The organism is Planococcus sp. RAB007_Raresut (genome assembly GCF_057369535.1).
Genome location: NZ_JBXYIF010000004.1, coordinates 346,028 through 392,957, shown reverse-complemented (window position 1 = coordinate 392,957; position 46,930 = coordinate 346,028). Strand labels below are relative to the sequence as shown.

The window sequence follows — 46,930 nt, the reverse complement described above, 5'->3', positions numbered from 1 at the left end:
CCTCCGATTTCAGTACTTGTGTAAAGTGTACCATCTCGAAGGTGTTTTATATTGTCCCATTTAATTATGTCAGTCTACCTGTGTTCCGGACTTTTTTTCTATTCCAATGTATTGCCTTCAGCTGGTATCGGGTTATTTTTAAGCATTCCCGCAAAATGATACGTATTATAAGCAAGGCGTTCAATGGCTGATTTTGTAAAGTCATTATCGCGACCGGCATCCATGTATGAATCTCCCGGTCCCGCTTCGCCTACCCAATACGCATCAACATTTGGCGGGATCGTAAAGCCGATATGCGACAGTCCATATAGAATCGAGGCAGCGGAATGCTTGGCGCCATCCTCATTTCCGGTAACAATAGCCCCGCCGACTTTATTGTAGAAAACGGCTTGTCCTTTATCATTGGTTACGCTGCTGCTGCCATAAAGACGCTCGATTGCCTGTGTGCACAGCGAACTTTTCTCGCCGAGCCAGATGGGTGTCCCGATGATCAAAATATCTGCGGCCAGCACTTTTTCCAGTATTTTCGGCCATTCATCGCCTTCTCCCATGTCTTCCTGAACCCCGTAGGCAATGTTATAATCCGCCATACGGACAATTTCCGATTCAACTCCAAGCTGATTGAAATGGACTTTCACATCTTCCATAAAGCCTTCCGTATGGGAAGGGTCTGAGGTGCTTTTCAGTGAAGTATTAAGGAATAAAGCTTTCAAATTTTGCATCTAAACACTCCTTTTCTTCTAGTCTTCCTTGTTATTCCCTTTGTGCTATTTTTTATTCATGGCGTTAGAATAGTTAGAAAAGGATGAAACGATTATAATAGAGATAGATATTCTTTAAGGAGGCGACTGGATTTGGTGAAGAAGTTTGAAGATGAAGTTATGCAGACGATGAATAAGATGTTCGAAAATGAGATGAAGAAAGTCAACGATACATTGGAGCAGGATTTGCTGATCTCGATGATTGGCGAAGTCAACGCCGGAAAATCTTCAACTGTCAACAGAATCATTGGTGAAGACATTGCCAGTACGAACCCGATGCCGGGCGAAACGGTCAGTGTCGATCCTTACAATATGCGTGGGCTCGAAAACATCAAATTTATGGACACGCCTGGTTTGAATGACCCGAACGATGAAAATCCAAAAAAGACGCTTGAATTCGTTCAGAAATCCGACGTCGTCCTATTTTTCCTGAATGCTGCGGGAACTGTGTTCTCAGACAGCGAAAAAGAGAAATTTACGGCCATTGAGAAGAATAATAAGGATATTATCATTGTTTTAAATAAAATCGATGCCGCGGAGAATATTCCTTCCTTAATCCAATTTGTTAAAAAGCACACTAATCATAAATACAAAGTCATACCGGTTTCTTCAAAAACGGGTGAAAATTTTGAGGATCTGAAAAGGGAAATTCTTGTGATGCTCGAAAAAAAAGGTAAGGACCTGCTTTTTGCAAAAAGCATGAAAGAGAAATCAGCCGCAGCTACCAGATGGATTGTCGGCGCCGGTGTCTCAGCCGGGATTATCGGGGCATCACCGATTCCGGGATCGGACGTTGTACCACTGACATCCCTTCAAGTAGGTCTCATTATCAAGCTTTCAAAACTATACGATAAGCCTTTATCCAAAAAAGCTGCGAAAGACATGATTGTAATCACCGCGACCCGGACAGTCGGCCATACAATCTACAGGCAGGCTTTGAAATTCATTCCGGGGGCAGGATCGATTATTGGCGGCACTGTAGCAACTGCCATGACAGTCGCGCTTGGCTACGGAGTGAAATACGCCTATGAAAATAATATGGCCATCGATTATGATATGATCGGCAATATATTCGATAAATATAAACAAAAGGCTGACAAAGCCTGACAATCCCAGCCACTCAACTTTGAGTGGCTTTTGTTCAATTGCCTTAAAAACAGTATTGGTTTAACTTTAGTACATAGAAGCAGAGGAGGTTCGGAATGCATATTTTAGTTGTCGAAGATAATCCGAGCGTCAGTTCAATGCTCGAATTATTTTTTTCGAAAGAAGGTATAACCGGTGATTTTGCCTCTGATGGCATCGAAGGATTCGAAAAATATCAGCAAAACGATTATGACTTGCTAGTGCTTGATTGGATGCTGCCGGGAATGGATGGCATTTCTGTGTGCAGAAAAATCAGGGAGCAGGGAGATCAGATTCCGATTATCATGCTGACAGCAAAAGACAGCGAATCGGACCAAGTGATCGGTTTTGAGATGGGGGCAGATGATTATGTCACAAAACCCTTCAGTCCGCTTACGTTAATGGCAAGGATAAAAGCTGTGGCTAGGCGTTCGCAAAAAGGGGAGTCTGTTGAAGACCGGATACAAACAAAGCATTTCACGATCAATAAAACAACGAGGGAAGTACTGAAGGATGGTGCTGTTGTAGAGAATCTCACACCGAAGGAATACGACTTGCTCGTCTTTCTATTGCAGCATCCTAAACAGGTATTCAGCCGTGAACAGCTGCTTGAGCGGGTATGGGGCTATCAGTTCTACGGTGATGAACGGACAGTCGATGTCCATATTAAAAGGATCCGCAAAAAAATAAGCGGCGGTGAACAGTACTTCCACACCATTTGGGGAGTTGGCTATAAATTTGAAGAACAGGCGGATTAATTATTTCTATCAATTGATGGGCAGCCATCTGAGCATCCTGCTGATATCTTTCCTGATTCTCAGTCTTTTATTCGTGCGATTCGTCGAAGATTTTGCCTATCAGGATAAAGCGGAGGAATTGGAGAACTACGGTGAGCAAATTTTGACTGAATTGGAAGGTCCGCGTCCCGGCGTAAATCTGGAGCCGTATGTTTCCATTTTACAGGCTCAGAATATCAACTTCATTGTTTTTAACCAGCAAAGCAGAATCCTCTATCCGATTTCGGAAGCATTCCCGCCAGTCGAATTGACTGTGGAGGAATGGGATACGATTGAACGCGGTGAAACACTTGTCGTCAATCGGGATGTTCAGCGCTTTGAAGACACGGTGACATTTGTGGCCTTACCTTATGTAGAAAGCAACCAGCTGGTGGGCGGGGTGCTGCTTGCAGCACCAGTAAGCGGAACAAGCGAAATGATCTTCGAACTGAACCGAACCTTACTGACAGCGATGCTGGCGGCATTGGCCATAGCCCTTCTGCTCAGCTATTTGTTGTCGAAACTGCATGTCAGCCGGCTGCAGCGGATGCGGAAAGCGACAGCGATGGTCAGTGAAGGAAATTATGACGTGAAATTACCGGAGTCCGGATATGATGAATTCGGGGATTTAGCGAAAGATTTTAATGACATGACAGCCAAGCTCCATAAATCCAATGAAGAAATTGAACGACTTGAAAATAGACGGCGCCAGTTCATGGCGGATGTATCGCACGAAATGAGGACGCCGCTGACGACGATTGCAGGAGTCATTGAAGGTCTCCGCAGCTATATGATCAAAGAAGAACAGCGGGAAAAGGGCATTCGGCTTGTCAGCGAAGAAACGAAAAGGCTGATGCGGCTGGTCAATGAGAATCTGGATTACGAAAAAATCCGGTCAAACCAGGTTTCGTTGTTGAAAGAATCGGTGGAAACAAAAGAATTACTTGAAATCATCCAGGAGCAGATGGAGTTTCTGGCAGCTGAAAAAGGAAATTCCATCATCATTGATGCCCCTGAAGACCAGAAAGTATATGTGGATATGGACCGCATCATTCAGGTGCTTACTAATATTGTGAAAAACAGTATCCAGTTTACCGAAAATGGGGAGATCCGCATCACTTCTTATTCTGAACCCGGCTATGCGATTATTGAAGTGGAAGACACAGGGAGCGGAATCGATGTAGAAGAGATCGATCTGATTTGGCGCAGGTTCTTCAAATCCGATGTTTCCCGTGGAAGCGGTCAATTCGGCCTGGGACTATCCATCGTCAAACAATTAGTGGAACTTCATGGCGGAGACGTAAGGGTAGAGAGTGAACTGGAAAAAGGTACGAAATTCATAATTCGTCTCCCTGATGAAAAATGAAGCACAAGCGAATTTTGCTTGTGCTTTTTTATGTCTTCAAAATGTGTTGAAAGTTTCCATATTATTTAAAGCTTCGGTCATAGTTTATTCATATTTGCTTGTTATTGTTTATACATCGGCATAAGTAATGCGGCAAACAGTAATTGCCGGCACTGTTATTTATGGCCAAAACACGATAGGTGAAGAAAATTATAACTCAGGAGGAATTTAAATTGGGATACTATAATTCGACAGAACCAAAAAGAAGAAATAGAGGGAACTTCGCTTCAGGGTTTACGGGTATATTGGCGGGTGCTGTATTGGCCGGCATCGTATTGCCTGGATTTACAGATACTGAACAGGGAATAGGGATAGGTGAAGATACTCAGCAAGTGGAAAATGTCAGCGGAGTGGAGAATGTTTCTTCGATTGTCACTTCTGATGTTACAGAAGTCGTTGACGCCACTTCGGCAGCAGTTGTCGGTGTAACGAATTTGCAAAGTGCCCAGCAAAACCCTTTCACACAGAACAACGGCGGTGAGCCGCAGGAAGCGGGAGCCGGTTCTGGTGTCATCTATAAAAAAGAAGGGGATTCAGCTTATATCGTTACAAACAACCATGTGGTCGAAGGCGCTGAACAAGTTAAAGTGACATTGTCCGATGGCACAGAAATAGATGCCGAAGTGTTGGGGACAGATATCTGGACAGACCTGGCTGTATTGAAAACTGATTCCGCAGAAATCAAAGATGTGGCGGAATTCGGTGATTCTTCCGTCCTTAAAGCAGGCGAACCGGTTATCGCAATCGGTAATCCACTGGGGCTCCAATTTTCTGGATCAGTGACAACGGGCGTGATTTCAGGAACTGAACGTTCGATACCGATAGACATCAATAAGGACGGAACAGAAGACTGGCAGGCAGAAGTGCTTCAAACTGATGCAGCCATCAACCCTGGTAACAGCGGAGGCGCTTTGATCAACAGCCAAGGCCAATTGATCGGAATCAACTCGATGAAAATTGCACAAGCTTCAGTTGAAGGAATCGGCTTGGCTATCCCGATCAATTCAGCAATTCCGATCATTGAAGATTTAGAAACGAAAGGCGAAGTTGAAAGGCCGGCGCTTGGTGTAAGCATTTTGGATCTTCAGAATGTACCTGCCCCGATTCGGCAAAATGAACTGAACTTACCTGCTGAATTGGAAAAAGGTGTAGTCGTTGAATCGGTCGCTAAAGGCTCTGGCGCAGAAACTGCCGGTCTGCAGCAAAGCGATGTAATTGTCGGGATGGGCGGAGATGATATCACCTCTGTACTTGAACTTCGACAATACCTCTACACAAAAGCGGAAGTTGGCGATACTTTGGATATTAAATTCTATCGCGGATCTGAACTGATGGAAGCGAAAGTGGATTTGACAGAAGGTATATAATCTTTTCAACCAAAAGAACTCTCCCTTTTTAAATGGGAGAGTTCTTTTGGTTTCGCAGAATATATTGGTGGAAACCGTCAATCCATAAGGCCGAACAGATCGAAACCGATTCCTATAGCTAGAATAATCAGGACGATGACTACGAAGATGGCAACACCGATTTTGATCTTAGGCATTTCCTTTACATTGGGTTCTTCCAGCCCTTCTTTTCTTTCAGGAGGATGGTCCATATTGTCTGTGCTGTCTCTCATGTAATCTTTTCGTTCCTCAGGTTCGTTATTGTTTTTATCACTCACAAATACTACCTCCCCGTTCTGTTTATTTCTGTATATATACCCTAAGAAGAGGGGTGTTAATCAAAATACTTCTCTTCCTGTTCCAGTTCCCGGCGCGTTAAGGCTTTGGCCAACTCTTTCCCGAACAGTTCAGAAGAATGGGGATCACGGCCGGTCAGAATGCGTTCGTTAGCCCAAACCGCATATTGATCCTGGTCTTCTGCTTTAGAATAATTGGCGACTCTGTTCAATTCATCTTCAAGACTGAATGGCAGCAAGTCACGTACTTCTTCAGGTTCTTTGTCGTTGGGATAACCTGTCACATCCAGTCCCTCTAAGAATGGACGGCCTTCTTTTGTTTTCGTGTAAACCAACGGAGCGGGACCATGGCAGACAGCTGACACAATGCCGCCAAGTTCATATACTATATTGATCATATTATGAAGTTCTTCGCTGTGGGCGAGGTCGAACATCGCTCCGTGGCCGCCTACGATGAATATAGCGTCATAGTCGCTCGCTTTTACATCGACAAGCGGAGTGGTCTTATCAGCGAGTCCGGATTCATATAATTTTTTGTATTTGCCTTCGGGGTCATAATCTTTTGAAATACTTAACGGATCTACAACGGGTTTGCCGCCAAGCAGTGATGCAATACCTACTGTATGGCCTTCTTTTTCAAGTTCCATAGCCGGTGCGAATAACTCTTCGGCCCACCATCCTGTTACGTAATTGTTTTCTTCATCTGCATAACCGCCTGATAAAACAGCCAAAACTTTTGCCATGCTTTTTCCTCCTCAACATTATAGAATCTCTATTTCTTCATTTACCCTTCACCGCAATACTGAAACACAAACTCGGATGGAGCCTATGCATGAAAGGAATAAAGACAAAAGGGCAAAGAAATGAATCGGCGCAATTTTGTGTTTAATTATCAAAAAAGTATGTTTTGTTTGAAATGACCGGGGTATTCAAAGTATGTATGTAAAATTTTTGAAGGAGGAGGCCGTTATGACTGAAAAAAAGAATGACCATAATCTCGATCCTGAAAGAATGGAACAGAACCACGATGATGGAAGCTCAAATGATAAAGATTTTAATGCGGGAGGAAACGCTTCCGACTACGATGGTGGGCACCCGAAAGACACGGAGCCGGAAAGCGAAGGACGCATAAAGAATGGTGAAGAATACGCCAGACGCCAAGAAGGCGTGGATGAAATTGACAACGATTCATATAATTCCGGCGGAAACGCGTCGGATTATGATGGCGGCCACCCGGAAGACAGTTCAGGCAATAGCGAAGGAAAGGTCGATTCCGATAAAAAATAAAAAACTGACTGGAGAGTGTGTGTATGTTTTTCCATAGAAAAGAATTGCAGTATCACGCGAAACCGGATGCACCGGATGCAGTTTTTGCAAAACAGGTCCAGGAACTGATTGGTGGTCAATTCGGTGAAATGACTGTAGCGCTTCAATACTTATTCCAAAGCTGGGGGACGCGCGGCAATGACAAATATCGTGACCTTCTGATGGACACTGGGACTCAGGAACTCGGACATATTGAAATGCTTGCAACAATGGTTGCAAGATTATTGGAAGGGGCGCCTGTCTACGAGCAGGAAAAAGCCGCTAAAGACCCTGTAGTGGGTGCAATCATGGGCGGCATGAATCCACAGCATGCAATCGTACATGGTTTGGGGGCATCTCCTAAAGACAGCAACGGTGTGCCATGGAATTCGGGCTACATTATCGCCAGCGGCAACTTGCTGGCTGACTTCCGGGCCAATGTCAACGCAGAATCGCAAGGGCGGCTGCAAGTGGCTCGTCTTTACAGCATGACAGACGACAGAGGTGTGAAAGACCTCCTTTCATTCCTGATTGCTCGGGATACCATGCACCAGAACCAATGGCTGGCAGCAATCAAAGAAATGGAAGCAAAAGAAGGTGTCATTGTTCCTTCTACAGTGCCGCCTGAATGGGAAGCGACAGAGTTCTCCCATACCTTGTACACGAATGCGGACAGCACTGCTTCTCAGCTGGATTTCCTGAAACAGCCTGCACCTGATGGCGCGGCATTCAAAGAAGAAGAAAGCAAGGCTTTCGGTGGGGTTCCTGAGTTAAAGCCAGCACCGCCTCAAGCACACGATACATTGCCTGGTGAAAACGATTAATAATGGACGGAGCCTCTTTTGCGAAAGAGGCTTCTTTTAATGGAGTGTGGTGAAGATGGCAAGAAATATGTGGTTGATGACACAGACATGGCGTGATCTTTTGTTTCTCCATTGGCCAGTTGATCCGCCGACAATCCGTAAGTATGTACCGGAGGAATTGGAGCTGGATCTTTATGATGACAAAGCGTGGATTGGCATCGTCCTCTTCAAAGCACGCTGCACGCGGCCGCGATTCATGCCTCCTGTGCCTGGTGCTGCAAACTTTCTGGAAGTGAACGTACGGACATACGTCAAATATAAGAATAAAACTGGTGTTTATTTTTTCAGCTTGGATGCAAACAGCAAGTTGGCGGCAGAGACTGCTTCTTTTGGAGGCTTTCTTCCTTATCGAAGTGCCAAAATGTCATTTGGCAAGAAAAAGGGACAAATCAATTTCAAAAGTGTAACCAAAGAAAATCCACAGGAAAAAATTGCTTTACAATATCAAATATTACCGCAGCCAGCGGCTTCAACTGAGCTCGAAAAGTGGCTGACCGAACGTTATTGCCTATGGACAAAACCGGGTGATAGATTGCTGCGTCTTGATATAGCCCATGCTTCCTGGAAATTGAAATACGTGCAAGGGGAAACTGTTGAAAATACGATGGCACCATACCTGGGCATAAACTTCAAATACGAAAAACCGATGGCCCATTATGCAGAAATGAAAAAAGTGCGTTTTTTTCCACCTGTAATTGAAAAGTAAAAAACCCCGAAACTTTAAAGTTTTGGGGTTTTTGAGGATACCGCCGCTTTTCTTTGTCCAGACTCCAGCCGCCCAGCTCTTCGGGTCATAAGCCAACTCAGCTGCCGTGGCAAAGAACGCCACTCTGCTGATCCGTCTTATGCCTTTCAGAGCTTAACGGGCGCTGTCGCTTTTATTAGTCATGACTGTCTCGGCTCGTCATGCTCAGTAGTATGGGAAGTTTCCTTGTGCTCCCAAACACGCTTTGTCAGGTAAATATGGAAGAACCATTCGCCGGCTGCAATAAGCAAAGCAGAGAAAAGAGCGGCCATGACCAATGAAAAATCAGGATTCGCAATCAGCCATAATCCCAGCAGCCATACTGCGAGAAAGACGAGGACAAAATCTCCGCCAGTCGCGATCTTATTCGATGTTTTCGGATAGATGATCAAGTCTCCGACAAATCCAACTGCTGTAATGATAAGGCTTATAATGAATATTTCATAAAGTTCAACGCCAAAAGCCAGGCCCAGAATAACAAAGAGGACGGAGAAAATCATAGCGAATTTGATAAGCAAAGCTTCAATATACTTCATCTGATATTCCTCCTGGAATATTTTATAGTTATCCGCTGTATACCCAGTTTTTTTACAATAGAATCGTGAATAGACAAAAAAAGACCCTCAAGAGAGGGTTTTTTTGTTAGGAACTGATGAAGTCTCCACCGTTTACGTGGATGGTCTCGCCAGTTACGTAGGTGGAATCTTTAGATGCCAGATATACGTAAGCCGGTGCTAATTCTGCAGGCTGGCCGCGGCGCTCCATTGGTGTATCGCCTCCGTGTTCGCCGACTTTTTCGGCATCGAAAGTAGCCGGGATCAACGGTGTCCAAATCGGTCCTGGAGCGACAGAATTTACGCGGATGCCGTCATCGATAAGATTAGCGGAAAGGGATCTGGTAAACGCTGTAATGGCTCCTTTGGTCGCTGAGTAATCGATTAATGTCGGAGATCCGCGGTAAGCTGTCACTGATGAGGTGTTGATGATCGAATCTCCTTTTTGCATGTGCGGAATAGCCGCTTGCGTCAAAAAGAACATCGAAAAGATATTCGTCTCGAAAGTTTCGCGGAGCTGATCCTCTGAAATGTTCAGGAAATCATCTTGCGGAAACTGCTTCCCGGCATTGTTCACAAGAACATTCAATTGGCCGAACTCTCCGATGACATCAACGACCAGCTGATTGCAATTTTCGACTTTGCTGATGTCCGTCGCAAACTTCATGCATTTGACATCATAGGACTCCACAGCTTTAACCGTTTCATCAGCGTCATCGTGTTCATCAAGATATGCAATCGCAATGTTGGCGCCTTCTTTGGCGAATGCGACGGCAACTGCCCGTCCGATGCCGCTGTCGCCGCCAGTGATCAAAGCAGTCTTGCCTTTCAGCTTATCGGCGCCTTTATAATCCTTATCATCATAGATGGGCTCCGGGTCCATCTGTTTTTCAACTCCCGGCTGCTTGCCTTGTTCCTGCGGGTCAATTGCTTCATCAATTTTTTCGTATTTATCTTTAGCCATATTATCTCCTCCTGAAAGTGGATTCCATGACTTTCCTATTCCCGCTGCTCATTCAGCTAAACGCTCTGACGCTATTCAGAATCAGCATGTTTTTTTCTGAATAGCCAAAACATCGCAAATAAGAGCGACAGAACACTCAGTATCAGTGAAGGGACGAAAAACGGAGGGCGATAAGTAAAGACGATGTGGTTTTCACCCGCTTCAATCGGAACGCCGACAAAAGCGTAATTGGCTTTCAGTACATCAGTGTCGACACCGTTTACCGTTGCACTCCATCCTCTTTCATAAGGGATGACAGCAGACAGGTAATCGTCACCAGCCGTGTTGTCATACAGAATTTCAACACGGCTGCCGTCTATTTCGAGCTTCTTCAGCCCCGCAGCCTCATCTGCTTCTCTTTCCAGAGTGTCATAATCTTCTTCGAATAATTGGATTTCCGTCAAAAAGTATCGCCCTTCCGGTACGCGGATCTCTGCACGCTCCTGATAAGGCACCCGGATTGTCAGATCATCCACGTAGGTTTTGTATACCGATTGATTTGATTTTCGGGAAGTGACATAATCGTTGACTGTCAGATTGAAACCTTCATCTTCAGCGGTGTTCACCAAATTGAATGACACATAGAGGTCACCCTGGCTTGCAGCGGGATTTTCCCAAACGAGATCGATGCCGCCAGTTTCACCTGTAACCTCCAAAATTCCATCGTCATAGCGTGCCTCTTTCTCTTCGATGGTGAATTTTGATGTTATATCGCCTGTTACTTGGATAGGACTGCCTTCTTCTTCCGTATTCAGGACAATGCCGTTAAGCATAGCGTGTTCGCGGACCAAAGGCGGATGCATTGACAGTTTATCTTCTGAATAGAATTCGGTTGCGCCCCGGGCAAAGGGCAGGACATTTTCGTTTTCGTATACCTTATAATTTTCTGATTCAAGAATTTCATTGAATCCGTATGGAATGTTACGGTCATCAGCTGGACGGATGATGTATTTCCCGCGCGCCATGCTGAAGAGGTTCGCGCGATTGCCGAGTGTCGCATAGCGGCTGACACTCTCGCGGCCCATATCGATTTCCATATCATACAGATAAAAATACAGCAGGTTTTTATTCAAAATGCTGGAATACGCACTCAGCCCCTGGAAATCCTGGACAATCGGTGTGTTATTGCGAACGCCCTGCATCCATTCGATGCGATACATTTCGTCATTGTCGCGGCTATGGATCTGTTCGAGCAGGCCGCGGACTTCAGGATCGTCATAATCTTTGCCTGTAATCAGTTCTTTGCTGACTTGATCGACGTTGCCCATCTCCAGTATTTTGTCCGACTGATAGAAATTCGCGAAGACGATCAGCCACGCCAATAAAGCAGGTCCAACAATAATCAGAGTACTGGATTTCTTGAAATAGAGTGCTGCCCAAACAGCGGAAATCGTCAGCAATAGACCGCCGAGAACAACTCCTGTTTCCACGAAGTCGAATTCCAGCGCAGGATCCAGTAACGCATAAATGATATAGATGAAACCCGTCAGCCTCGTTGCAATGAAGAAATTGCGTCGTGAAATTTTAGTGAGCATCCCGAGACCGCTGGCGATCGCTCCGCCAGCTGCGAAAGAAATGAAATATTCCCAGCGGTATTGAGGAGCGGAAAATCCGTTGAATACGCTGCTTACAAGCGGGCTCAAATGCATCACTATTCCCGCAATCCCCATTAAAGCAAAAAGGCGGAAGGTTTTATTGCCGTAAAAACGGAACATAAATAAGAACAGCACAAACAGCGCCGGCAATATAATATAGCGACTAGTATAAAGGATATTATCAAAAGGGTCGAAAATCGGGATTTCCTGTTGGAATGGCGGACGGTGATTATTCAGATACGCATAAACTGCAGGGATGAATGCTACCGCGCCGATGCCGAATCCGATGATGCCGGTTCCCATGAATGTCAGCAGTTTTTTCTTTTTATCCTTTTCATCTGCAGTCAGTGGGATGAACAGACGGAAAAGGATATAGATGGCGGCCAATAGGAAATTGATATAGGCAAAATAAAAATTATCAAAGAACGATATGGAAACAGCCACAAGAAACCAGCCGGGTTTTTGTTCCCTGAGTATTTTCTCGATCCCCAATATAAGCAGTGGAAGCCATAAAAAAGCATCAGCAAAAAATTCCCAGTACACGGTGTGCCGGAAAAACATTCCTGATATCCCGTAAACGGAAGCGCCGATCAAAGACGGCCAATACGGGATTTTCATGTACATGAAAACGCGGGATGTAATGAACAGAACAAAACTCATACGGATTACACTGATGAAAACCGCCGCGTTTGCCCAGAACAGGACGTCGGGTTCCTGGACGATGCCGGTGACGTCCAACAGCCAGACAAAGGGAACGGTTATGAGAAAGACAATGGATGTGGAAAAATAATACGCCAATTCACTGAAAGTGCCTGCGCCTAATCCAAAATCGAAGGAATAGAAAAATTCTCCGTTTGTATATTGTTCATATAGAAGATGTTTGAATGGCATCATCTGTGACAGGCCATCATTGACGCCAGCCATATACTGTCCCTGTGACCATTGATAAAGAAAGACACCGTGGGACAGGGTGGCAAGCGCAAAGCTGATTGCCAGCAGCGACCAATAGGGATGTTTTTTTAACATGAATTCACCGACTTTAATTTATTTCTGCCGTACGGGATCTTTCATGATTTTGCTGGAAACGATGAAAGTGATAGGCACCGTAAAAATCACAGCGGCAAAAGGCGCAATATTGCTGTTTAAATTCAAGTATTCAACAAATATGAAAATTAGAATGGTTGAGACCGTCATATTGACGACTTGCGTCAAAGGGAAGAACAGGTATTTCTTGAGAGTGGGTTTTACTCTATACGTAACGTAAGTGTTCAAGAAAAAAGACACATTCAAGCTGATTAGAAAACCAATTATATGTGCGAGCATATAAGGCAGCGAGAAAAGATTATGGAGAATCAGGTAGATGGAATAATAACTTAACGTATTGATGACACCAACGAACAGGAAACGGGTGAACTCGGTATTCAGCGATTTAAGATTCATCGTATTCATCCACATTGCTGATATCCACCAGGAAGTTCGGGCGCCGTTTTGTTTCATTATAGATGCGTCCAATATATTCCCCGATTACGCCGAGGCTGATCAATTGGATTCCGCCGAGCACCAGGATTGCAGTGATGGTGGTGAAATAGCCGGGAGCGGTAATCCCTCTTTGAGAAATGCCGTATAAAGTATAAGCAATATAAGCGAGGGAAAGAATAAGGACGATAAATCCTGTGTAAAAACAAATACGCAGCGGTTTTGTGTTGAAAGATATAATTCCATCGATACCGTAATTGATCAGGCTGGCGAATGACCATTTAGAGCTGCCGCCTTCTCGAAGAACGTTCTCGTAGCAAATGGTCTTTTTGCTGAGGCCTATCCAGGAAAATAAGCCTTTAGAAAAACGGTTATTTTCACTCAGCAGGAGCAATGAGTCAATTGCCTTTCTGCTCATTAAGCGGAAATCTCCTTCACCATCCGCCAGGTCGACATCGGTAATGGAGTTGATCAATTTATAATACAAACTGGATAAGAAGGTGCGAACTTTCGGATCGCCAGTCCGAGTCCGTTTTGCAACGACCTGATGGAAGCCTTCTTCAAATCCCTGAAGCAATTCTGAGATAAGAGTAGGTGGATGCTGCATATCGCTGTCCATTAAAATCGCGGCGTCTCCTTTGACTCTTTTCAGTCCAGCGAGAATGGCGGCTTCCTTGCCGAAGTTGCGGGTAAAGGATATATATTTTACACTGTTCTGCTGTTCAGCGAGCTTGAGTATTTCTTTCAACGTGCCGTCCCTGCTGCCGTCATTAACGAATAAAATTTCATATCTATAAGGAACAGCGGTAAGTTCCTTAACTAATTTTTCGTAGATGGGAGAGATGTTTTCTTCTTCGTTGTAGGCTGGAACTATAATAGAGATCAGCTTCATATCTGGACTCTCCTCCTAAATTTTATATGATAGTAGCTCCTTGCGATGTATACCCGATTTAGAGGTAAAGTATGTGCAAAAGAGCAGGGGATTTTATATTTATCCTATCTTTTGAACTATAAAAGATGAAACTTTCCTTGAAGTGGGACGTATAACTATAATGATCGCGGAAATTGAAAACAGCACTTAATAATTCTGAAAATTCCGCTTAAACCGATTGACACATAAAATGGAAAATGCTAGGTTTAAGCTTGGAGACAGTTTGCCTTAAATGGACGACTCGACCCTTAGAATTGAAATTTTCCGCAACTATCAATAGTATTAACAATAGAATACATAAAGATGAATGGAGAGTGTTAATAGTGGCTATCAATTTAGTAAAAGGTCAAAAGATCGATTTAACAAAAGGACGTTCATCTCTTTCAAGCATTATGGTCGGACTTGGATGGGATCCTGTAGAAACGAAAAAGAGCGGTGGATTCCTGAGTGCAATTCTTGGGGGCGGAGGCGGCGGTTCTGATATCGACTGTGACGCTTCAGTCATCATGCTTGATGAAAATGGAAAACTTAAAGGCAAGGAAAATCTTATTTATTTCGGAAACAAGCAAAGCCGTGACGGCAGTGTTGTACATTCGGGTGACAATCTTACTGGCGAAGGCGAAGGCGATGATGAAACAATCAACATCGATCTTAAACGCATTTCCCCGTCAATCCATCGTTTGGTTTTCGTGGTGAATATTTATAATGCAAAACAGAAAAAACAGGATTTCGGGATGATTGAAAACGCCTTTATCCGTCTGGTTGATAACCAGAACAAAGAAGAACTTATCCATTATAACCTGACAGAGAACTACTCTGGTAAAACTTCCTTGATCCCAGGCGAATTGTATCGCCAGGGCAGCGAATGGAAATTCTCTGCAGTAGGTGAAGGAACTACAGATTCTGATATTGGCTCAATCGCCAATAAATATGCTTAAGGAGTGATTTTGAATGGCAATTAACTTATCAAAGGGACAAAAAGTCGATTTGACTAAAAGCAATCCGGGCTTGTCAAAAGTAGTAGTAGGACTTGGCTGGGATACGAATAAATATGACGGCGGCAAAGATTTTGACCTTGATTCTTCGGTTTTCCTGTTGAATGCGGAAAGCAAAGCTTCATCAGAGGCTGATTTTGTTTTCTATAATAATACAAAAGGTGCCGGCGGTGCTGTAGAGCATACAGGCGATAACCGAACAGGCGAAGGAGAAGGCGATGACGAGCAAGTGAAAGTCGATCTTTCAGCCGTTCCTTCTTCTATTGAAAAAGTCACTTTTGCCATCACTATCCATGACGGAGAAGCGAGAGCCCAGAATTTTGGGCAGGTAAGCAATTCCTATGTACGCATTCTCAACGAGGAGACAAATGAAGAGCTGATCCGCTACGATTTGGGAGAAGATTTCTCTATCGAAACTGCTATCGTCGTAGGGGAACTATACCGTCACGGCGGAGAGTGGAAATTCAATGCGATCGGAAGCGGCTATCAAGGCGGCCTAGGTTCGCTTGTTAAAGACTTTGGACTCGACAGCTGATTTGGCAAGTTGAAAAAGCAAGGGGCTGGGCTCCTTGCTTTTTTTCTCAATTCTGATGGAAATGAGCAATTGATTATAAGTAAGAACTTGTTTTCTGAGAGGTCTTGATAAGCAGAGATGCGGTGTCTAGACTCCAGCGCCCAGATTCTCGGGATCATAAGCCACTCTGTGTCTAGTCTCCAGTGCCTAGCTCTTCCGGACATAAGCCGAACCAGCTATGCGGCAAAGAACGCCGCTACGCTTTTTCGACTTATGCCTGTCAGAGCTGTACAGGCACATCCGCTTTTCGAGACTGTGCGGCTGAAAACACGCCGCTTCGCCAGAGCGTCTTATGCCTTTCGAATCTAAACGGGCGCTTACGCTTTTCTTTATAATTGTGCCGGGAGGATTTCATAATGAGACATTTCAATGCATTAGATGATTCTGAGTTAAAAACGTTTTTTAAATACCCCCCGGCAGAATTTAATCGAGATACGGATCGGGAAAAACTTGGGCTGGCGTTGGGGGCAGCGCTCTATACACCGGGTTCAAGACCTGATTTCGCAGCTAAGATTATAGCCGGAAGTTATCGGCGGGACACATTTTCGGGATTGGCGACATTGATGATTTGCCTGGAAGACGCAGTGGCTGATACCGAACTGGAATCAGCCGAAGCGAATGTTGTTTCACAACTGAAAGAGCTTGAGCAAGCTTCTGCATCACATATTGCGGGAAGCCCCTTGCTGTTTTTGCGTATCCGCAATTCTGATCAATTGGATAAATTAACAAAACTGGCGGGCAGTTCGCTCGGCATGCTGACTGGCATTGTGCTTCCTAAAGTGCAGGCTGCGGATCTTGAACCTTTTTTCCTGGCTCTTGACCGCGCCAGTGAAAGTGCAGGCAGAAAATTGTATGCTTTGCCTCTTCTTGAAACGCAAGAAGTGCTATTCGCTGAAACGCGGGAACAGGCATTAATGGATATTTACAGCAAATTACGGCGTGAAAAAGATCGGATCCTGACGATCAGAGTCGGCGCCACTGATTTCTCAAGCCTTTACGGGCTGCGGCGTCCAGTGGAACGAACAATTTACGATGTTCACCTGATCAGGGATTGCCTGATTTCAATACTCAATAAATTCACGAAAGCAGAAGACGGTTTTATTGTCTCAGGACCTGTTTATGAGTATTTCACGGCCGAAACTGACGCATGGCTTTCTTCAAAACCGGAGAAAATTCTCTGGGAGGAAGTGCAGCTTGATGTCCTGAACGGTTTTAAAGGGAAAACGTGTATACACCCTTCTCAAATTGCCATAGTGAACGCTGGACATATCATTTCTCATGAGACTTATGAAGATGCGATGCTCATATTGGCGAAAAGCGATACGTTCAATGGAATCCTGCAAAGCCCGCAGCGCAATAAAATGAATGAAGTAAAACCGCACCTGAGCTGGGCGAAGAAAGTGGCTGCTCAAGCGGAAATATATGGGGTGCTGAATGAATACTACAAACCAATCGACGTCCTCAATCATATACGAGCAAAACAACTTGCAAACCAGGTATAAATACTGGGATAAAATGGACATAGAGGTGTCTGTAACAGACAGCTACGGGGATTTGCCAATGGAATCCTTATTCTCCATGGCACTTCGGGTCAACAAAAAACGGCAATTTCTATTTGTCAGCAAATTAATTGCGAAGCATTTGGCGGTTCATCCAGCAATAGCGCTGGGAACCGGGAGTTTGCTTGCTTCATTATTAATGGAAAAGTCAGGCTTGAAGCCAATTCCGCAGGCTAAACAAATCGTTGGAATGATTGAATCAGGAACAGCCTGTCTTGAAACAAGCCGTGAATCGCTTGCATACCGAACGGCTTTGCCTGAGAAAACTGTTTTTATCGGAATGGCGGAAACAGCCACTGGTCTCGGCCATGCTGTTTTTCATCATTTCGATGAAGCAGCATATATCCACACGACCCGGGAAGACATTATTGGCGCATCTCCAGCTTTTGTATTTGAGGAAGAGCACTCTCATGCCACTTCCCACAAAGTTTACGCGCCTGCAGAAATGCTGGAGGAAGCAGAAGCCATCGTCCTGATTGATGATGAAATTTCGACAGGCAATACGTTATTGAATTTGATCACCGCATTGGATTCCCAATTTCCAGGCAAAAACTACATATCCCTCTCCATTCTGGACTGGCGCAGCGAAAACCAAAAGCGAAAGCTTGATGACATGGCGGCAGCTCGTAATTTGACTGTCGATGTCCTGGCATTGCTTACAGGTGGATTCGATTTGAAGCACAGTGAATCCCCTAGCGAAACAGAAGTCTCAGAGCTTAATGGTTCGGGTGAAAAGACGCCTGACCGTTCAATGCAAATTGAGGCAATGGATCTGCAATCGGCAACGGGGCAGCGTTATCTTCCTTTAACCGGCCGGTTCGGATTGTCGAGCAGCAGTCATTTGGAAATCGGGAAATGGGCTGAACAATTGGCAGGGGCAGTGCCGGTCAGCAAAAAACCGCTGGTGATCGGAGTTGGGGAAAATATGTATTTACCCCTTCGATTCGCTTTAGCACTTAGTGGGGATGCTTTGGTGCAGACAACTACCAGAAGCCCTATTTTTGCTGCTGATGTAGAAGGATATCCCATTAAAGAGAAAGTTTGTTTTAAGTTGCCGGATGCTGAGGATGTCAATCAATTCCTTTATAATATAAGCAAAGTCGATGCAGATAGAATCTATTTATTAGCTGAATCGGTTGCGGACAAAGCAAGCTGGCAGCCTTTGATTTCATATCTTGAACAAAAAGCGCCTGTTGAGTGGCTTGTACTGACAGATAAAAAATAAAAGAGGTGGCCTGATGATTACTGCTGGTTTAGTGAAAACAAGCTATCCCGAAAATGATATTACGTTCCTATTGAAAGATGTTACAGATGATTTTGAAGAAAGCTCATTGGAAGAACGTGAAAAAGCGGTGCAGACAGGTGGCCATTATGCTGAACGGCTGCCGGTCGAATATCGTCCATCCGAGGAATACACAAAACTTTACCATCAATCGGTTGAACAAACGAAGAAGCAATTGAGCCATCTTGTGGGCGTCGTGGCAAGAAAGATTCATTTGAACGCTGGAACAGAAGATGTTGTGCTGGTTTCACTTGCGCGTGCAGGCAGCCCCATCGGCATTTTGATCAAACGCTATGCGGAACAGATGATGGGTATGGCTTGGCCGCATTACAGCGTCTCAATTCTGCGCGATAAGGGCATAGACGAAAAAGCGATTGGTACGATTCAGAAAGCGCATCCCGGCAGCCGTATTCAATTTATAGACGGCTGGACAGGGAAAGGTGCAATTCAGAAGGAATTGACAAAATCACTCCAGTCGTTCAATCGTGACCATGACACGGACCTAAAAGATGATATGGCTGTTCTTGCTGATCCAGGGGCATGTGCCGTATTGTTTGGCACGAGAGAAGATTTCCTGATTCCGAGCGCGTGCCTGAATTCCACAGTTTCGGGTCTTGTCAGCCGAACGATTCTGAACGACCGCTATATCGGACCCGAGGATTATCACGGCGCTAAATTTTATGGCGAGTTAATTGAAGAAGATCTCTCGAATGATTTCGTGGATCAGGTGACAAGCTGTTTCGCTGAAACCAGCAAAGCATCCGAAGAGGAAGCTTACAGCACACCGATTACTGCCGACCGTACTTGGGAAGGCATGAAAGAAGTCGAAGAGATAGGCCGCAGCATGTACAGCGAAACGGATTACCATCTGGTAAAGCCTGGTGTTGGTGAAACTACACGTGTGCTGCTTAGAAGAAACCCGTGGAAAGTTCTGGTGAGAGATCTCGAACATCCGGATGTAAAACATATCCTGATTCTTGCGGAAGAAAAAGATGTGCCCGTTGAAGAGGTGCCGAATTTATTCTATCGGTCGATCGGACTGATCAAATCGGGGAAAGAAATATGACGGTATTATTTGCGAGCGATCTCGACCAGACACTGATTTATTCACGGAGATCCATGGGCAATGAAGTGAAGCCGGAAGAATTGATCGAAGTCGAACGCTTTGAAGGAAAGCCGCAATCATTTATGACCGAACAGAGCCAGGCCGCGTTATGGGAACTGGAAGAAAATACTATTTTTGTTCCAGTAACAACCAGGACGCGTGAACAATACGAACGCGTGACCGGCATCTATGAAGGCAGCGAACCGCCGCAATTCGCCATTATTTCAAATGGCGCAGTCATTCTTGAAAACGGTGAACCCATTAAGGAATGGTCGACTGGTATTAGGCGCCAATGTGTCGACAGGAAAACGGTCATTGCAGAGGTATTGCCGGTGATCAAACAGCATTTCAATGAAGAATGGGTGTTGCGCGTGAGGCAGGCAGAAGACTGGTTTGTGTATCTGATTGTCGACAGGGTGCGTTTTCCTGAAGAAAAACTTGCCTATTATACAGAGATTTTCCATGAAATTGGATGGGGAATATCGCTGCAGGGCAGAAAGCTTTACTTGATGCCTGAAAGTATAACAAAAGCGGCAGCGATGGAATATGTAAGAGACCGCATCAAAGCGGATTATGTAATAGCAGCAGGAGATTCACTGCTCGACTTGGATCTCTTGGAAAGCGCGGATACCGGTTTGCTGGCTGCCCACGGAGAAGCAGTCAAAAGGGATGCTGATGTTTCCGGGCATATTATTGTGACAGAAGAACAAGGAATAAAAGCAGGCGAGGAAATATTGGCGAAAGTTGCGGATATATCCATGCATAGCAAATAGCAAGGGGGGAAACCCATGGTTCAATTGCATCCGGTCCGTGTAAGAACATGGGATCCGGAGAAGGTTGGCGAATGGCTGAATAAGCCGATCGTCAATCACACAGAAACAAAAGTGGAAGAGGAAGACATCACCTATCCGCAGCTTCTCGGCGAGTTCACCGGATTGCCGCTGGATGAGGATGATTATTTCGCGTCTATCTATGAAACGATGGAAGAAGCGGATGGAAGGCTGATTCGCCTGTCTGGGCGGATGAATAAGCATATTGAACAGGACCGGCTGAAAGCGCTTCAGGATCTATTTGAAATGAACCGGAAAGAAAACGGATTATCCGCCAGCCGGATCGTCGCGTTCCTGGATGGCAAAGGGTTATTGCCCCGCTTGAAAGATGCCGGTTTGAACCGTCGTATTCGAGTGGTCATGATCGATGTGCTGAAAGCGTTTCAAGAACAATCGGGCGGCAGCACGGTGCAGTCTTCTTTCAGAAGAGTGGCGACTGACCTGGTGAAATGGACTTTCAATCATATAGAGCCGGAGCTTTTAAAATTGAATCTCGAAAAAGGGCTTCCAGGTTTTCTTTGGTACGGCGATGCGACAGAAAGTGAAAAGTGGTTTTTGAAGCTGGCAGCTGCGTATGGCTTCCATATCGTGGTTTACGATCCGACAGGTGAGAAATGGTTCGCGGAAATGGCTGGTGAAGAAAAGCTGCACAGCCACAGTTTTCAAATGAATGCCGAAACACCGCCGCCTTTTCCGGAAGAAAAACCGAAGCGTGTCGGAACAGTGGCTTACCGTGCGACGCAGGAAGTGGACCGGCTTTTGCATCACGACGACTCAGGCCTATACAAGCCGTTTCAATTTAAATCCTATGTCACTCATTCAATCCGCTTAAAAACGACAATAGATGAAGCTTTTATGCTGGCGAAAGAACGCGCCATGGTTCGCCCGTCTTTTTCGGTGGAACGCGGCGTCGTTCATATTCCAGTCGTATTTGCCAAAGTGATGGGTATTGAAAAGGACCGGAAACGATTCTGGGACAATATCCACAAATTGACGGAACGTGAAGACACAAAATTAGTGCGAAGCTTCCCGTTTATCGAAGAGCGTAAAGGCAATCAGCAGTTTCATTACCGCGCGGCGCTGGATAAAAACGGCAAGCTGGATCCTGAAAAAATGAAGAAATCCAATTGGTGGCGCTACAGCAAGCTGCCGGATGGAGTCCAGACGGCGATTGGCGCAGCCATCGCAAGACATGTGGAGAAGCCGATTTTACTGCCGCAGAACGGCGAATCATTTGAAGATCTGCAATTGTACGCGTTCTCCCAATCAATGACAATTCCGGATTCTGTCATCCAATTGATCCAATTATTTGATTATCCCCAGTTTGTGCCGACACTTTTGTTCTATAATGAAGAGAAGGATGGCGAACTGAGCCGGGCGGATGCGAATGCCATAGCGCTGGTCCACAGCTTTGGACTTGATAATATTATCATCAATCCGCAGGGGCATCAGGATATCGAGCGTTGGGTGGATACAGAGTCATTCGATGTGCATTGGCTCGATGAACGCAGTTTCAATGAGCCGTTCCAGGAACCTTCAGCAGTCAGGAAATTCCTCGGAAGGTTCTTATAATAATAAAGGAGGGGTTAATGATGAATACGATGCCAGACCAGATTGAACAGCAGGAACTCGTCATGAAAGACGAAAATCAATTGAAAGTGCAATTGAAAAAAGATCCGGAAGTATTGCAATTGGCTTCAAAAATCGATCCGAAAAACCAGATTGCCTTATTGGAATTCGGACGCGAACCTGCAAATGAAATATCAGCCTTTACTGGGAAAGTCCTGAATTCTGTTCAGGCTAACAGTATGGAGGAATCCAGTGAACTGTTGAAGCAGCTGGGCAGAATCATGGATAAGTTCGATAAAAAAGACTTTGTTGAGAAGAAAGGTTTCTTAAACAAAATCTTCAATAAAGGCAATAAAATGATTGAACAGCTTTTCAATAAGTACCAGACGATGGGTACTGAAATTGATAAAGTGTACGTGGAAATTACAAAATATGAATCTGAAATGAAAAAATCGACGACGACGCTGGAAAACCTCTACGACCAGAACTTCCAGTATTTCATGGAGTTGGAGAAATATATAGCAGCAGGTGACATCAAAGTCGAAGAATTGAAAGCGATGGAGCCTGAAGTGAAAAAGAAAGCGGAATCAGGGGATCAGATGGCGCTGATGGAATTGAATTCATTGCAGAATGCCATCGAACTTTTGGAACAGCGCGTCTACGATTTGGAAATGGCGAAGCAGGTTTCCTATCAGGCAGCTCCGCAAATCCGCATGCTGCAGCGCGGAAATACGAAGCTGATCGGGAAGATCAATTCGGCTTTCGTCACAACGATTCCGATTTTTAAAACCGGTCTGATTAATGCCATCGCTGCAAAACGCCAGAATTTGGTTGCTGAATCGATGAGCGAACTGGACCGCCGCACAAACGAAATGCTGTTGAACAACGCGAATGATATTTCACGGCAATCGGTTGATATCGCGCGGATGTCCGGCCAGCCGAGCATCAAGATTGAAACCATCGAGCAGACATGGGAGACTATTATGCAAGGCATGAATGATACGCGTGCCATTGAAGACGAAAACCGCAAAATGCGGGAAGAGGGTCGTCTGCGCATCGAAGAATTACAGAAGAAATACGAAGATACGCAAAGAAAGTAAGAAAAGCGGAAGCGCCCGTTCAGCTCCGACAGGCAAGATATATGCCAAATGGAATTTGGCATATATCTTTGCGACGAAGCTAGCGCAGCGATGCAGGAGCAATAAGGTTTTACGGAACAGCGGAGCGGTGTTCTTTGCCGCATAGCTGGTCTGGCTTATGTCCCGAGGGGCTGGGCGCTGGAGTCTGGACAAGGAAACACTTCTTTCGAAGCCATCTCAAGCTAAAAATGTTGGGCTTTCTTATAAAATAACTTTATCGGAGGAGATTATTAATGTCATCAATCAACCTATCAAAAGGCCAAAAAATCGACTTAACAAAAACAAATCCGGGACTTACAAAAGTAACAGTCGGGCTCGGCTGGGATACGAACAAGTATAGCGGCGGCGGAGATTTCGACCTTGACGCTTCCATTTTCCTTGTGGGCGAAAACGGCAAATCCCGCGGACCGGAAGACTTCGTTTTCTATAACAACCTTGTTGGCGGAAACGGTTCTGTTACGCATACAGGAGATAATCTTACAGGTGAAGGTGAAGGGGACGATGAACAAGTAATCGTCGACTTGCCGAATGTGCCTGCTGAAATCCATAAAGTTGTTTTCACTGTTACGATCCATGAAGCGGACAGCCGCGGCCAGAATTTTGGTCAGGTGTCCAATGCTTTCATCCGTGTCATGAACGAAAGCAATAACGAAGAAATTCTGCGCTATGACCTTGGCGAAGACTTTTCCATCGAAACAGCGCTTGTAGTCGGTGAATTATACCGCCACGGCGGCGAATGGAAATTCAACGCAATCGGAAGCGGCTACCAGGGCGGACTTGCTGCACTTGTCAACGATTTCGGTTTGGCATAAACTGATTCAAAACCGTTCCTCTTTTGAGGAGCGGTTTTTTATGCTTAGAATACAAAAATTTTTAAATCAATAGAGACACGGCTTCAGGAGGAATGAAAACGCTTCCTTAAATGTCTGAATAATAAGATTTTATTGACAATCGTTTTTTGTCTGTATATGATGGATTAAATTCCAATACAGACAATTATTTAGACGGAGATAAGTTTTGGGCATGGAAATCTGCAGAGAGCTGATGGATGGTGAAAATCAGCGTTTTCTTCCCGGATCAGCACTCCTGAATAGATGGGCCGAATCACAGTAGGTCTTTCCGTATCGTGCGCGTTAAGCATTTGAACCAATGAGGCTGTGCAGCTGCAGCGAAATAGGGTGGCACCGCGAATAAAGGCTTTTCGCCCCTTGCATCTATATGTGAGGAGTGAAGGGCCTTTTTTTCGTTCATTTCTGAAATTGTAATTCCAAATGCAAAAAGGAAGAAGGAGATTGTATGTTGACTGATCAGCAGATTCTAAGGATACCGGGGCCGAGCCCGATACCGCCAAGTGTAAGCCGTGCAATGGCACAGCCCATGATTGGCCACAGGGGACAGAGTACGTCGGATATGCTGGCTGAGATCCGTCCAAAATTGAAACACGTTTTTGGAACGGCGCAGGAAGTCCTGATTTTAACGGCAAGTGGCACCGCGGGACTGGAAGCGGCCGTGGTCAATGCGGTCTCGCAGGAAGATGAAGTATTGGTCATTGTGAGCGGGGCGTTTGGTGAACGCTTCGCCGATATCTGCCGGACCTATAAAATTCAAACGCATATTATCGAAACAGAATGGGGAAAAGCAGCTGCTGTTTCCGATATCACCGAAGCGCTTGAGGCACATCCCAATATCAAGGCTGTCTTCATGACTTATTGTGAAACTTCCACGGGTGTTTTGAATCCGGTAGAAAAAATAGCCAGTGAAATTCGAAGCAAATCCGAAGCGTTGATTATTGTGGACGGTGTTTCCTGCATTGGCGGTGTGGAAACGAAAATGGATGAGTGGGGACTTGATATTGTGGTAAGCGGCTCCCAAAAAGCTTTTATGCTGCCGGCGGGTCTTGCTTTTATTGCGGTAAGCGGCCGTGCATGGAATAAAATCGAAAGGAATCCGCAGCCACGGTTTTACCTGGATCTGAAAAAGCATCGGGATAATCTGATAAAAGACACCACTCCTTATACGCCGGCGCTGTCACTCCTTTTTGGCCTGCAGCGGTCACTTGAGCTGATGGAAGAAGAAGGGCTTGAAAATGTTTATGGAAGACATGAATTGTTGATGAAGATGACGAGGTCAGCCTTCAAAGCACTGGAAATCCCGCTTCTGACAGTGGACGAAGATGCTTCTCCTACTGTAACGGCTGTTAAGCCGGCAGACTTTGATGCTGAAGTTTTGCGGGAAGTGTTGAAAAGAGAGTTTGCAATGGAAGTGGCGGGCGGCCAGAAGATACTAGCGAATAAAATATTCCGCATCGGGCATATGGGCTATTGTTCACCGGCAGATCTCTTACAGGCGATAGCCGCGATTGAAATCGCCATTGTTAAAGCGGGAAAAGAGATTCAACTTGGCATAGGTGTAGGGGCAGCTCAACAGGAATATCTGAAAGGGGCGAACAGACAATGAAGGAATATAAAATTTTGGTAAGTGACCCATTGAGCGAAGAAGGGATCTTTCCTCTCCGCGATGCAGAAGGGTTAACCGTCGTATTTGATACAGATCTCACACCGCAGGAGCTGGTGGAAAAAATTGGCGGTTTTGATGCATTGCTGGTGCGCAGTAAAACGCAGGTGACACGGGAGCTGATTGAAAAAGCGGACCGGCTGAAAATTATCGGGCGCGCAGGAGTCGGAGTGGATAACATCGATTTGGAGGCGGCAACTGAAAAAGGAATCATTGTGGTGAACGCACCGGATGGCAATACGAATTCCGCTGCGGAACATACCATTGCAATGCTGATGTCGATGGCCCGCAAGATTCCACAGGCTTTTACAGCGCTGCGCAACAGAGAATGGGATCGCAAATCGTTTGTGGGTGTAGAGTTGAAAGGGAAGACTTTGGGTGTCGTGGGATTGGGGCGTATCGGAGCAGAGGTAGCTGCCAGGGCAAAAGGGCAGCGGATGAAAATCATCGCCTATGATCCTTTTTTGACGCAAGAGCGGGCTGATGAACTCGGCATCGATTTCGGGACAGTGGAGGAAGTTCTGAAGGCATCGGATTTCATCACGGTGCATACCCCGTTATTGAAGGAAACACGGCATCTGATAAATGCAGATGCTTTTAAAATAATGAAGCCGGGGGTGCAGATCATCAATTGTGCCAGAGGCGGTATCATCGATGAAAATTCCTTATACGATGCCATTAAATCCGGCAAGGTAGCAGGCGCGGCACTCGATGTATTTGAACAGGAGCCGATGGTGGATTTCCGGCTGCTCGATTTGCCGGAGGTCGTTGCGACTCCTCATCTTGGCGCCAGTACTTTTGAAGCGCAGGAAAACGTGGCAATTGATGTCAGCCATGATGTGGTAAGTTATTTCAACACAGGAACGGTTAGGAATTCGGTAAATCTGCCATCTGTGCCAAGTGAAATTATGAAGAAAATCGAACCATATTTTGATCTTTCGGAGCGGTTGGGCGCCTTTTTGACGGATCTTTCGGACAGCACTGCAACTGAAGTGAATATCAGTTATTCAGGAGAATTGGCTGATTTTGAAGTTGGTCCGCTGACACGCAATGTCCTGAAAGGGCTGCTTAAACGCCATTTAGGAAATCGGGTGAATGACGTGAATGCCATGTTTCTTGCCCATCAAAAAGGCATTACCGTAAATGAAAGCAAATCTGCCTCATCAAAAGGTTTCACCAATCTTATTTCTGTGGAAGTTTTGACGGCAACAGGCAGACGGAAAACGGCGGGTGCCTTATTGAATGGTCAAGGCCCACGTATCGTCAAAGTTGATGATTATATCGTAGATGTCGTTCCTGAAGGGCATCTATTGTTTATTCGTCACCATGACCGTCCAGGCGTCATCGGCCGTGTAGGGACGCTTCTCGGACAGGAAGGAGTCAATATAGCAACAATGCAGGTAGGACGTTCAACGGAAGGTGGAGCCGCCATCATGATGCTGTCGATAGATAAGCCGGCTGAAGAAAAAAGCCTCCGCCAATTAGAGGAATTGGCGGAGATCGATAAGGTGAAAGCGGTGGATTTATAGTAGTTGCTTCTTCTCTGATTTAAAGTTTTCCAGTAACGGTATCAGTTCCTGTAAATGACGAATTTCAAAATCGGGAAAAATGGATTCATGCGCTGCTTTTTGCTCCCGGTTTACCCAAACGGACTTGATGCCGGCTCGGTTAGCGCCGAGAATATCGGTCAGCAGGTTGTCGCCAACCATCACAACCTCTGATTTCTGAGAGCCGGTTTTGGTTAAGGCGTATTCAAAAATGGACACGTCCGGCTTGCCGATACCGAAGTCACCGGAGACGATGACATCGTCGAAATAAGGAGCAATGTCCGGTGACATAGTCAGTTTCGTCTGCTGGAGGCTGGGTGAACCGTTTGTCAGGAGTGCTAATTGGTAGTGGCCTTTCAATTGATCGAGTACTTGGAATGTCTCTTCGTATATAAAAGGATTTCTGCGCCGCATCGCAGGAAAATATTCACTCAATTGTTCTGCCAGTCGATCATTCTCGATACCCGACTTTTTAAGCGCGTTTGTCCAGGCTGTCCGCCGGTATGCCGGCATAAGCCTTTTCATGTTTTGGAACTGTTCACCTGCATCGTCGAATTCACCCCATAATCCTTCGAACGGGTTGATGCCAATCGACTTGGTGAACTCATAAACTTCCGTTTCAGCGTAAGCGGCAGCCGCTTCGGAGCGGATAGCCTGTTCAAGTTCGCCGGCGTCTGCTCCACATTCCTTTTCAGCATATAAGCAAGTCATCTGCAACGCCGTTTCAACGCTTTTTTTATCCCATAATAAAGTGTCGTCCAAATCGAATATGATGGTTTTAATCAAACATCTCAACTCCTGAAAGGCTTTTTTCAAGTGTACTGCACCTTCACCGGAAATCATAGAGTCGACACAATTGATTCAGCTGAAGCATTTGGAAGATGCTATTATGTTGGGAGAAGGAGTGAAGTTCATGAAAATTGCCATGGCCAATCGACCTTTAATCGAAGAAGCAGGTTATTTTATTCAAACTTGCTACGACGAATTGGGAAAGAACAAATCAGAAATTCATAATCGGATGAACATTATTATAGAAGAAGTGGAAGAAACGGGCACCTACACACATACTTTCGAGGAGCTGGAACACGGGGCCCGCATGGCGTGGCGCAATAATAACCGCTGCATCGGGCGGTTGTTTTGGAATACACTGACTGTTTTTGACGCCAGGCATCTGGAGACAGCGGTAGATGCATTCAATGCTTTGGTTGAACACATTGAATATGCAACGAACGGTGGAAAAATCCGTCCGGCATTGACCGTATTCTCTGCGCAGCAAAATGGTACAGAAAAACTGCGCATCTGGAATCACCAGCTTCTGCGTTACGCAGGCTATGAAATAGATGGAGCGATTGTCGGCGACTCTTCTTCTGTCACATTTACGAAGCAATGCATGGAGCTAGGCTGGAGAGGACAAGGGACGGCCTTCGATATTCTTCCAATTGTCATTGAAGAAACAGGAAAAGGTGTTCAATACTTTGAACTTCCGGAACATGAAGTGATAGAAGTGGATATAAAACACCCTGAATTTGAGGGTATCGCCGATCTTGAAGCCAAATGGTATGGAGTGCCGATCATATCGGATATGAAGATGGAGATCGGTGGCATCCATTATACGATGGCGCCTTTCAACGGCTGGTACATGGGCACTGAAATCGGAGCGCGCAACCTTACCGATGAAGATCGTTATGATCTTCTGCCGGCAGTCGCTGAGAAGATGGGGCTCGATACCAAATCCAACCGGTCGCTTTGGAAGGATAAAGCGCTTGTTGAATTGAATATAGCTGTATTGGAATCCTTTGCGGAAGCTGGCGTTACAATCGTCGATCACCATACAGCAGCCAAACAGTTCAAGAGTTTTGAAAGGAAGGAAGAGACAGCCGGGCGAAATGTCACCGGGAATTGGGCATGGCTTATTCCGCCGATGTCGCCAGCCACCACGCATATCTTCCATAAGCCTTATAAAAATGACATCGTCAAGCCGAACTTCTTTTACCAAAAAGCACCTTATCATTCTTGAGAGGGGCAAAACTAATGAAAGAATTCAAAATCACTTATTTTTTTGATGAAGAACATTATATTCGCCGATTTATTTTTGTGGAGTCACAGGAAAAGGCGGAAGCGCTTGTACAAAGTGAGCGGGACCAATATATTTCATTCACCGACAGCAGAGGGATTTATCATGAATTGGACACGGGTAAAGTAAGAGTTACGCAAATTTCAGAATATCACCGCGTCGATAAAACAATACCATGAAAAGTGCCGGTTTGATTTCCGGCACTTTTTCTTTTTGCAGCTTTCCTGCTGTATAGCTCGAATATACGGCGGGTTTTATTATATAATAGAAGGAGTGAACGTTCTTCACATTCCAAGTTGAAAGAAAGTGGGAAACAGTATGGGACGCAAGTGGAATAATATTAAAGAGAAAAAAGCATCAAAAGACGCCAACACAAGCCGTATTTATGCGAAATTCGGACGGGAAATTTATGTAGCCGCCAAACAGGGCGAGCCGGATCCGGAATCGAACCAGGCGTTGAAAGTCGTATTGGAGCGTGCTAAAACATACAGTGTGCCAAAAGCGATCATTGACCGGGCGATTGAAAAAGCCAAAGGCGGATCGGAAGAAAGTTACGACGAACTTCGCTATGAAGGATTCGGGCCGAACGGTTCAATGGTCATCGTCGATACATTGACGAATAATGTTAACCGTACAGCATCGGATGTACGTGCAGCTTTCGGTAAAAACGGAGGCAATATGGGTGTCAGCGGTTCTGTCGCTTATATGTTCGATCCTACGGCGGTTATCGGAATTGAAGGACAGAAGACGGCTGATGAAGTGCTCGAAATGATGATGGAAGCGGATATTGATGTTCGCGATGTCATCGAAGAAGAAGACGCGGTCATCGTTTATGCTGAGCCGGACCAGTTCCATTTGGTGCAGGAAGCCTTCAAGCAAGCAGGCATTACTGATTTCACTGTAGCGGAGCTGACGATGATGGCGCAGAATGATGTGGAATTGCCAGAAGACGCGCAGGCGCAATTTGAAAAAATGATTGATGCCATCGAGGATTTGGAAGATGTCCAACAGGTTTACCATAATGTCGATTTAGGCTGAAAAGCGACGGCACCCGTTTAGCTCTGACAAGCATAAGACGGATCAGCAGAGTGGCGTCGTTAGCCACGGCAGCTGATATGGCTTATGACTCGAAGAGCTGGGTCGCCGGAGTCTGGACAGGAAAAGCAACCCTTTTTAATTGGAGGGTTGTTTTTTTTCGTTTTTAAACGATTTCATTCTGACGACGCCGGCTGTTCCAATGAAGAAACGATTCCGATTATTTGCTATACTGTCACTATCAGATGAAACGGAGGCGTTACGATGAAAGATATATGGGAAATCAAACATTCTTCACATCGTATTCGGATAGAAAGTACCTGGGATCAGAAAAAATTATGGGTCGATGGTGTTCTCCAGGATGATCAGCCCGGGTTTACGTTCAGTTCCCGCTTATTTGGGAAACTGCGGGATGAGAACGGAGAATTTCAGGAAATAAAGGTTTCATTGGGATTAAGCTGCTTTTATACAAAATGCCGAATTTTTGTGGGGGACAGTCTCATTTATTCAACGGAAATCGCTTGGGAAGGGTGAAATTCTAATTTTAAAAAGAGAGGAGTGGGTAAAGTGAAAATCATAGATATGCACTGCGATGCTTTGTTTAAGATGCAAGTGGCGAAAAGAGATTCACTTTACCGCAAGCCGCTTTTAGATTTCACCGATGCAGAAGAGTTGGATGCCAATTTCCATCGGCTGCAGGCAGGAGGCGTTAAAGTCCAGTTCTTTGCGATTTTTCTTCATCCGGAATTGCCTTCTGATGAAAAGTGGCAGCATGCACTCGAGCAGGTCGATCTCTTCCATTCAGAAGTAATCGGCAAGAACCCGCAGATGCGCCACATACAAAGGTGGCAGGACATCCACAAGCTTGAAGCTGATGAAATCGGTGCGGTGCTGACGCTTGAAGGCGCAGAGCCAATCGGCAATGATCTTGCCAAGCTGCGCCATCTCTTTCGCTTAGGCGTCTTGTCTGTCGGTCTGACGTGGAATTATGCAAATCTCTGCGCAGATGGTGCCGGTGAACCAAGAGGCGCTGGACTAACATTGCTCGGTAAAGATGTTGTGCGCACAAATAATGAAAACAGGATTCTTACGGATGTCTCGCATTTGTCGGAGAAGGCTTTCTGGGATGTAATGGAACTGGCGGATTTCCCGGTTGCCAGCCATTCGAATGCTCGCGCCTTATGCGACCATGCGAGAAATTTGACTGATGAGCAGGCTATGGCCATGTTTAATAGAAAAGCGATGATAAGCGTCGTCTTCTTCCCTTCGTTTATCAATGCAAACAGTGAGCAGGCTAAAATTTCGGATTTAATCCGTCATATCGATCATTTTTGTTCCCTGGGTGGAGCGGAACACATTGGTTTCGGCTCGGATTTCGATGGCATTAAACTGTTTACGGACGGTTTGAAAAACGCCGGCGACTATCCGACACTGATCAATGAACTGCAGAAGCATTATTCGGAAACAGAAGTGGAAGGTTTTGCTTACCGGAACTTTATTGCGCATTTGCCGGATTGACTAAAAGTACAGGACACAGAAAAGCGCACTGCCGTATGCAATTGCATACGGCAGTGCGCTTTCTTACTATCAATTTACTTTAGCAGGAGCATTCTTCGTATTTTTGTGTTTATGGATGATGGCGTTGATTTCAGCGCCGATCACCAGGATCAGACCAGTCAGGAAGAACCACAGGATCAAGACGATCAAACCGCCCAGACTGCCATATGTGGCGCTGTAACTGCCGAAATTAGATACGTAGAATGAGAATGCAAGAGATACAAGCTGCCATAAAATCGTGGCTATCAATGCACCGATAATAACCTCTTTGAACGGGAAGTGTTTATTCGGTGCGATTTTGTACATAATCGCCAATACGATACTCATTACCGCAATGGAAATAACCCAGCGAAGAACCTGGAATATTATTTCAGTTTGCGACGGCAAGTTCATGAATGAACTGATCATGTCAATAATTGTTCCGCCAAAAATCGGCAATACCAGCGCTATGATGACAGCAACCAGCATGAACAAAGTCAGAAGGATTGCGATGCCTTTCTGTGCGAAGAATGATCTTGTCTCTTCAACGTCGTATGCTTCGTTGGTCGCTTTGATAAATGCGCTGACTGCGTTTGAGGCAGACCATAACGTACCCAAAATACCGAATGTCAATAGACCACCTGATGGTGTCGTGACAACACTGACGATTTGCTCTTCAAATGTAGATGCTACTTCGCCGGGAAGAATTGTTCCCATAAAGTCCATGACGCGCTGCGGTTCGATTTGCAGATACGGCAGAATTGCCAGCAGCAGGATCAATAATGGCACGATAGCTAGTAAATAATAATAAGCCTGTGCTGCTGCAAGGATCGTGGCGTTGTCTTCTTTAAACTTTGCCCCGAATTCTTTGCCGTAGGATTTAGCTTTTCCCATATCTTCAACCTCCAATTTTTTAATTTCCTTATCTTTTGTATGCCCGCTGGAACTATAGTTTAATCCTAAAGAAGTATAATTAAGAAGAATGAGGAAGAAAAACCACGGTCGGGTTCACTAATATGGATGTTGAATACAGTATAAATCGACAGGAAGATATTATCCGTGCAAAAAAGCAGTAAAAGGAAAGCGGGCTGCTTCCTTTCACTGCTTTATCTGTTTTCTTTCATCAATCACCTAAAATATCAAGCGAAATCTTCAGGATATGATGGTTTTCCATTTTTAATATGGACCAGCGGAAGCCATTGATTTCGAATGTGCTGCCGGTTTCAGCTTCAATCAGCTGATGCTGAACCCAGCCGGCAATCGTATCAATATCCTCACTGTCGTCAAACTCAATGCCGAAGCGTTCCTCAAGATCTTTCAGCAGTACCCTGCCGTTCAATAAATAGCGGTTGTCGTTTTCTTTAATAATATCCGCTTCCTCATCCTCATCAAACTCGTCCCTGATCTCCCCGACGATTTCTTCCAGAATATCTTCCATTGTAATCAAACCGGAAGTTCCGCCATATTCGTCGATTACGAGAGCGATGTGTGTACGGTCTTTCTGCATCTTCACTAAAGCTGTCTGAAGAGGAGTCGTTTCATGAAAATACGGTAAGCCATGAATAAGCTCTGTCATTTGGACTGATCCATTGACTGCATAATGAGTGAGGACTTCCTTGGCATTGATGAAGCCGATCAGATCATCTTTATCCCCGTCGCGGGCAATCGGGTAACGCGTAAAACGGTGCTCGCGTATTTCTTCCAATAATTCCTCTGAACTCAGAGAATCGGGAAAAGCGATCATTTGGGTACGCGGCACCATTACATCTTTTGCACTGCGTTCATCAAAAGCAAAGATATTCTGCATATAGGAGAGCTCTGTTTGATTGATCTCGCCGCTTTGAAAACTTTGCGCCATAATGATCTTTAATTCTTCTTCGGAATGTCCTTGCTCCGCCTGAGCCGGCTGTATGCCGAAAATGCGAAGCAGCAGCCTTGAAGCACCCGTCATCACGAAGATGAATGGCGCCATCACTTTTCCGAATGCATAAAGTACAGGCGCAAGCGTGAGTGTCATGCGCTCAGCTGAATGCAGTGCGAGTGATTTTGGCGTCATTTCACCGATGACTACATGGAGAAAAGTCACTAATGAGAAAGCCAGGATAAAGGAGATGATCAAAGCGGATGTAGAAGCCAAACCGAAATCCCTGAATAATGGGAGAATCAGCTGTTCAACAGCCGGTTTGCCGAGCCAGCCAAGTCCAAGCGCCGTCATCGTAATCCCGAGCTGGCATGCAGACAGGTAATAGTCGAGATCGTCCAAAATTTTTTTCGCAATCCCGGCCCGCTTATTTCCTTCATCAATCAGCTGGTCGATGCGCGACATCCGGACTTTCACTACGGCAAATTCTGCTCCTACAAATACGGCAGTAAATAAAATTAATAAAACGAATAACGCTGAATTCACTAAAAGTATGGGGTCCAATAAATTCCCTTAACTAAGGGATTCACCTCCGGGTTAATTTGTACATGTTTAAAAAAATAAAGATTTTTAGCCTGCATCTTTTTTGAATATGTGAGTAGCTGTCCAGACTCCAGCGGCCCAGCTCTTCGGGTCATAAGCCGGTCCAGCTGTGTGGCTGGCGCCACTTCACTGTTCCATCTTATGCCTTTCAGAGCTGAACGGGCGCTGTCGCTTTTCTGTTGTCCAGACTCCAGCGGCCCAGCTCTTCGGGTCATAAGCCGGTCCAGCTGTGTGGCTGGCGCCACTTCGCTGTTCCATCTTATGCCTTTCAGAGCTGAACGGGCGCTGTCGCTTTTCTATATCTAATTTACCACAGTGTGATTATGAAATATATGGTGAATGCTTGTGGCGCTCAAGTACCTGCAGCGTAATCGATTTAACATCCATCACGCTGTCTTCGTTGATGACATCTTCAAGAAGGATATTTTTAAAATAGCTGACGCTGGCTTCGAGCGGGATATTAAGCAGTTTTGTCAAAGCAATGCGATACATTTTAGCGAATTCAGGGTCGGCATTGCCGCGCTTCATTTCATTGAAGGATTCATAGAATTGATCCAGTTTATCCGCAAGTTCAAGCAGCCGGCCTTCAATTGTTTCATCTTTGCCTTCTTTCATGCGATCGAAAAATACCTGCTGAAATTCTTCCGGAATCTCACGGGTGATGAATTTTTCCATCATTCCTTCTTCAACCTTGGCAATCATTTCCTTAAGCTCAGGGGAAGAGTGTTTAACCGGTGTTTTAATGTCACCGATAAAGACTTCAGCGAAGTCGTGATTGATTGTTTTTTCGTAAAGTGATTTCCAATCAATCTCGCGTCCGGCGCGTTCTTCGATCGTGGCGAAGAACATGGCATACTGGCTGACCTTCCACGAGTGAGCGGCAACATTATGTTCTTCAAATTTAAATCTTCCGGGAGCCCGGATGATACGTTCCAAATCGTTTAATGAGTTAAAAAATGCGTGGATTCCCATAACTAAAACTCCTTTTTCTATAATTCTATATCTTCACCATACCCTATTTTCAGTATAATAAAAGAGTACATATAGAGAAGGGGAGTCAGCATGACAGGTAAAACACACATCATTGGCGGCATCGCAGCAAGTCTTGCATTCGCACAAATCACAAACTATGAACCGGTGCTCCTTATTGGTGCGGGAGCGGTAGGAGCGGTGATACCGGATATCTGCCATGGAGGGAGCAAAATCGGCCGAACTTTTCCAGTTGTTTCGAAAATCGTCAATACACTTTTCGGCCATCGGACATTCACCCACAGCCTCATGTTTCTCCTGCTGGCGGCGGTACTGTTTAATGCCTTTTTGCCGAATGAAGCAATCTCAGCCGGTCTATTGGCAGGGATGGCGAGCCATCTTTTATTGGATATGGCCACCAAAAAAGGCATCAAATTATTTTTCCCTTTTAAAATCACAGTGCGTCTGCCACTGACCACCAAAACCGGAAGCGCAGCGGAATCTGTCATTTTCGCAGTCTTGTCGTTGTTTTCAGTCTATTTCGGAATGGCGGCTTTTGGCTTTTACTATTGAAAAAACAGCAATAATTCTATTGAGCTGAATTAATCGTCAATCTTCAAAGAGCTTTGTGTTTTCTTTGATGCGAATAGGGAAAGAGGTAGGTAAGACAATCTTCTAAGGAGGAATCAGCATGAGCAAGCAGGAATTTTCCGATCGTGAACAGGAGAACAGAAGCACGCGAAGAGGCGGTCAGAACCATGGGAGTTTTGGCGGCAAAGATTCTGAAAAGCGTGACGGGGAAGAGCTTCGGAAAGAAGGGGCTCACAGCAATACCGGCATAGGCGATGAAAAGGTTCCTATCCGCGAAAATGAAAAAGAATAAAAATAAAGACAGTCCCCGTTAAAGCCGGGAACTGTCTTTTTACATTTTTTTGAAGAAAGAGATGATTTGCTTTTTCGATGGTTCCTGTAAACGGTAGCGCAATTCTTTATTCTGTGTATTGACAATATGGTAAGCCGGATTTTCGGCTACAGTAAATTTCCAATGCGGTTTTGTGTTTTTCTTCGTGATTTTCAGCTCAGGAGGCATCATTTTATCAATGAAGCTTTCAAGCTTGGCCATGAGAAAGGTATCCATATAGCGGACTATCAGAAATCCCTGTTGTTTTTCCGGATCGTATTTCGCCAATGTAAAATCGCTGACGTCAAATCCTTTTTCATATCGCTGGACTGACGGGGATAATACAAATGTATCCTCATTTGTAAATACAGCCGAATTGCCTTGTTGCTTCAGCCCGAGTTCTTCTACCAAAAAATCTTTATTGACCAGACTCATTTCTCGTGCAGTAGCCATGTTATTCCTCCTTACAAAAATCTTTGTATACCTATTATAACACTCTTTCCTTAGGAAAGGGTTTAGAACCCTCTATATTGAAAGCATTCAAGAAAAAATCAGCAGAACATTAACAATTAATGTAAAATAATCTGAATTTTCATAATGCATAAGTGATTCTGTGATAAAATTATGCTGAAATCTTCAATGGTTTTATAAAGAAATATAGCTGCTGTCCGATGGTGTAAATGTCTATTGATAGGCGCTTAAACCCTTCAGGTACAGGGATTTGTCAATTTGTCAGAAAACAAGATACAATAATGGCGAAAGGGTGAGAATCATGTGCGGAAGATTTGCATTATATGCAGATTACAAGGTTATACTGGAACGTTTTGATATCGAACAGGCATCGTTTGATGAAGATGAATATGAACCAAGTTATAATATTGCACCCTCCCAGCAAATTGCGGCAGTTGTCAGCGACGGAAATAAAAACCGCTTGGGCAAACTGAAGTGGGGGCTAATTCCACCATGGGCAAAAGATGCGAAGATAGGATATAAGATGATTAATGCAAGGGCGGAAACTGCAGCAGAAAAGCCGAGTTACCGCAATGCTTTTAAGAAAAAACGATGCCTTATTATTGCCGATTCTTTTTATGAATGGAGAAAAGAAGAAACAGGCAAGACGCCTATGCTGATTAAGATGAAGTCAGATGAACCTTTTGCATTCGCCGGCCTTTGGGAATCTTGGCAATCTCCCGAAGGAGAGCCTATCCATACCTGTTCGATTTTGACTACCAAACCGAATGATGTGATGGCATCAATCCATGATCGCATGCCGGTCATTTTATCCAAGGAAGCGGAAAAAATCTGGCTGGACCCCAATGTTCAGGACATTGAATTGCTGGAAAGTGTACTGAAGCCATATGATGATGGGGAATTGGAAGCCTATCAGGTGTCGGAAGAAGTGAATTCGCCTAAGAATAATAAAGCGGAGCTCATCCGCAAAATAGGTTGAACCCTTCGAGCGGACAAAACGATTGAGAGAGGGAAAGGAATATGCCCTCTCTCCATTTTTTTGAATTATGCTACTATTAAAGAGGTGACAGTAATTGATTCGTGAAGTAAATCACCGCAATGAATATACAGCTAAGTCAATCCAGCGAATTCAGCGTCCCGCTTATCTGGTGGAAGCGGATTTAATGGGGTTCAGAGGGATTCCGCAGCTGAATGAATCCATCTTGGAAATTCAGAATAGCGGGGAGACTTTTTGGGGTTATATCGAACAAGACCGGCTAATGGGTTTCATTTCTTACAAAGAAGAAGGCAATATAATAGATATCCATCGCCTGGTAGTGGATCCAAAGCAATTTCGAAGAGGAATCGGAAGACAACTTTTGGGGTCTTTGATGAATAAATTTGAAGGACTGGAATTCATCGTCAGCACCGGGAAGATGAATAAACCGGCAAAAAATCTTTATACCAGTTTCGGCTTCATTGAGACAGAGGATTTTGAAGTTGCGCCGGGCATTTTCTGTACAACTCTTAAAAAACGAAATTCAAACATAGAACTGGAGGAATAATTGTGGATTATCTGAATCATCCGTTTGCATCCAAAAGGCATACCGTATTTTCGAAAAAAGGAATGGTGGCCACTTCTCAGCCGCTGGCAGCCCAAGCAGGATTGGAGATTATGCAAAAAGGCGGCAATGCGATTGACGCGGCCATTGCGGCAGCTGCGGCATTGACGGTTGTGGAACCGACTTCAAATGGCATAGGTGGGGACGCGTTTGCGCTGGTATGGGTAAAAGATAAACTCCACGGCCTGAACAGTTCAGGACCTGCGCCTAAAAGCATTTCTGCAGAAGCAGTAAAAGCGATGGGCCATAAAAAGATGCCTGTGCATGGAGTGGTGCCGATTACGGTTCCGGGAGTCCCTGCAGCTTGGGCGGAATTATCACAGAAGTTCGGCAAAATCTCGCTCGCGGAAACATTGAAACCGGCAATCCGTTATGCAGAAGACGGTTATCCGCTGACACCGATTCTCGGGAAGTATTGGAAAGCTGCTTATACGAGTTTCAAGAAAAACTTCACTTCGGAAGAATATCAGGCATGGTTCGATACATTTGCGCCTGGCGGCAAAATTCCTGCAATTGGTGAGATGTGGTCGTCGCCGGGTCATGCATCTACGTTAAAAGAAATAGGAGAAACTGATGCACGTTCTTTTTATGAAGGAGCGATTGCTGAAAAAATCGATACATATATGAAACAGCATGGCGGCTTTTTGACGAAAGAGGATCTCGCAGCCTATCAGCCTGAATGGGTTGAACCGATTTCCGCACATTATAAAGGCTACGATGTTTGGGAGATTCCACCGAATGGACAAGGCATGGTTGCATTGATGGCTTTGAATATCTTTAAAAAAATGAAGGAGCCAAAGTGGCAATCAGCTGAAACGATGCATGAGCAAATCGAATCGATGAAACTGGCGTTTACGGACGGCAAAGCATTTATCACTGAACCTGAAGCTATGCCGGTCAGCGCCGAACATCTGTTATCCGAAGAATATGCGGAAACACGCAGTCAGACAATTGGTGAAACGGCATCAGATCCCGAACCTTACGAATTGCCGAAAGGCGGCACGGTGTATTTGGCTGCGGCGGATGAAGAAGGCAATATGATTTCGTATATCCAAAGCAATTATATGGGCTTCGGTTCCGGCATCGTGATTCCGGGAACAGGCATCGGCATGCAAAATCGAGGAGCAGATTTTTCATTGGATGAGAGCCATCCGAATGTTTTGAAGGGCGGCAAAAAGACGTTCCATACAATCATTCCCGGTTTCCTGACAAAAGACGGCAAAGCGGTCGGACCTTTTGGCGTTATGGGCGGATATATGCAGCCACAGGGACATTTCCAGGTTGTGACGAACACCATCGATTACTTGTTGAATCCGCAGGCCGCACTCGATGCGCCTCGCTGGCAATGGATGGAAGGCAAAATTGTTTTGGTTGAACCGGAATTTCCGAATTATTTGGCTCAGGCTTTAGCCAGAAAAGGGCATACAATTCAAGTTGCGGCAGATGGCGGCAGTTTCGGACGTGGCCAGATTATCTGGCGCAATCCGGAAACCGGTGTTTTAGCAGGAGGAACGGAATCACGGACAGACGGCGCCATTGCAGTTTGGTAGAAGTAATATAAAGAAAGGAGGGTCTTGTTTGTGAGTAAGAATGCCGATCTGTTCGCTGCTTTTTTTCGTGTAGGTATGTTGGGTTTCGGCGGAGGCCCTTCAGCTATTCCATTATTCGAACAGGAAGCTGTAAAAAAATATAAATGGATGACCAGTGATGAATTCGGAGATACCCTGGCTTTGGCAAATACGATGCCGGGGCCGCTTGCTACAAAAATGGCTGGATATATCGGTTATCGTGTAAACGGCATTTGGGGCTGTCTTGTATCTTTGTTTGCTTCTGTTGTGCCGACAGTGATTCTGATGATCGTCCTTTTAGGAGTCTTGCAGCAATACAAAGATGTGGCATGGGTTGATGGCATGTCAGAGGCTGTTGTGCCGGTGGTGGGTGTAATGCTTGCAATTCTTACACTGGATTTTCTGAAGAAATCAAAAGATTCCCTCGGCTGGCTGCGAGCCGTAATTTATACGGTCGTTTCCATAATACTGATGGAAGTGCTTGGCATCCATCCGGCAATTCTCATTATTGTAATCCTTGTGCTGGTATTTCTCCCTTTGAAGAAGGCTGGTGAGCCGAAATGATTTATTGGCAAATATTTATGGCCTTCTTTATTCCAGGGATATTGGGATACGGCGGCGGCCCTGCTTCGATTCCATTGGTGGAAAAAGAAGTGGTGGACCGTTATGGCTGGATGACTACACAGGAATTTGGAGAGGTATTGGCGCTGGGCAATGCGCTTCCCGGACCCGTTGCGACCAAAATGGCCGGTTATATCGGTTATACGGAAGGCGGCATTCTCGGATCGGCAGTTGCGCTTTTCGCTTCGGTCGCGCCTTCATTGATTTTGATGATTGCCCTGATGGTGACCCTGCTGAAATACAAGGATTCACCTAAAGTGAAGAATATCACCAAGATGATACGACCCGTTATAGCGGTGCTGCTTGGAGCCATGGCACTTCAATTCTTTATGACCTCTTATGATACTTCCGGCAGCATCCAGACGATTGTGCTGGTTGTCATCAGTTATTGGCTGCTGGAAATCCGGAAAATGCATCCGGCTTATGTAATTCTGATGGCGCTTGCTTACGGCGCGCTGACAGGTTTCTTTTAAAGTGAAGCCATCCGCAATGTGCGGATGGCTTTTTGTGCGCTTTTCTTTGTCCAGACTCCAGCGACCCAGCTCTTCGGGTCATAAGCCAGCCCAGCTGCGTGGACAAGGCCACTACGCTGTTCCGTCTTATGCCTTTCAGAGCTTAACGGGCGCTCTCGCTTTTCTAGTGTCCAGACTCCAGCGGCCCAGCCCCTCGAGTCGCTTCGGTCTTGCCAACAATGGCAAAGAACGCCATTACCGGCAAGCCCTCCAGCGCTTGTCGGGGCTAAACGGGTGCCGTCGCTTTTCTTGCAAGCAGATTTATTTACTTTTATTTGCAGAGGTTTTAATCTATATGAAGCAAAACTTTACGCTTGTATTGTTAAATGAATCAACATAGTGTCCGGTGCAGTAAGAGAGCAGGATACTTTAGATGAGAGGGAGAAAAAATGGGAGATTATCTAATTAAAGCCCTGGCCTTCGATGGCCAGGTTCGCGCATATGCAGCAAAAACGACAGAAACGGTAAGTGAAGCACAGCGACGTCATTATACATGGCCAACCGCCTCGGCAGCACTTGGCCGCTCGATGACAGCAAGTGTCATGATGGGCGCCATGATGAAAGGCGAAGAAAAATTGACGATCAGCATCAACGGCGGCGGTCCAATCGGAAACATTCTGGTTGATGCCAACGCTAAAGGCGAAGTGAGAGGCTATGTATCCAAACCACAGACTCATTTCGACTTGAATGAAATCGGCAAACTCGACGTACGCCGGGCAGTCGGAACAGAAGGAACGTTATCTGTTTCCAAAGACATCGGATTGCTTCAGCCGTTCATCGGCCAGGTGCCGATCGTGTCTGGTGAAATCGGTGAAGACTTTACGCATTATATCGTTACATCCGAGCAGGTGCCTTCATCGGTTGGGGTAGGTGTCATCGTCAATCCGGACAATACGATTTTGGCTTCAGGCGGCTTTATCATTCAATTGATGCCGGGAACTTCCGAGGATATTATTGTGAAGATAGAAGAGCGGTTGTCTGCGATACCGACAATTTCGAAAATGATCAGTGAAGGAATGACGCCGGAAGATATTCTTCATGAAGTTCTTGGAAAAGAGAACGTGAAGATACTGGATGAAATGCCGGTCACATTCACTTGCCAATGTTCACGTGAACGGATAACGAATGCCATCACCAGCCTTGGTTCTGAAGAAATTGTTGATATGATCGAAACAGATGGCCAAGCAGAAGCGGAATGCCATTTCTGCAATGAAAAATATCATTTCTCCAAAGAAAATCTGGAAAACCTTTTGGAACAAGCGAAGTAATGAAAAGGCCACTCGCAAAAAAAAAGCGAGTGGTTTTTTCTTAAGGTTAATATCTTGAATTCGAGATAAGTTTCATTTACCCTTAAGGTGGGAACTTATTAAAAGACGAAATCGTACGGGAGGTAATTAGTATGAAACACATCTTTAAAGCCGGCACCAATCCGGAAAAACCGGTACTGCTGCTGTTGCACGGAACAGGTGGCACTGAAAATGATTTGCTGCCGCTTGCTGCACATATTGACCCGGAGGCATCTGTATTAAGTGTACGGGGAAATGTCTCGGAAAACGGCATGCCAAGATTTTTCAAACGGCTGTCTGAAGGCGTTTTTGATATGGAGGATTTGAAACTCCGTACAGAAGAGCTTTATCAATTCATCGCGGATTCCGCCGAACAATATGGTTTTGACCGCTCGAACGTCGTGGCGGTCGGCTACTCGAACGGAGCGAATATCGCTGCTAACCTGCTGTTCACTTATGATGACGCATTGAAAGCGGCGGTTCTCCATCATCCAATGGTGCCGAACCGGGAGACGGAATTGCCTGCGTTAAACGGAACGCCTGTCTTCATCGCTGCTGGAACAAATGATCCAATCTGCCCGGCCCAGGAATCAGAAGATCTTAAGAAACTGTTGCAGGATGCAGGCGCAGATGTAGAGCTCCACTGGGAAAACCAAGGCCATCAGCTGACGATGCCCGAAGTCGAAGCGGCCAAAGTTTGGTACAGCAAAATTTAGGGAAACTATCCCCCTGCAGGGTGCAGGGGGATTTTTTTGTCTAGTCTCCAGCGCCTAGCTCTTCGGGATATAAGTTAAACCAGCTGCGTGGCAAAGAGCGCCACTTCGCTGGTTCGCCTTATACCTGTCAGAGCTGAACAGGCACTTCCGCTTTTCGAGACTGCGTGGCCAAGGCCACTACGCTGGTCTGTCTTATGCCTTTCAGAACTTAACGGGCGCTTACGCTTTTCTTTAGCATTTCAGCCCATTTTCAGGCACAATGAAACCACAGTAGAAAATAGAGGAGGGATCGTGTGCAAACAAATCCAAAAATACAACAGCAACTACAAAAATGGGTTGAAGAAAACAGAGGGCACGTGATACTCGGTACGACAGCCCAGTATATACCGGAACTCGGCAAGGCCGATCCGAGTAAACTGGGTATTTGTATGCTCGACGAAGAAGGAAACTATTATTGCGCAGGAGACACTGACATCGAATTTACACTGCAAAGCATTTCGAAAGCTTTGACGTTTATTGCGTTAAGCTGCCATTATGGTTTGGATTTTGTATTGGAACGTGTCGACGTCGAACCGACAGGAGAGGCTTTCAACTCAATCATCCCTTTTGAAATCCATCGTCCGAACAAACCTTTTAATCCCTTTATCAACGCGGGAGCCATCACTATTTCCGCTTTGCTGCCGGGCCAGACAAGCCAGAAGAAATATGAATACCTGCTGCATTTTCTTGAAGAACTGGTCGGACATCCGCTTGATATGGATCGGGAGGTTTACGATTCTGAATGGAAAGCGTCACATCGTAACCGTGCTTTAGCCTATTATCTAAAGGAAGCGAAGTTCCTTGAAATCGAAGTGGAAGAAGCGCTGGATATTTACATCCGCCAATGCTCCATCAAAGTCTCCACGAAAGACCTCGCATTAATCGGACTGATCATAGCTTATGACGGCTACAATCCGATTACCAAAGTTAAGCATTTCTCCGATGAAATTGCACAAGTAGCCAAAGTTCTCATGGTGACCTGTGGGATGTACAATTCTTCAGGGAATTTTGCGGCGCATGTCGGCATACCGGCTAAAAGTGGCGTGTCCGGCGGCATCATGGCTGCTGTTCCGCCCAAATTGCATTCCCAGACTTATGAATTCCGTGCCGGCGCGGGAATCGGCGTTTACGGACCGGCAATCGATGTCCAAGGGAACAGTGCTGCTGGCACAATGATGCTTCGCCAAATCTCAAAAGAATGGGATTTGAGTATATTTTAATGAAATCCACGGGTCTGAAATAGGCCCGTGGATATTTTTTATTCATAATTAACTGATATTTCTGTTAAATTCGTTTTTCTTTATAGTAATCAGGGTATTTTAAAAGAACAACTAAAACAAAAGGAGAGGGAAAATGAAGAAAAATCCTGCGGTTAATGAAAACTCGAAAAACAGGCAGTTGGAAGAGTTCAGGACTGATGACTCAGGAAAGGATTTAACAACGAACCAAGGCTTAAAAGTGTCGGATGATGAACATTCCTTAAAAGCGGGTGTAAGAGGCCCCACTTTGATGGAAGATTTTCATTTCCGCGAAAAGATGACGCATTTTGACCATGAGCGTATTCCGGAAAGGGTTGTTCATGCCAGAGGGTATGCAGCTCATGGTGAATTCGAAGTGTATGAATCCCAATCTCATTTGACCAAAGCGAAATTTTTATCTGAAAAAGGTAAGAAAACACCGGTGTTTGTCCGATTTTCCACTGTTGCCGGAATGCGTGGTTCAGCTGAAACTGTACGTGACGCCCGTGGATTTGCGACTAAATTCTATACCGAAGAAGGAAATTATGATTTAGTGGCTAATAATATTCCTGTATTCTTCATCCAGGATGCCATCAAATTTCCCGACCTCGTCCATTCCATTAAACCAGAGCCGCACAACGAGATGCCGCAAGCTTCTGGAGCCCATGATACTTTTTGGGATTTTGTAGCGAATAATCAGGAGTCTGCTCATATGGTGATGTGGCTCATGTCAGACAGAGCGGTTCCGAGAAGTTTTAGGATGATGGACGGTTTTGGTGTGCATGCATTCCGTTTTGTAAATGAGGAAGGCAAATCACATTTTGTTAAATTCAATTGGAAATCGACTCTTGGTGTGCATTCGCTTGTTTGGGATGAAGCCCAAAAAATCGCAGGTAAAGATCCTGATTTCAACCGCAGAGACCTATTTGAAGCGATTGAAAATGGCGATTACCCCGAATTTGAACTTGGCGTACAAATTGTAGCGGAAGAAGACGAGCATAAATTCGATTTCGATCTTTTGGATGCTACGAAAATTTGGCCGCAGGAGGAAATTCCGATTCAAGTGATTGGAAAAATGACGCTGAATCGAAATGTCGATAATGTATTTGCTGAGACTGAGCAGGTCGCATTTCATCCGGGACACGTGGTGCCAGGAATCGATTTTTCAAATGATCCATTACTGCAGGGAAGATTATTTTCCTATACCGATACTCAATTGATCCGTCTCGGGGGACCAAATTTCCATGAACTTCCGATAAACCGGCCGGTATGCCCTTTCCATAATAATCAGAGGGACGGCTATAACCGTATGACGATCAATAAAGGACAAGTTTCATATCACAATAATTCCCTCGCAAATAATACGCCTTCGCCGGTCAGCGAAAGGGACGGAGGATTCAGCCATTACCAGGAAAAAGTGGAAGGTCGCAAAGTCCGTGCCCGGAGTGAAAGCTTCGATGATCATTTTACACAGGCGGCATTGTTCTGGAACAGCATGTCAGAGCCGGAAAAGAAACATATTATTGAAGCATTCAGCTTCGAACTTGGAAAATGTAAAGAAGTATCCATCCGCAAACAAGTCGTTGACATGTTCGCAAATGCCGATTTAAAAATGAGCCAGCAGATCGCTAAAAACATAGGAGTGGAAGCTCCGCTGGGCGGAGCTTTCCTGCCGGAGAAAACTTCACCGGCACTGAGCCAGGAAAACACCATTAAAACACCGATGACCAGAAAAGTGGGAATTTTGCTGGCTCCGGATTTCAATGACACGGATTTGAAACATGTGCTGGATTCATTTAAGGAAAAAGGCGTTCAGCATGAAATCATCAGTGAAATGCAAGGGTTGTTGAAAGGGGCAAATGGAACTGAAATGAAAGTAGATCAAACTTTCTCGACGACTGATCCTGTTCTATATGACGCTATTTACGCGGTTGGCGGCCCTGTTATCGGCAAGAAGTTCGCAAAAGAAGGAGCGCGTTACATCGCTGAAGCATTTGATCATTATAAACCAATTGGTGCCACTCACGAAGGGCAGAAATGGCTGCATAACGCAGAAATGAGGAAGGAACCGGGCGTAGTGGCGACAGATGACATGGAAGAATTCACGGATGAATTTTTAGGAGCAATTCGAGAACACAGGCATTGGAAACGAAATGTAGGATGAATCTACCGGAAATGAGTCGAAAGTATTATTGAAGTCTGAAGAGGTTTCAGGATGAGCTGTGCGGGTACATCTAACAGTAGATACATCTTATCAGCAGAAACATAAAAATTGGAGGAATAAAAAATGGCCAACAATAAATTTATGGGTACTTTCGACACGGAATCAGAAGTTCTTCAAAAAATCGAAGAATTGAAAGCAACAGGATCGAGAGAAGAAGATATGTATGTAATGGCGCGTGACAAAGACCAGATTTCAATGGTCCGCGGACGTACAGACGTCGATTACAAATCATCGGAAGGCAATTGGATGGATAAGTTCATGGGCTTCTTGTCTGGAGATGATTCTACTCGCGAAGCATTCTCAGGAATGGGTCTCGACAAAGACGAGTCAGACCGTTATTA

49 protein-coding genes and 1 other annotated feature (1 of these 50 only partly in view) are annotated in these 46,930 nt (G+C 45.2%); of the genes, 35 read left to right on the top strand and 14 right to left on the bottom strand.

Annotated elements, in window-relative coordinates:
- Positions 1 to 98 precede the first annotated feature (98 nt).
- Positions 99 to 722 carry a flavodoxin family protein gene (locus tag AC2Q9J_RS10670; protein ID WP_499039728.1) on the bottom strand — a complete coding sequence of 208 codons (624 nt, stop codon included), beginning with the start codon at positions 720 to 722 and terminating at the stop codon, positions 99 to 101.
- A gap of 132 nt (positions 723 to 854) precedes the next feature.
- Here AC2Q9J_RS10670 and AC2Q9J_RS10665 point away from each other — a divergent pair, with 132 nt between their 5' ends.
- The 4 genes from AC2Q9J_RS10665 to AC2Q9J_RS10650 all read left to right on the top strand — a co-directional run bounded on the left by AC2Q9J_RS10665 (position 855) and on the right by AC2Q9J_RS10650 (position 5,434).
- Entirely contained in the window at positions 855 to 1,868 is a 1,014-nt protein-coding gene (locus tag AC2Q9J_RS10665) for a GTPase (RefSeq protein WP_499039726.1), read from the top strand.
- A 95-nt stretch (positions 1,869 to 1,963) separates the two neighbouring features.
- Positions 1,964 to 2,644 carry a response regulator transcription factor gene (locus AC2Q9J_RS10660; RefSeq protein WP_499039724.1) on the top strand — a complete coding sequence of 227 codons (681 nt, stop codon included), beginning with the start codon at positions 1,964 to 1,966 and terminating at the stop codon, positions 2,642 to 2,644.
- A complete protein-coding gene (locus tag AC2Q9J_RS10655) occupies positions 2,625 to 4,028 on the top strand; it encodes an ATP-binding protein (protein WP_499039722.1) in 1,404 nt (467 codons plus the stop codon). The genes AC2Q9J_RS10660 and AC2Q9J_RS10655 overlap by 20 nt, the downstream gene beginning before the upstream one ends.
- A 212-nt stretch (positions 4,029 to 4,240) precedes the next feature.
- A complete protein-coding gene (locus tag AC2Q9J_RS10650) occupies positions 4,241 to 5,434 on the top strand; it encodes a S1C family serine protease (protein ID WP_499039720.1) in 1,194 nt (397 codons plus the stop codon).
- 77 nt (positions 5,435 to 5,511) lie between these two features.
- Here AC2Q9J_RS10650 and AC2Q9J_RS10645 read toward each other — a convergent pair whose 3' ends face one another.
- Positions 5,512 to 5,730: a hypothetical protein gene (locus AC2Q9J_RS10645; RefSeq protein WP_341200886.1), complete on the bottom strand. Its 219-nt coding sequence runs from the start codon at positions 5,728 to 5,730 to the stop codon at positions 5,512 to 5,514.
- Positions 5,731 to 5,786: 56 nt separating this feature from the next.
- The gene (locus AC2Q9J_RS10640; RefSeq protein ID WP_282019253.1) at positions 5,787 to 6,491 is read right to left on the bottom strand and encodes a type 1 glutamine amidotransferase domain-containing protein; all 705 of its coding nucleotides are present in this window, start codon (positions 6,489 to 6,491) and stop codon (positions 5,787 to 5,789) included.
- 226 nt (positions 6,492 to 6,717) lie between these two features.
- On the opposite strand from AC2Q9J_RS10640, the gene AC2Q9J_RS10635 reads away from it, so the two are divergent.
- Genes AC2Q9J_RS10635 through AC2Q9J_RS10625 form a run of 3 tightly spaced genes read left to right on the top strand, consistent with a single transcriptional unit; the run spans position 6,718 to position 8,622 of the window.
- On the top strand, positions 6,718 to 7,035 hold the full coding sequence (locus AC2Q9J_RS10635) for a hypothetical protein (RefSeq protein ID WP_499039717.1): 318 nt from the start codon (positions 6,718 to 6,720) through the stop codon (positions 7,033 to 7,035).
- A gap of 23 nt (positions 7,036 to 7,058) precedes the next feature.
- The gene (locus AC2Q9J_RS10630; RefSeq protein ID WP_117312627.1) at positions 7,059 to 7,877 is read left to right on the top strand and encodes a manganese catalase; all 819 of its coding nucleotides are present in this window, start codon (positions 7,059 to 7,061) and stop codon (positions 7,875 to 7,877) included.
- A 55-nt stretch (positions 7,878 to 7,932) separates the two neighbouring features.
- Complete coding sequence (locus AC2Q9J_RS10625) at positions 7,933 to 8,622, top strand: YqjF family protein (RefSeq protein ID WP_117312626.1); 690 nt, start codon at positions 7,933 to 7,935, stop codon at positions 8,620 to 8,622.
- A gap of 179 nt (positions 8,623 to 8,801) precedes the next feature.
- Here AC2Q9J_RS10625 and AC2Q9J_RS10620 read toward each other — a convergent pair whose 3' ends face one another.
- The 5 genes from AC2Q9J_RS10620 to AC2Q9J_RS10600 form a co-directional block, all read right to left on the bottom strand.
- Positions 8,802 to 9,197, bottom strand: a complete 396-nt coding sequence (locus tag AC2Q9J_RS10620; protein WP_499039714.1) for a DUF2512 family protein — start codon at positions 9,195 to 9,197, stop codon at positions 8,802 to 8,804.
- 106 nt (positions 9,198 to 9,303) lie between these two features.
- Positions 9,304 to 10,179, bottom strand: a complete 876-nt coding sequence (locus AC2Q9J_RS10615) for an SDR family oxidoreductase (protein WP_084243979.1) — start codon at positions 10,177 to 10,179, stop codon at positions 9,304 to 9,306.
- A gap of 71 nt (positions 10,180 to 10,250) precedes the next feature.
- Positions 10,251 to 12,839, bottom strand: a complete 2,589-nt coding sequence (locus AC2Q9J_RS10610) for a YfhO family protein (protein WP_499039712.1) — start codon at positions 12,837 to 12,839, stop codon at positions 10,251 to 10,253.
- Positions 12,840 to 12,857: 18 nt separating this feature from the next.
- On the bottom strand, positions 12,858 to 13,253 hold the full coding sequence (locus AC2Q9J_RS10605) for a GtrA family protein (RefSeq protein WP_499039710.1): 396 nt from the start codon (positions 13,251 to 13,253) through the stop codon (positions 12,858 to 12,860).
- Positions 13,243 to 14,181, bottom strand: coding sequence for a glycosyltransferase family 2 protein (locus tag AC2Q9J_RS10600; RefSeq protein ID WP_499039708.1), 939 nt, complete (start codon positions 14,179 to 14,181; stop codon positions 13,243 to 13,245). Before AC2Q9J_RS10600 ends, AC2Q9J_RS10605 begins: the two co-directional genes overlap by 11 nt.
- Positions 14,182 to 14,543: 362 nt before the next feature.
- On the opposite strand from AC2Q9J_RS10600, the gene AC2Q9J_RS10595 reads away from it, so the two are divergent.
- The 11 genes from AC2Q9J_RS10595 (at position 14,544) to serA (ending at position 27,316) form a co-directional block, all read left to right on the top strand.
- Positions 14,544 to 15,158, top strand: coding sequence for a TerD family protein (locus tag AC2Q9J_RS10595; protein WP_499039706.1), 615 nt, complete (start codon positions 14,544 to 14,546; stop codon positions 15,156 to 15,158).
- 13 nt (positions 15,159 to 15,171) lie between these two features.
- On the top strand, positions 15,172 to 15,750 hold the full coding sequence (locus AC2Q9J_RS10590) for a TerD family protein (protein WP_499039704.1): 579 nt from the start codon (positions 15,172 to 15,174) through the stop codon (positions 15,748 to 15,750).
- Between the two features lie 395 nt (positions 15,751 to 16,145).
- A complete protein-coding gene (locus AC2Q9J_RS10585; RefSeq protein WP_499039702.1) occupies positions 16,146 to 17,291 on the top strand; it encodes an HpcH/HpaI aldolase/citrate lyase family protein in 1,146 nt (381 codons plus the stop codon).
- Positions 17,224 to 18,573, top strand: a complete 1,350-nt coding sequence (locus tag AC2Q9J_RS10580; protein WP_499039700.1) for a phosphoribosyltransferase family protein — start codon at positions 17,224 to 17,226, stop codon at positions 18,571 to 18,573. The genes AC2Q9J_RS10585 and AC2Q9J_RS10580 overlap by 68 nt, the downstream gene beginning before the upstream one ends.
- Positions 18,574 to 18,586: 13 nt before the next feature.
- Positions 18,587 to 19,696, top strand: coding sequence for a cysteine protease StiP family protein (locus AC2Q9J_RS10575; protein WP_499039698.1), 1,110 nt, complete (start codon positions 18,587 to 18,589; stop codon positions 19,694 to 19,696).
- Complete coding sequence (locus AC2Q9J_RS10570; RefSeq protein ID WP_499039696.1) at positions 19,693 to 20,508, top strand: hypothetical protein; 816 nt, start codon at positions 19,693 to 19,695, stop codon at positions 20,506 to 20,508. The genes AC2Q9J_RS10575 and AC2Q9J_RS10570 overlap by 4 nt, the downstream gene beginning before the upstream one ends.
- Before the next feature lie 15 nt (positions 20,509 to 20,523).
- Positions 20,524 to 22,137, top strand: coding sequence for a YceG family protein (locus tag AC2Q9J_RS10565; protein WP_499039694.1), 1,614 nt, complete (start codon positions 20,524 to 20,526; stop codon positions 22,135 to 22,137).
- A 20-nt stretch (positions 22,138 to 22,157) separates the two neighbouring features.
- Positions 22,158 to 23,234 (top strand): toxic anion resistance protein, encoded by a 1,077-nt coding sequence (locus AC2Q9J_RS10560; RefSeq protein ID WP_499039691.1) that lies wholly within the window; start codon positions 22,158 to 22,160, stop codon positions 23,232 to 23,234.
- A gap of 272 nt (positions 23,235 to 23,506) precedes the next feature.
- Positions 23,507 to 24,085 (top strand): TerD family protein, encoded by a 579-nt coding sequence (locus tag AC2Q9J_RS10555; RefSeq protein WP_112221364.1) that lies wholly within the window; start codon positions 23,507 to 23,509, stop codon positions 24,083 to 24,085.
- 180 nt (positions 24,086 to 24,265) lie between these two features.
- Positions 24,266 to 24,485, top strand: a binding site (T-box leader).
- Positions 24,486 to 24,569: 84 nt separating this feature from the next.
- Complete coding sequence (locus tag AC2Q9J_RS10550; protein WP_499039689.1) at positions 24,570 to 25,730, top strand: pyridoxal-phosphate-dependent aminotransferase family protein; 1,161 nt, start codon at positions 24,570 to 24,572, stop codon at positions 25,728 to 25,730.
- The gene (serA, locus tag AC2Q9J_RS10545; protein ID WP_499039687.1) at positions 25,727 to 27,316 is read left to right on the top strand and encodes a phosphoglycerate dehydrogenase; all 1,590 of its coding nucleotides are present in this window, start codon (positions 25,727 to 25,729) and stop codon (positions 27,314 to 27,316) included. The genes AC2Q9J_RS10550 and serA overlap by 4 nt, the downstream gene beginning before the upstream one ends.
- On the opposite strand, the gene AC2Q9J_RS10540 is transcribed toward serA, so the two are convergent.
- On the bottom strand, positions 27,311 to 28,120 hold the full coding sequence (locus AC2Q9J_RS10540) for an HAD family hydrolase (RefSeq protein WP_499039685.1): 810 nt from the start codon (positions 28,118 to 28,120) through the stop codon (positions 27,311 to 27,313). The two genes, serA and AC2Q9J_RS10540, sit on opposite strands and share 6 nt — an antisense overlap.
- Positions 28,121 to 28,247: 127 nt before the next feature.
- On the opposite strand from AC2Q9J_RS10540, the gene AC2Q9J_RS10535 reads away from it, so the two are divergent.
- The 5 genes from AC2Q9J_RS10535 (at position 28,248) to AC2Q9J_RS10515 (ending at position 31,961) form a co-directional block, all read left to right on the top strand.
- Positions 28,248 to 29,351 (top strand): nitric oxide synthase oxygenase, encoded by a 1,104-nt coding sequence (locus tag AC2Q9J_RS10535; protein ID WP_499039683.1) that lies wholly within the window; start codon positions 28,248 to 28,250, stop codon positions 29,349 to 29,351.
- A 14-nt stretch (positions 29,352 to 29,365) separates the two neighbouring features.
- The gene (locus tag AC2Q9J_RS10530; RefSeq protein ID WP_499039680.1) at positions 29,366 to 29,587 is read left to right on the top strand and encodes a hypothetical protein; all 222 of its coding nucleotides are present in this window, start codon (positions 29,366 to 29,368) and stop codon (positions 29,585 to 29,587) included.
- A gap of 139 nt (positions 29,588 to 29,726) precedes the next feature.
- Positions 29,727 to 30,446 carry a YebC/PmpR family DNA-binding transcriptional regulator gene (locus tag AC2Q9J_RS10525; RefSeq protein WP_499039678.1) on the top strand — a complete coding sequence of 240 codons (720 nt, stop codon included), beginning with the start codon at positions 29,727 to 29,729 and terminating at the stop codon, positions 30,444 to 30,446.
- Positions 30,447 to 30,707: 261 nt separating this feature from the next.
- Positions 30,708 to 30,977, top strand: coding sequence for a hypothetical protein (locus tag AC2Q9J_RS10520; RefSeq protein ID WP_499039676.1), 270 nt, complete (start codon positions 30,708 to 30,710; stop codon positions 30,975 to 30,977).
- Between the two features lie 33 nt (positions 30,978 to 31,010).
- Complete coding sequence (locus AC2Q9J_RS10515) at positions 31,011 to 31,961, top strand: dipeptidase (RefSeq protein WP_499039674.1); 951 nt, start codon at positions 31,011 to 31,013, stop codon at positions 31,959 to 31,961.
- Positions 31,962 to 32,030: 69 nt separating this feature from the next.
- Here AC2Q9J_RS10515 and AC2Q9J_RS10510 read toward each other — a convergent pair whose 3' ends face one another.
- The 4 genes from AC2Q9J_RS10510 to AC2Q9J_RS10495 all read right to left on the bottom strand — a co-directional run bounded on the left by AC2Q9J_RS10510 (position 32,031) and on the right by AC2Q9J_RS10495 (position 35,415).
- Positions 32,031 to 32,873 carry a YihY/virulence factor BrkB family protein gene (locus AC2Q9J_RS10510; RefSeq protein ID WP_499039673.1) on the bottom strand — a complete coding sequence of 281 codons (843 nt, stop codon included), beginning with the start codon at positions 32,871 to 32,873 and terminating at the stop codon, positions 32,031 to 32,033.
- A 229-nt stretch (positions 32,874 to 33,102) separates the two neighbouring features.
- Entirely contained in the window at positions 33,103 to 34,404 is a 1,302-nt protein-coding gene (locus tag AC2Q9J_RS10505) for a hemolysin family protein (RefSeq protein WP_499039671.1), read from the bottom strand.
- 165 nt (positions 34,405 to 34,569) lie between these two features.
- A complete protein-coding gene (locus AC2Q9J_RS10500; protein ID WP_499039669.1) occupies positions 34,570 to 34,701 on the bottom strand; it encodes a hypothetical protein in 132 nt (43 codons plus the stop codon).
- 63 nt (positions 34,702 to 34,764) lie between these two features.
- Entirely contained in the window at positions 34,765 to 35,415 is a 651-nt protein-coding gene (locus AC2Q9J_RS10495; protein ID WP_499039667.1) for a YfbR-like 5'-deoxynucleotidase, read from the bottom strand.
- 90 nt (positions 35,416 to 35,505) lie between these two features.
- Here AC2Q9J_RS10495 and AC2Q9J_RS10490 point away from each other — a divergent pair, with 90 nt between their 5' ends.
- Together AC2Q9J_RS10490 and AC2Q9J_RS10485 are read left to right on the top strand one after the other, a co-directional pair.
- The gene (locus AC2Q9J_RS10490; protein WP_499039665.1) at positions 35,506 to 35,985 is read left to right on the top strand and encodes a metal-dependent hydrolase; all 480 of its coding nucleotides are present in this window, start codon (positions 35,506 to 35,508) and stop codon (positions 35,983 to 35,985) included.
- Between the two features lie 118 nt (positions 35,986 to 36,103).
- Complete coding sequence (locus tag AC2Q9J_RS10485) at positions 36,104 to 36,295, top strand: hypothetical protein (protein WP_499039663.1); 192 nt, start codon at positions 36,104 to 36,106, stop codon at positions 36,293 to 36,295.
- A gap of 39 nt (positions 36,296 to 36,334) precedes the next feature.
- Here AC2Q9J_RS10485 and AC2Q9J_RS10480 read toward each other — a convergent pair whose 3' ends face one another.
- A complete protein-coding gene (locus tag AC2Q9J_RS10480) occupies positions 36,335 to 36,766 on the bottom strand; it encodes a hypothetical protein (protein ID WP_499039661.1) in 432 nt (143 codons plus the stop codon).
- Positions 36,767 to 37,085: 319 nt separating this feature from the next.
- Between AC2Q9J_RS10480 and AC2Q9J_RS10475 the strand changes: the two genes are divergently transcribed.
- From AC2Q9J_RS10475 to AC2Q9J_RS10430, 10 genes are all read left to right on the top strand, one after another.
- Entirely contained in the window at positions 37,086 to 37,763 is a 678-nt protein-coding gene (locus AC2Q9J_RS10475) for an SOS response-associated peptidase (protein ID WP_499039659.1), read from the top strand.
- A 94-nt stretch (positions 37,764 to 37,857) separates the two neighbouring features.
- Positions 37,858 to 38,328: a GNAT family N-acetyltransferase gene (locus AC2Q9J_RS10470; RefSeq protein ID WP_499039657.1), complete on the top strand. Its 471-nt coding sequence runs from the start codon at positions 37,858 to 37,860 to the stop codon at positions 38,326 to 38,328.
- 2 nt (positions 38,329 to 38,330) lie between these two features.
- On the top strand, positions 38,331 to 39,935 hold the full coding sequence (locus AC2Q9J_RS10465) for a gamma-glutamyltransferase family protein (RefSeq protein WP_499039655.1): 1,605 nt from the start codon (positions 38,331 to 38,333) through the stop codon (positions 39,933 to 39,935).
- Between the two features lie 30 nt (positions 39,936 to 39,965).
- The gene (locus AC2Q9J_RS10460; RefSeq protein WP_499039653.1) at positions 39,966 to 40,517 is read left to right on the top strand and encodes a chromate transporter; all 552 of its coding nucleotides are present in this window, start codon (positions 39,966 to 39,968) and stop codon (positions 40,515 to 40,517) included.
- On the top strand, positions 40,514 to 41,047 hold the full coding sequence (locus AC2Q9J_RS10455; protein WP_499039651.1) for a chromate transporter: 534 nt from the start codon (positions 40,514 to 40,516) through the stop codon (positions 41,045 to 41,047). Before AC2Q9J_RS10460 ends, AC2Q9J_RS10455 begins: the two co-directional genes overlap by 4 nt.
- Before the next feature lie 428 nt (positions 41,048 to 41,475).
- A complete protein-coding gene (hslO, locus tag AC2Q9J_RS10450) occupies positions 41,476 to 42,354 on the top strand; it encodes an Hsp33 family molecular chaperone HslO (RefSeq protein WP_499039649.1) in 879 nt (292 codons plus the stop codon).
- Between the two features lie 131 nt (positions 42,355 to 42,485).
- Entirely contained in the window at positions 42,486 to 43,088 is a 603-nt protein-coding gene (locus AC2Q9J_RS10445) for an alpha/beta hydrolase (RefSeq protein WP_499039647.1), read from the top strand.
- Between the two features lie 293 nt (positions 43,089 to 43,381).
- Entirely contained in the window at positions 43,382 to 44,347 is a 966-nt protein-coding gene (locus AC2Q9J_RS10440) for a glutaminase (RefSeq protein WP_499039645.1), read from the top strand.
- A gap of 133 nt (positions 44,348 to 44,480) precedes the next feature.
- Positions 44,481 to 46,529: a catalase gene (locus tag AC2Q9J_RS10435; RefSeq protein ID WP_499039643.1), complete on the top strand. Its 2,049-nt coding sequence runs from the start codon at positions 44,481 to 44,483 to the stop codon at positions 46,527 to 46,529.
- A 123-nt stretch (positions 46,530 to 46,652) separates the two neighbouring features.
- Positions 46,653 to 46,930: the beginning of a YsnF/AvaK domain-containing protein gene (locus AC2Q9J_RS10430; protein ID WP_499039642.1), read on the top strand. 835 nt of this gene lie beyond the right edge of the window; the window shows 278 of its 1,113 coding nt (coding positions 1-278); its start codon is at positions 46,653 to 46,655; its stop codon lies beyond the right edge, outside the window.

What these genes read in the sequence shown, in the direction of transcription:
- AC2Q9J_RS10670 (WP_499039728.1), bottom strand. Translation starts at nt 722, where the DNA reads ATGCAAAATTTGAAAGCTTTATTCCTTAATACTTCACTGAAAAGCACC.
- AC2Q9J_RS10660 (WP_499039724.1), top strand. Translation starts at nt 1,964, where the DNA reads ATGCATATTTTAGTTGTCGAAGATAATCCGAGCGTCAGTTCAATGCTC.
- AC2Q9J_RS10640 (WP_282019253.1), bottom strand. Translation starts at nt 6,491, where the DNA reads ATGGCAAAAGTTTTGGCTGTTTTATCAGGCGGTTATGCAGATGAAGAA.
- AC2Q9J_RS10635 (WP_499039717.1), top strand. Translation starts at nt 6,718, where the DNA reads ATGACTGAAAAAAAGAATGACCATAATCTCGATCCTGAAAGAATGGAA.
- AC2Q9J_RS10630 (WP_117312627.1), top strand. Translation starts at nt 7,059, where the DNA reads ATGTTTTTCCATAGAAAAGAATTGCAGTATCACGCGAAACCGGATGCA.
- AC2Q9J_RS10625 (WP_117312626.1), top strand. Translation starts at nt 7,933, where the DNA reads ATGGCAAGAAATATGTGGTTGATGACACAGACATGGCGTGATCTTTTG.
- AC2Q9J_RS10620 (WP_499039714.1), bottom strand. Translation starts at nt 9,197, where the DNA reads ATGAAGTATATTGAAGCTTTGCTTATCAAATTCGCTATGATTTTCTCC.
- AC2Q9J_RS10615 (WP_084243979.1), bottom strand. Translation starts at nt 10,179, where the DNA reads ATGGCTAAAGATAAATACGAAAAAATTGATGAAGCAATTGACCCGCAG.
- AC2Q9J_RS10610 (WP_499039712.1), bottom strand. Translation starts at nt 12,839, where the DNA reads ATGTTAAAAAAACATCCCTATTGGTCGCTGCTGGCAATCAGCTTTGCG.
- AC2Q9J_RS10605 (WP_499039710.1), bottom strand. Translation starts at nt 13,253, where the DNA reads ATGAATCTTAAATCGCTGAATACCGAGTTCACCCGTTTCCTGTTCGTT.
- AC2Q9J_RS10600 (WP_499039708.1), bottom strand. Translation starts at nt 14,181, where the DNA reads ATGAAGCTGATCTCTATTATAGTTCCAGCCTACAACGAAGAAGAAAAC.
- AC2Q9J_RS10590 (WP_499039704.1), top strand. Translation starts at nt 15,172, where the DNA reads ATGGCAATTAACTTATCAAAGGGACAAAAAGTCGATTTGACTAAAAGC.
- AC2Q9J_RS10585 (WP_499039702.1), top strand. Translation starts at nt 16,146, where the DNA reads ATGAGACATTTCAATGCATTAGATGATTCTGAGTTAAAAACGTTTTTT.
- AC2Q9J_RS10580 (WP_499039700.1), top strand. Translation starts at nt 17,224, where the DNA reads ATGAATACTACAAACCAATCGACGTCCTCAATCATATACGAGCAAAAC.
- AC2Q9J_RS10575 (WP_499039698.1), top strand. Translation starts at nt 18,587, where the DNA reads ATGATTACTGCTGGTTTAGTGAAAACAAGCTATCCCGAAAATGATATT.
- AC2Q9J_RS10570 (WP_499039696.1), top strand. Translation starts at nt 19,693, where the DNA reads ATGACGGTATTATTTGCGAGCGATCTCGACCAGACACTGATTTATTCA.
- AC2Q9J_RS10565 (WP_499039694.1), top strand. Translation starts at nt 20,524, where the DNA reads ATGGTTCAATTGCATCCGGTCCGTGTAAGAACATGGGATCCGGAGAAG.
- AC2Q9J_RS10560 (WP_499039691.1), top strand. Translation starts at nt 22,158, where the DNA reads ATGAATACGATGCCAGACCAGATTGAACAGCAGGAACTCGTCATGAAA.
- AC2Q9J_RS10555 (WP_112221364.1), top strand. Translation starts at nt 23,507, where the DNA reads ATGTCATCAATCAACCTATCAAAAGGCCAAAAAATCGACTTAACAAAA.
- AC2Q9J_RS10550 (WP_499039689.1), top strand. Translation starts at nt 24,570, where the DNA reads ATGTTGACTGATCAGCAGATTCTAAGGATACCGGGGCCGAGCCCGATA.
- serA (WP_499039687.1), top strand. Translation starts at nt 25,727, where the DNA reads ATGAAGGAATATAAAATTTTGGTAAGTGACCCATTGAGCGAAGAAGGG.
- AC2Q9J_RS10535 (WP_499039683.1), top strand. Translation starts at nt 28,248, where the DNA reads ATGAAAATTGCCATGGCCAATCGACCTTTAATCGAAGAAGCAGGTTAT.
- AC2Q9J_RS10530 (WP_499039680.1), top strand. Translation starts at nt 29,366, where the DNA reads ATGAAAGAATTCAAAATCACTTATTTTTTTGATGAAGAACATTATATT.
- AC2Q9J_RS10525 (WP_499039678.1), top strand. Translation starts at nt 29,727, where the DNA reads ATGGGACGCAAGTGGAATAATATTAAAGAGAAAAAAGCATCAAAAGAC.
- AC2Q9J_RS10520 (WP_499039676.1), top strand. Translation starts at nt 30,708, where the DNA reads ATGAAAGATATATGGGAAATCAAACATTCTTCACATCGTATTCGGATA.
- AC2Q9J_RS10510 (WP_499039673.1), bottom strand. Translation starts at nt 32,873, where the DNA reads ATGGGAAAAGCTAAATCCTACGGCAAAGAATTCGGGGCAAAGTTTAAA.
- AC2Q9J_RS10500 (WP_499039669.1), bottom strand. Translation starts at nt 34,701, where the DNA reads ATGGAACAGCGAAGTGGCGCCAGCCACACAGCTGGACCGGCTTATGAC.
- AC2Q9J_RS10495 (WP_499039667.1), bottom strand. Translation starts at nt 35,415, where the DNA reads ATGGGAATCCACGCATTTTTTAACTCATTAAACGATTTGGAACGTATC.
- AC2Q9J_RS10490 (WP_499039665.1), top strand. Translation starts at nt 35,506, where the DNA reads ATGACAGGTAAAACACACATCATTGGCGGCATCGCAGCAAGTCTTGCA.
- AC2Q9J_RS10485 (WP_499039663.1), top strand. Translation starts at nt 36,104, where the DNA reads ATGAGCAAGCAGGAATTTTCCGATCGTGAACAGGAGAACAGAAGCACG.
- AC2Q9J_RS10480 (WP_499039661.1), bottom strand. Translation starts at nt 36,766, where the DNA reads ATGGCTACTGCACGAGAAATGAGTCTGGTCAATAAAGATTTTTTGGTA.
- AC2Q9J_RS10475 (WP_499039659.1), top strand. Translation starts at nt 37,086, where the DNA reads ATGTGCGGAAGATTTGCATTATATGCAGATTACAAGGTTATACTGGAA.
- AC2Q9J_RS10455 (WP_499039651.1), top strand. Translation starts at nt 40,514, where the DNA reads ATGATTTATTGGCAAATATTTATGGCCTTCTTTATTCCAGGGATATTG.
- hslO (WP_499039649.1), top strand. Translation starts at nt 41,476, where the DNA reads ATGGGAGATTATCTAATTAAAGCCCTGGCCTTCGATGGCCAGGTTCGC.
- AC2Q9J_RS10445 (WP_499039647.1), top strand. Translation starts at nt 42,486, where the DNA reads ATGAAACACATCTTTAAAGCCGGCACCAATCCGGAAAAACCGGTACTG.
- AC2Q9J_RS10435 (WP_499039643.1), top strand. Translation starts at nt 44,481, where the DNA reads ATGAAGAAAAATCCTGCGGTTAATGAAAACTCGAAAAACAGGCAGTTG.